We start from the raw sequence: 56,976 nt of genomic DNA on the forward strand, positions 1-56,976 counted from the left end.
GGGTTCCGGGCGGGTGGGTGGTTGACAGGGGGGTGGGTGGGGGTTCTAGGATGCTTCCTGCGTGAAGTATTCGCCATTCCTGCCATTGTCGAGAGTGAGTTCGGGCGGTTAGCGCTTTGCCTGGGCCGGGTGGGTGGCGGGTTCCTGCCATGCGTTTCTCTTGAGCCATCGTCTGTGATGACGGTGGCTTTTTTGTGCGCGGCGATCGGTTCGGGAAACAGTCAATTAAGGGCTGGGAAACGTGGCGGCAATCAAGCGGGCAGAGTCTTTCCCTGCCCGTAAGTCCACTGCGGATCGCCGTGGCGACGTCCCACCCGTCGCCCGGGGGCACCGCCGACGAGTAGTACTACCGCACCGCCTGCCAATCATCGACAGCAATACCTGCCGGCCAGTGCGGGTCGGCACGGAAATCATTCGGCGAACATCGCTCCGCAGGGAGAATGAATGTCACAGTTCCGGGGCCGCCGCATCCTGGCGGGCGCCATGACCCTGATCGCCGCGGCCGCCCTCGCGGGTTGTGGCAGTAAGACCTCCGATGGGAAGGCCACCGCCGGTGTCAGCGCCGACGTATCCGGCGATACCGTCAAGGTCGGTCTGCTCAACTCGCTCTCCGGCACGATGGCCATCAGTGAGGTCACCGTACGGGACTCCATCATGCTGGCCGTCGAGGAGATCAACGCCACCGGTGGTGTGCTGGGCAAGAAGATCGTGCCGGTCGGTGAGGACGGCGCCTCGGACTGGCCCACCTTCGCCGAGAAGGCCGAGAAGCTGATCTCCCAGGACCGGGTCGCCGCCGTCTTCGGTTGCTGGACCTCGGCCAGCCGCAAGGCGGTCAAGCCGGTCTTCGAGAAGAACAAGGCGCTGCTGTTCTACCCGGTGCAGTACGAGGGGCTGGAGCAGTCGCCCTACATCTTCTACACCGGTGCCACCACCAACCAGCAGATCGTGCCGGGCCTGGACTACCTCAAGGCGCAGGGCAAGAAGTCGGTCTACCTGGTGGGTAGCGACTACGTCTTCCCGCGTACCGCCAACAAGATCATCAAGGCGTACGCGGCAGCGAACGGGATGACGGTGCTCGGCGAGGACTACGCCCCGCTCGGCTCCACCGAGTTCGGCACCATCGTCAACAAGGTCCGCTCGTCGAAGGCCGACGCGGTGTTCAACACCCTCAACGGCGACAGCAACGTGGCGTTCTTCAAGGAGTACACCTCCGCCGGGCTGACCGCCGCGCGCATGCCCGTGGTGTCGGTGTCGATCGCCGAGGAGGAGGTCAAGGGGATCGGCACCCAGTACCTCGCCGACCAGCTGACCGCCTGGAACTACTACCAGACCACCCCCGGCGCGGCCAACCAGAAGTTCGTCGCCGCCTACAAGGCGAAGTTCGGCGCGGACAAGCCGACAAGCGACCCGATGGAGGCCGCCTACGTCGCGGTGCACCTGTGGAAGGCGATGGTCACCAAGGCCGGCTCCTTCGATGTGGAGAAGGTCCGGACCGCCTCCGGCGGCATCACCTACGACGCCCCGGAGGGCCTGGTCACCGTGGACGGCCCCACCCAGCACATCGCCAAGACCGCCCGGATCGGCAAGGTCGGTGGCGACGGGCTGATCACCGAGGTGTGGAACTCCGGCAAGCCGATCACGCCGGACCCGTACCTGAAGAGCTACCCCTGGGCGAGCGGCCTGAGCTGACCGATCCCGGCCCGGGCGGGAGGCACCCCCGCCCGGGCCGACCCACCACATCGGAGCGCGAACGTGACAGTCCTCTTCGGCCAGCTCTTCACCGGCATCAGCATCGGCGCGGTGCTGCTGCTCGTCGCCCTCGGCCTGGCGCTGACCTTCGGCCAGATGAACGTGATCAACATGGCGCACGGCGAGTTCATCATGGCCGGCGCCTACACCACCTACGTCCTCCAGCAGACCGTGACCGCCGCCGGCTGGTCGCTGCTGGTGGCACTGCCTGTCGCCTTCGCGGTGGCCGGCACCATGGGCGTGCTGCTGGAGGTGCTGCTGATCCGCCGCCTCTACGCCCGTCCGCTGGACACCCTGCTGGTCACCTGGGGCGTCTCGCTGATGCTCCAGCAACTGGCCCGGGACGTCTTCGGCAGCCCCAACGTGCAGACCCGGGCCCCGGCGCTGCTGACCGGCAACGTGGCTCTGCCCGGCGGGCTCACCGTCGCCAACAACCGGCTGTTCATCCTCGCGCTCGCGCTGGCCGCAGTGCTGGCGCTGACCCTGGCCCTGCGCCTCACCCCGCTCGGGCGGCGGATCCGCGCGGTGGTGCAGAACCGCGACCTCGCCGCCGTCTCCGGCATCCCCACCGCCCGGGTCGACCGGACCACCTTCTTCATCGGCTCCGGGCTGGCCGGCGTCGCCGGGGTCGCGCTGACCCTGCTCGGGCCGATCGGCCCGACGATGGGCACCAACCTCATCATCGACGCCTTCCTGGTCGTCGTGGTCGGCGGCATCGGCCAGCTCAAGGGCAGCGTGATAGTCGCCTTCGCGCTGGGCGTGCTCCAGGCCACCGGCGAGTACCTCACCACCCTCAGCGTCGCCAAGGTGATCGTCTTCGTGGCGATCGTGGCGTTCCTCCAGTGGCGGCCCCAGGGGCTGTTCACCCTGCGTACCAGGAGCCTCGCATGAGCGCCGCGCCGCTGGTCGGCACCGATCCCGCCAGCGTGGCCGCAACACCTCCGGGCGGCCGGCGGGGCCGGCGGTTCGACGGCCCGGCGCGGACCGCCGTCGGGTTCGCCCTCGGTGCGGCGCTGCTGTTCGCCGTCGCCCCGCTGGCCCTGTCGGACTTCCGGCTGTCGCTGCTGGCCAAGTACCTCTGCGTCGCGATGGTCGCGGTCGGCATCGGCATCGCCTGGGGCCGGGGCGGCATGCTCACCCTCGGCCAGGGGGTGTTCTTCGGCCTGGGCGGCTACGCGATGGCCATGCACCTCAAGCTCGCCGACGCCGGCCCCGGCCAGCTGCCCGACTTCATGCAGCTCTACGGCCAGCTCGACGAGCTACCGCTGTGGTGGCGGCCGTTCGCCAGCCCCTGGGTCGCCCTGCCGGCCACCGTGCTGCTGCCGATGGCTGTCGCGTTCGGCCTCGGCTCGCTGGTCTTCCGCCGCCGGGTACGCGGCGCCTACTTCGCCATCCTCAGCCAGGCGCTCGCCGCCGCGATGGTGATCCTGCTGGTCGGCCAGCAGGGCACCACCGGCGGCACCAACGGCCTCACCGACATCCAGGGCTTCTTCGGGTACGACCTGGACGACCCGGTCAACCAACGGATGGTCTACTTCGTCATCGCCGCCAGCCTGCTCGCGTTGCTGGCGCTGGCCCGGCAGCTCATCCGCAGCCGCTACGGCGAACTGCTGGTCGCGGTCCGCGACGGCGAGGAGCGGGTCCGCTTCCTCGGCTACGACCCGGCCGGCGTCAAGCTCGTCGGTTACGTGGTCGCCGCCGGGATGGCCGGGCTGGCCGGGGCGCTCTTCGTCCCGGCGGTGGGGATCATCTCACCGGCGCTGATCGGGATCGTGCCGTCCATCGAGTTCGTCATCGGCGTCGCGGTGGGTGGCCGGGCCACCCTGCTCGGCCCGGTGCTCGGCGCGGTCGCGGTGGCCTGGGCGCGTACCGCCCTGTCGGAACGTTTTCCGGGCACCTGGACGTACCTGCAGGGGTTGCTGTTCGTGCTGGTGGTGGCGTTCCTGCCGGGCGGCCTGGCGTCGCTGTGGGCGCTGGCCCGGCAACGCCGGTCGGACCCGGTCGGCGCGCGGCGGTGGCGGCGGTCCCGGCCGGCGGACCCGGCCGAGGCCCGGACGGAGGTGTCAGCGGCATGACCGGCGAACAGCTCGACGGCCTGTGCGTACGCGACCTGCGGGTCACCTTCGACGGGTTCACCGCCGTCGACGGGGTCGACCTCGACGTGCCGCCCGGGGACATCCGCTTTTTGATCGGCCCCAACGGTGCGGGCAAGACCACAGTGGTCGACGCCGTGACCGGGCTGGTCCGGGCCACCGGCTCGGCCCGCTTCGGTGACCGGGAACTGCTCGGCCGGGACGTGCACCGCATCGCCCGGCTCGGCATCGGCCGCACCTTCCAGACCGCCTCGGTCTTCGAGGAACTGACAGTGGTGCAGAACCTCGACATCGCCGCCGGGGCCAGCCGGAGCTGGTGGACGTTGGCCCGCCGGCGCAACCGGATCCCCGACGAGGTGGCCGCCGCGCTGGAGACGATCGGGCTGACCGACCGGGGCGACCAACCGGCCGGTGCGCTGGCGCACGGGCAGAAGCAGTGGTTGGAGATCGGCATGCTGCTGGTCTCCGACGCCCGGCTGCTGCTGCTCGACGAGCCGGTCGCCGGGATGAGCCACGAGGAACGCGACGCCACGGGCGCCCTGCTGGAGACGGTCAGCCGGGACCGCACCGTGGTGGTCATCGAACACGACATGGACTTCCTGCGCCGCTTCGCCCGCAGCGTGACCGTGCTGCACGCCGGTCGGGTGCTCAGCGAGGGCACGGTCGCCCAGGTCCAGGCGGACCCCCGGGTGCAGGAGGTCTACCTCGGCGTCGACACCGCACCGGAGGCGTGATGTTGGAGTTGCGCGGCGTGCACGCCGGCTACGGACGCAGCGAGGTGCTGCACGGGGTGGACGTGGCGGTCCCCACCGACGGAGTGGCCGCCGTGCTCGGCCACAACGGCGCGGGCAAGAGCACCCTGCTGCGGGTCGCCGTCGGGCTGCTGCGCCCCCGCACCGGCACGGTCACCCTCGACGGCGAGGACGTCACCCGGCTCGCCCCGCACCAGCGGGTCGCCCGGGGCCTGGCGTACGTGCCGCAGGGGCAGCAGTGCTTCCCGCACCTGACGGCGGCGGAGAACCTGCGACTGGTGGCCGACGGCCGCCGCGACGGGGCCGCCGCCACCGCCGAGGCGCTGGACCTGTTCCCGGCGCTGCGGACCCTGCTGCGGCGGCGGGCCGGGCTGCTCTCCGGCGGCCAGCGCCAGCAGTTGGCCATCGCCCGCGCGCTTGTCACCCGGCCCCGGCTGCTGCTGCTCGACGAACCCACCGAGGGCATCCAGCCCTCGGTGGTCGCCGAGATCCAGGACCGGATCGTCGAGCTGGCCACCCGGGCCGGCATCCGGGTGCTGCTGGTGGAGCAGCACCTCGGCTTCGCGCTGCGGGTGGCGACCCGGCACTACGTGCTGGAGTCCGGGCGGGTCACCGCCACCGGGGACGGTGGCAGCGGCGCCGAGCAGGCGGTCCGCCGGGCGCTCGCGGTCTGAGCGGACGCCGGTGCGGCCGATCCCGGTCGGCCCGGTCCCGACCGGTCGGAGTGCCGGTACGGACGCGGGATCCTGGACACTCACCGTTCGCCGCGGACGGTGAGCGTCCAGGATCCCGCCCGTTTCGATCGCGACGGGAGGACCCGCCGGGGTGTGGTCACGCGAGCCGTACGGCGTCGCCCTCCACGGAGATGGCCTTGGCGGGCAGTGGCTGCCGGGCCGGGCCGCTGCGGACGGCGCCGTCGGCGATGTCGAAGACGCTGTTGTGGCAGCCGCAGACGATGGTGCCGTCCTTGACCGAGGTGACCGTGCAACCCTGGTGGGTGCAGGTCGCCGAGAACGCCTTGAAGGTGCCGGCGGCGGGCTGGGTCACCACCACCCCCTCGGTCTTGAAGATCTTTCCACCGCCGACCGGGATGTCCGCCACCGCGGCCAGGGCGGCGGGCGCGGGCGGTGCCGCCCCGGGCGCGGCCGGCGAACCGGACGCCCCTCCCGCCGACGGCGCGGCGGAGGAGCCGCCACCGGAGGGCCCGCCACCGGAGGGCCCGGCGGCCGGTGCGGAGGCGGCGGGCGCGGAGGCGGCCGGTGCGGAGGTCGGCTCGCCGTACGTCTGGCACCCGGTGAGCAGGGCGGCCACGCCCGCGCCGCCGGCACCGGCCAGCAACGTCCGCCGCGACGGGCAACCGGTCGTACGTTCGTCGCACATGGCTGTGCCGTTCCTCTCCCGGATCACGTGCCGACCCCGAACGTGGTGAAGTACCACAGCGAGGAGGTCACCCAGATTCCCATCAGGACGGTGAAGAGCAGGCCACCGGCCACCGGCAGTACCCACCCGGCGAGCCCCTGCTTGGGCAGCGCCAGCATCTTCATGGTGAACACGCCGAAGAACAGGCAGCCGAACAGCGAGTGCAGCAGGGTCCGGGCGTCATAGTCGGCGAAGCCCAGCGCGTAGAGACAGTGCACCGCCACCGGAACGGTCAGCAGGAACGCCACGCGTCCGCTCCACCGGTGTGCCGCGCCCGCCCAGGAGGGCGAGAAACCGCCGAGCCGGCCCCACATCGCCATCGCGGAGAGCAGCTGCACCACGGCGAACAGCGCCGCGCCGCTGCCCAGCCAGACCTTGACCGTCATCGGGCTGGAGAAGCCGGCCACGCTGACCGCGATCCCGGTGGGTTCGTGCATCCGGGCGTACGCCCCGATCGCGACCGTGACCGCCGACCCGATCAGCAGCGGTACGACGAGCGAGGCCGGTGGTGCGCCGGTCGGGACGGGGGGGATCACGACGGGCGGGCGGTCGGGCAGCACCCGGACGGACGGTCCGTCGTCCATGTCGCGTCCGCCGGTCTCGAACCTCTGGCGGGCGTTCATCACTCACCGGCATCCGGGTCGGCCGTCACCGGCTGCGCGTCGAGGGTACGACCATCGAGGATGGTGGTGCCGAACGCCGGGTCCAGCGGCGGGGCGGGCACCGGCGTGCCGTCCCGGGTGACCACCCCGATCTGGCTGCCGTCCGGCAGCATGATCCAGCCGCCGTCGACGCCGGCCCGGCGCTGCTGTGCGGTGGCCCGGTAGAGCACCGGGTCGGCCTTCTTGGTCTGCTTGGCGGTGAACTTCCACCGTCGTTGGCCCACCACCATCTCACCGGAGGCTGTGCCGTTGGCGAACGTGCCGGTGAGCACGGCGCCCTGCTTGCCGGTCAGCTTCATCCGACCGTCGGCCGCGGTGCCGTCGAGCCACACCTCCAGGCTCTTGCCGTCACATACGTACGCCTTGGCCTTGCCGTCGGTGACGGTGATCGCGATGGTCGCGCCGCCGTCGAGCCGGCCGGTCCAGTTGGAATCCGCTCCGGCAACCGGTGCCGCCCTGGTGGGCGCCGGCGCGGCGGGCGTCGCGGACGCGCCCGGTTGTCCCCGCTGCTCCGCCGGGGCGTCACCCGGCGCCGACGGCTCGGCCGGGGCATCGCCCGGCGGTGCGGTGGACGGGGCGGCAGCCTCCGGCGCGACCGAGGCGGTCGCCGCCTGCGGTTCGGCCGATCGCGGCGCGGCCTGTGCGCTCATCGCGAACAGGACGGCAGCCATGCCGGTCCCGGTCAGCAGGGTGAGCAACGGGGTCATGCGCTTCATGAGCAGCTCCCTTCACCGGGATGTACGCGGTCGGGGCGCCTGTCGTTCAATTTTCGTGGAGATCATCACGGACGGACGGACGCGTGGTCGGCTCGTCGCCAGGAGTCACCAGCGTCGTCGTGGCCCGCGGGTGCGGGCATCCCGCCCGGGGGATGGCGTGACGGCCGGTCCCGGTCCGGCCGGCCGATAGGGTGTCGGGCATGGCCGCCGTGTTTCCGTACCCCTGTGCGGCCCGGTGACCGGGTCCGGCGTGCCCGCACCCGGACAACGGCGGCCCCCCGGCCCCGGGGCTGCCGGCCCGCCCGGCCTGGCCGAGCGGTGTGCCCGGATCACCCGGTCGCGTCCCTTCGAGGCGGCGATCGTGGTGCTCATCATGGCCAACGCGGCGGTGCTGGGGGTGGAGACGTACCCGGATCTCGGGGTGGCCCGGCCGGTGCTGCACTGGCTGGAGCTGGCCTTCCGGGTCGCCTTCGTCGTCGAGATCGTCGTGCGGGTGCTGGCGTACGGGCGTCGGCCGCAGGACTTCCTCCGGCACGGGTGGAACGTGTTCGACCTGGTGGTGATCGCGGCGATCTTCCTCCCCGGGTTGCACGGTGACTCGGCGTTGCTGCGGGTCGTCCGGGTCGCCCGGGTGCTGCGGCTGGTGCGTTTCTCACCGGGACTGCGCACCATCGTCGCCGCGCTGTGGCGCAGCCTGCCCGGCGTCGGCGGGTTCCTCGCGCTGGCCATGGTGACCCTCTACGTGTACGGCATGGCCGGGTGGTTGATCTTCGGTCGGGCGTACCCCGAGCAGTACGGCGACATCGGCCGGTCGTTGCTCACCCTGTTCGTGCTGCTGTCCCTGGAGACCCTGCCGGATCTGGTCGAGCAGGGCCTGGCACTGTCGCCGTGGACCCTGCTCTACTACGTCAGCTACGTGATCATCACGGTCAACCTGCTGCTGAACATCCTGATCGCGGTCATCGTCAACTCGATGGAGGAGGCCCGCCGGCTGGAGATGACCGAGCGGCTGGCGCCCGGCTACGACGGCGACGGCGACGGCATCCCCGACGAGGTGGACCGGATCGCCCTCACCCAACGCCTGGACGACCTGCGGGCGGTCATCGCCGAGTTGGAACGGGAGCTGCGCATCGACCGCGACGAGCCACCGGGCCGCCACCGGCCCGTCACCGACCGCACCGACGCCCGCTGACCGGCCGCTTCCCCGATCCGTCGCCGGCCGCACCGACGCCCGCTGACCGACCGCTTTCCCGATCCGTCGCCGGCCGTCCGCTGCCCCGCCGACCGCCCCTCGGTGGTGGCCTGACGTCCCACTCTCCCACCTGGTGGAACGGTGGCGGTGGGCGTTCGGGTCCTGATCATGATAGGGATGAAGGGGCGCGCGGCCGTTACCGGCCGACGCCCCTGGCGATGGTGGGCGAGGGAGGTCGGCATGCGGTTCGAACGTACGGTCATTCCCGGGGTCGGACTCTGCCAGCGCTTCGCCACCGCGCACGGCCAACAGGCCGGCGTCATCTCCCACCCCGGTGGGCGGCGCGACGTGGTGATCTACCACCCGGAGGACAGCGACACCGCGCTCTGCACGCTGGTGCTCGACCGGTCCGAGGCGCAGGCCGTCGCCGGGGTGCTCAACCAGGCGGTCACCGTCGACCACCTCGCCGAGCTGGAACGCCAACTCCCCGGCGTCACCGTGGTCCGAATACCCGTCACCGTCGGAAGTGTGGGCGACGGACGGCGCTGGCGGGACACCGCACTGTCCCGCCGACCGTTGTCGCTGCTGGCGGTGGTCCGTGCCGGCCGGGTCGTCCCGACCCCCGGCGACGACTACGTCCTGCTCGCCGGCGACGAAGTGGTCGTCGCGGGTGCGGAAGCGGCCACCACGACCGCCGTGGACGTGCTCGCCGGCCACTGACCGGGCACTGCGACAAACCGACCAACCAGGTGACGCCACCACTGCGGTGGCCGCGCGACCCGAGGACGTCCGTCCCCGCGCCGCCGGTCCCGCACAGCCCCGAACGGGTGGGTGGCTCCCGACACTGATCTTCGAGGAGGGTGTGTGCTGGTCCTGGTGGCCGTCCACGCACTGGCAGCCGTGGTCGCCCCGGGGCTGGTACGCCGTTTCGGACGCCGCGCGCTCTATGCCGTCGCGTTGGCCCCGGCGGCCACGCTGGTCTGGGCGCTGACCCGTGCCGGTGGGGTCCGGGCGGGTGAGCGGGTGGTGGAGACCTGGCCGTGGGTACCCCGGATCGGGCTGGAACTCGCCCTGCGGATGGGCACCCTGTCCTGGCTGATGGTGGTGCTCGTCGGCGGGGTCGGCGCGCTGGTGCTGGCGTACAGCGCCCGCTACTTCCGGTCCGACGACCCAGGGCTGGGTCGCTTCGCATCGGTCTTCGTCGCCTTCGCCGGCTCCATGCTCGGCCTGGTCGTCTCCGACGACCTGCTGCTGCTCTACGTCTTCTGGGAACTGACCACCGTCTTCTCGTACCTGCTGATCGGGTACGACCCGGCGAAGCGGGCCAGCCGGCGGGCCGCCATGCAGGCGTTGCTGGTCACCACCCTGGGCGGGCTGGCGATGCTTGCCGGTTTCGTGATGCTCGGCCAGCACGCCGGCAGCTACCGGTGGTCGGTCGTCGCCACCGACCTGCCCGGCGGCGGTTACCTGGTCACCGCGCTGATGCTGATCCTGCTGGGGGCGCTGAGCAAGTCGGCGATCGTGCCGTTCAGCTTCTGGCTGCCCGGCGCGATGGCCGCGCCCACCCCGGTCAGCGCCTACCTGCACGCCGCCGCGATGGTCAAGGCCGGGGTGTTCCTGGTCGCCCTGCTCGGCCCGGCCGTCGCCGGGGTCACCGCCTGGCGGATGGTGCTGCTCGTCGCCGGCCTGGCCACCCTCTTCCTCGGTGCCTGGGTGGCACTGCGCCAGACCGACCTGAAACTGCTCCTCGCCTACGGCACGGTCAGCCAGCTCGGGCTGCTGATGGTGGTCCTGGGCGCCGGCACCCGGGACGCCGCCCTGGCCGGTGCGGCGATGGTGCTGGCACACGCCCTGTTCAAGGCCACCCTGTTCCTCGTCGTCGGGATCGTCGACCACACCACCGGCACCCGGGACCTACGCGAACTCAGTGGCCTCGGCCGGCGCGCGCCGGCCCTGGCCGGGGTGGCCGTGCTGGCCGCCGCGTCGATGGCCGGGCTGCCGCCGATGGCCGGCTTCGTCGCCAAGGAGGCCGCCTTCGAGGCGTTCCAGCACGGCGGCACGGCCGACCTGCTGGTGCTGGCCGGGGTGGTGGCCGGCTCGGCGCTGACCGTGGCGTACACCCTGCGGTTCCTCTGGGGGGCGTTCGCCGGCAAGCCCGGTGTCGCGGCGACCGACCCGCACCCGGTGGGCTTGTCGTTCCTCGCCGCACCGGCGTTGCTCGCCGTGGCCGGGCTGGCGGTCGGCGTCGCCGCCCCGGCCCTCGACGGGCTGCTCGCCCCGTACGCCGACGGTTTCTCCGCCGCCGGGCCCGGCTACCACCTGGCGCTGTGGCACGGCCTGACCCCGGCCCTGGGGTTGTCCGCCCTCGCGGTGGCCGCCGGCGGCGCGCTGTTCCTGCTGCTGCACCGGGGACGGCTGCGGGCGACCCGGCGGACGCCGCTGGACGGCGCGGCCGGCTACGACCGGGTGGTCGCCGGGGTGGACCGGCTCGCCGTGGAGCTGACCGGCGCGACCCAGCGCGGATCGCTGCCGTTCTACCTCGGGATCATCCTGGTGGTGCTGGTGGCGCTGCCGGGCGGAGCATTGCTCACCGGCGGGCCGTGGCCCCGGCAGTTCCGTGCCTGGGACACCCCGTTGCAGGCGGTCGTCGCCGCACTGGTGATCGTCGCCGCGGTGATGGCCGCCCGCGCGTTGCGCCGGCTCACCGCGATGATCCTGGTCGGCGTCGCCGGCTACGGCACCGCCCTGATGTTCGTCCTGCACGGCGCGCCGGACCTGGCGTTGACCCAGTTCCTGGTGGAGACCGTCACCATCGTCATGTTCGTGCTGGTGCTGCGCCGGTTGCCGGTGAAGTTCTCCGAGCGGCCGATCCGGGCCAGCCGGCGCGGCCGGATCGCGATCGGGGTCGCCGTCGGCGCGGTCGTGTCCGGGATGGCCTGGGTCGCGGCGAGCGGTCGGCTGGCCGCCCCGATCTCCGACTGGTTCCCCGACGAGGCGGTCTCCTACGGCGGCGGCAAGAACGTGGTCAACGTGATCCTGGTCGACATCCGGGCCTGGGACACCATGGGGGAGATCGCCGTGCTGGTGGTGGCCGCCACCGGGGTGGCCAGCCTGATCTTCCGCCGCTCCCGGGACCTGGACCGGCGCAGCGCCTTCCCCGGCCCCCGGCCGACGACCGGCGGGCCCCGCTGGCTGACCGCCGGCTTCGAGGCGCACCGGCACTCGGTGATCCTCCAGGTGGTCACCCGGCTGCTCTTCCACGCCATCGTGCTCTTCTCCGTCTACCTGCTCTTCTCCGGCCACAACGCCCCCGGCGGCGGGTTCGCCGCCGGACTGGTCGCCGGCCTGGCCCTGGCCGTGCGCTACCTGGCCGGTGGCCGCCGGGAACTCAACGCCGCCGCACCTGTCGACGCCGGCGCGGTGCTCGGCGCCGGGCTCTTCCTCGCCGTCGGCACCGGAGTGGTCGCGATGCCGCTGGGCGGGGAGTTCCTGCAGAGTGCGGTGCTCGACCTGCACCTGCCCCTGCTGGGCAAGGTCCACTTCGTCTCGTCGGTCTTCTTCGACGTCGGCGTCTACCTGATCGTGGTCGGCCTGGTGCTGGACATCCTGCGCAGCCTCGGCGCCGAGATGGACCGCCAGCAGGAGGACGCCCGCGACGACGTACGGGACAAGGAGCTGGTGTGACCCCCAACCTCACCTACATCGTGGTGGTCGGTGTGCTCTTCGCCGCCGGGGTGACCCTGCTGTTGGAACGCAGCCTCACCCGGGTGCTGATGGGCGTCATCCTGCTCGGCAACGGGGCCAACCTGCTGCTGCTCACCGGCGGCCGGGCCGGTGGCCCGCCGATCGTCGGCACCTCCGACCAGGCGGAGATGAGCGACCCGCTGCCCCAGGCGATGGTGCTCACCGCCATCGTCATCACCCTCGGCATGACCGCGTTCCTGCTGGCGCTGTCGTACCGCAGCTGGCACCTCAACGGCCACGACGAGGTGCAGGACGACGTGGAGGACCGCCGGATCATGGACCTGGCCGACCGGGACGAGGGGCCGGGCACCGACGACGCCGACCAGCCCGACTCCGACGACCAGCCCGACCCCGATGGCCGGCCCGATCCGGACAGCCGCCGGCCGTCGGCGGCCTCGGTCGCGGCGGTGGCCGCCGAGCGGGGGCGGGACGCGTGAACTACCTCGTCCCGCTGCCGGTGGTGATGCCACTGCTCGGCGCGGCCCTGACCCTGCTGCTTGTCAGCCGGCCCCGCGCGCAGCGCTGGGTCAGCCTCACGGTGCTCACCGCGACCGTCGCGGTGGCCGCCACCCTGCTGGTCCGCGCCTCGATCGACGGGCCGCTCGTGGTCGAGGTCGGCGGCTGGGTCGCGCCGCTGGGTATCGTGCTCGTCGCCGACCAGCTCGCCGCGCTGATGCTCGTGGTGTCCGCCGCCGTCACCCTCTGCGTGCTGGTGTACTCCATCGGGCAGGGCATGGCCGACGGGCACGAGGACACCCCGCTGTCCGTCTACCACCCCACCTACCTGGTGCTCACCGCCGGCGTGTGCAACGCCTTCCTCTCCGGTGACCTGTTCAACCTCTACGTCGGCTTCGAGATCCTGCTGGTCGCCAGCTACGTACTGCTCACCCTGGGCAGCACCGAGACCCGGATCCGGGCCGGCACCACGTACGTCGTGGTCAGCCTGCTGTCGTCGTTGATCTTCCTGGTCGCGATCGGGTTGGTCTACTCCGCCACCGGCACGCTCAACCTGGCGCAGCTCGTCGACCGGCTCGACGCGCTGCCGGACGACCTGCGGCTGGTGCTCCAGGGGATGCTGCTGCTCGCCTTCGGGATCAAGGCGGCGGTCTTCCCGCTGTCGGCGTGGCTGCCCGACAGCTACCCGACCGCGCCCGCGCCGGTCACCGCCGTCTTCGCCGGCCTGCTCACCAAGGTCGGCGTGTACGCCATCATCCGCACCGAGACGCTGCTGTTCCCCGGCGGCCGGACCGCCGACCTGCTGCTGGTGGTGGCGGCGCTGACCATGCTGGTCGGCATCCTCGGCGCGGTCGCCCAGTCGGACATCAAACGACTGCTGTCGTTCACCCTGATCAGCCACATCGGGTACATGCTGTTCGGGGTGGGGCTCAGCTCGTCGCTCGGGTTGGCCGCCGCGATCTTCTACGTGGTGCACCACATCACCATCCAGACCACTCTCTTCCTCGCCGCCGGCCTGGTCGAACGCCGGGGCGGCAGCACCGCGCTGGACCGCCTCGGCGGACTGGCCCGGCTGTCGCCGCTGCTCGCCGTGCTGTTCTTCGTCCCCGCGCTGAACCTGGCCGGAATCCCACCGTTCTCCGGCTTCCTCGGCAAGCTCGGCCTGGTCCAGGCCGGGGTGGACGACGGCGGCCCGCTGGCCTGGGTGCTGGTCGCGGGCGGGCTGCTGACCAGCCTGCTCACCCTCTACGCCATCGCCCGGGTGTGGAACCTGGCTTTCTGGCGTCGGCCGCACCCCGAGATGCCCGAGCCGCAGGACAGCGTGCACACCGTCCGCACCGACGGGGTGGAGCAGCCCTACCGGGGGCCGGACCGTGACGCCCACCCGGGCGCGATGCTGCCCCGCCTGATGATCGCGCCGACGGTCGCCCTGGTGGTGCTCGGGCTGGCGTTGACAGTGGTGGCCGGGCCGCTGTTCGACCTCAGCTCCGACGCCGCCGACGACCTGCTGCGGCGCACCCCGTACGTCGAGGCCGTCTACCCCGGGGGTACCCCGTGAGCCACGATCAGTCCGCCGAGGTCAGGTCGCCGCAACCTTCCGGGGAGCCGCCATCGCCGGAGCATCCCGAGGACCTGCCGCTGACCCCGGCGGCCCGACGCCGTAACCGGGCAGTCGCGATGGTCGTCCTGGTCACCGTCTGGGTGCTGCTCTGGGGGACGCTGAGCTGGGCCAACGTGCTCGGTGGGCTGGTCGTGGGGCTGGTCGTGCTGACCGTCTTCCCGCTACCCCCGGTGACCTTCGCCGGGCGGCTGCACCCGCTGCCGTTGCTGCGGTTCACCTGGCGCTTCCTGCGCGACCTGGTGGTGGCCAGCGTCCAGATCGCGGCGCTGGCGTTCCGCTTCGGGCACACCCCGCAGGGTGCGATCATCGCGGTGCCGCTGCGGGTCCGCTCCGACCTCAACCTGACCCTGACCGCCGAGGCGCTGTCCCTGGTGCCGGGCAGCCTCATCGTCGAGGTCGACCGGGACACCGGCACCCTCTACGTCCACGTCCTCGGGGTGCGCACCCGCGAGGAGGTCGAGCGGTTCCGGGACGGGGTGCTGGAGTTGGAGGCCCGGTTGATCGAGGCGATCGGCTCGACGCAGGAACTGCGTCTGGTCCGCGAGCACACACCGTCCGCCGCCCTGGAAGGGACATCGAGATGACCGCTGTCGCCGTGATCGTCACCGTGCTGCTGGCGGTGGCCGGCGCGCTCACCCTCATCCGGATCGTCAGGGGGCCGTCCGTGCTCGACCGGGCCGTCGCCACCGACGTGCTGCTGGCCATCGTGGTCGCCGCCGTGGCGACCGAGGTCGCCTACAGCCGGGACGCGACAGCGCTGCCGATCCTGGTGGTGCTGGCCATCCTCGGCTTCGTCGGCTCGGTCAGCGTCGCCCGGTTCGCCACCCGCCGGGACGACAGGTGAGCGTCGACGCGGTGCTGGACGTGGTGGCCGCGGTCTGCCTGCTCGGCGGCGCCCTGCTCAGCCTGGCCGCCGGGGTCGCCCTGGTCCGCTTCCCCGACCTGCTGTCCCGGATGCACGCCGCCGCCAAACCCCAGGTTCTCGGCCTGCTGCTGGTGCTGCTCGGTTGCGCGCTGCGGCTGCGGACCGGGGTGGACGTCACCACGCTGGTGCTGGTCGGCGTGTTCCAGCTCGCCACCGCGCCGGTCGCCGCGCACATGATCGGCCGGGCCGGTTACCCGCACGACCGGATCCGCACCGACCTGCTGATCACCGACGAACTCGCCGCCCACCTCGACCGGCTCCAGGCCGACCGGCGGCCCTGACCGGGGCGGCCGGGTCGGGGGACCCGGCCCGCGACGGTCAGGGTGCCTCGACGACCTCCCGGCCGAGCGGCCAGAAGGCCGCCGGGACGAGCTTGAAGTTGGCGATGCCGAACGGGATGCCGATGATCGTGACGCAGAGCGCGATCCCGGCGAGCAGGTGGGACAGCGCCAGCCACCAACCGGCCAGCAACACCCACAGCACGTTCGCCAGCCCCGACGGCACACCGGCCCCCGGCTTGGCGACCAGGGTGCGGCCGAACGGCCACAGCGAGTACGACGCCAGCCGCAGCGAGGCCACCCCGAACGGGATGGTGATGACGAGGACGAAGCAGATCACCGCGGCGACGAAGTAGCCGAGCGCCAGCACGATTCCGCCACCGAGGATGAGCCACAGCACGTTCAGGACGAAGCGAATCATTCCTCCATAGTGACCAGCGCCCGCCACCGTGCCGACAGGGCCGGGCGGAGATCCGTCGACCGGGCTCGAACCGGCGTCCAACCGGTCCCTAGCCGGCCGCTCCACCGCTGAGCTACGACGGATCTCCGCGGTCCCACCGACTGGGCTCGAACCAGCGTCCACCCGGTGAAGAGCCGGGCGCTCTACCGCTGAGCTACGGCGGGGCACCAGCGATGCTGCCGGATCAAGGAGTCGACTGTCCACCGGATTGTGGTAACTCACGGAGGACCACGTCGGCCGGTACCTGGATCGCGCTGCCGTGCATCGGGCGGCCGGAGAAGACGCCGGCCGAGCGCAGTGCCGCCGCCCACACCGGGTCGACGACGGCCACCCCGTGCACGAGTTCCGGTGTCGGCCGGAAGGTGCCGACCGCCCCGGCCGGTCGGGGCGCCAGCCACCCGCACCGCTCGCCGTCGACGCCGGCCTCGGCGCAGGCCGCCGCCACGTCCGCCCGGGTACAGGTGGCGGTGCCGTCGAGGACGTCCCAGGGCAGCGGCAGCCGCGCCCAGACCGTCGTGTCGGGGTGCAGGCCCCTGCCGGTGGACCGGTGCCAGGCCGCGAGGTCCGCCGCGATCAGCAGCATCGCCTTGCCCGGACAGGCCGCGTCGAGCAGGTCGAGGCTACCGGTGGCGGCCAGGGTGGCGATCCACGCCGTACGGGCGGTGTTGTATGCGCCGCAGAGCAGGTTCCACGTCGACGAGTCGTTGCCCCGACGGACGACCATCGTGGCCCGGTCGAACTCGCTGGCCGACCAGATCCGGGCCAGCAACTCGGCGACCTGGCGCATAGTGGCCCACCAGCGACCCAGCAGCTCACCACGTTGCCGGTCGGTGAGCCGGGCGAGGACCTCCGGGGTCGGATGGACCTGCGCGATCATCCACCAGTCCGTGTCGGGGGCGGCAACACACTGCCGGAACAGCAGATCGGCGATCTCGTCGTACGGGTTGTCCCGTCCGGACAGGGTGAACTCGCGGCGCAGCTTGCGCCGGGCGGTGAGGTACGCGACGAAGCAGGCGGCCCAGGGATCGGCCACGAAGGTCGCCAGCGGGAGACCGGCGGCGAACCCGGAGCGGGCCACCAGGGTGAGCTGCCGCCGGGTCTGCCCGGCTCCGAGCCGTCCGGCCTTGGCGGCCACCCGCCGGGTCACCCGGAACCGCCGGTTGTACTGCCGCTTGGACAGCTCGATTCCGGCGGCGACCCGGTCCGCCCGGTTCAGCCGGTCCCGCTGGAAGTCGAGCCGGTGCTCGTCCCGCACGCCGAGGGACTCGCCGAGCCGGCGGGTGAAGTCGAGCAGTGACGTCGGGTCGTCCGGGTCGACGCCGTCGTCGGGCAGCGTGAACAGTCGCCGCGCCGCGTCGACCTGGCGGGTGCCGCCGACCGGGCGGGCGAAGTCGTCCGACATGGAGCTCTCGCCGTGCCACCGGGATGCCGCGCGGGCGGCTCGACCCAGCAGCATGCGGTCCCGCTGGTCGAATCGGTCGCCGACGGCCCGGAACACCAGGTGGGCGACCTCCTCCGGTCGGGGCCGCCGGTCGAGGGTGGCGTACAGCGCGATCAGCGCGTCCGACGGGGACAGTTCGGCGAGGGACATGCGGGTGATGGTGACAGCGGCCGGAGCGGTCGGGCAATCCGATTCGCCGGCACTGCGGGCCGTTTCTCCCACGTCGGCGCTGCCCCCTGGTGGCACGGTTGACCGTCACCTCGGCCGGCCAATCATGATCTTATGTACCGATGATCAATCCCACTCCTCTCATGAGTCTCGTCGCCGGCGTCTGGGGCTTCAAGACCCTCGCCGTCGGGGTCGAGTTCGGCCTGTTCACCCGGTTGGCCGGCGGGCGGACCATCACCGTGGCCGAGGCCGCCGCCGAGTTCGGACTCGACGAACGCCCGGCCGACCTGCTGCTGGCCGCCAGCGCGTCGCTCGGGCTGCTCGACAAGGCCGGCGACGGCTACCGCAACTCCGAACTGGCCGAGCAGTTCCTGGTCGAGGGGCAGCCGTACTACTTCGGCGCCCAGGTCCGCTACTCCGACCTGCGCACCTACCTGCCCTGGCACCGGGTGGGGGAAGCGCTGCGCGGCAACCGGCCGCTGACCTGGGACCCGCAGCAGCAGAAGTCCCTGTTCGACACCGCCGACTCGGAGCTGGTGGCCCAGTTCTGGGATGCCATGTTCGCCACCTCCCGGTTCACCGCCCGCGCGCTGGCCGACGCGTACGACTTCGGCCGACACCGTCGGCTGCTCGACGTGGGCGGCGGGGCCGGGGCGTTCCCGATCGAGTTCTGCCAGCGGCTACCGCAGTTGCGGGCGACCATCCTGGACCTGCCGCACGTCTGCGTCCGGGCCGAGGAACGGATCGCGGAGGCGGGGCTGACCGGGCGGATCGGCGCGGTCGCCGGTGACTTCCTCGCCGACCCGGCCCTGCCGGAGGGGCACGACGTCATCCTGCTCAGCATGATCCTGCACGACTGGGACGAGCCGACCAACCGGGCGCTGCTGGCCCGCTGCCACGCCGCGCTGCCACCCGGTGGCGCGATCGTCGTCTCTGAGTTGCTGCTCAACGACGAGCGCACCGGCCCGCCGGAGGCCGCCCTGATGGGCATGAACATGCTCATCGAGACCGAGGGCGGCAAGAACTACTCCGGCGCGGAGTACACCGCCTGGCTGGTCGACGCCGGCTTCGTCGACGTCCGTACGGTGCCCTTCGACGCACCCGGCGCCAACGGCGCGGTGGTGGCCCGCCGGCCCTGACCGCGTGCTCCGGCCCGCCGCCCGGACACCGGTGCGGCGTGCCGGCGGCGACCCGTCGGCGCGGACGGCATCCGCGCCGACGGGTCAACGCCGACGGGGTCAGCCCGGCTTGTACGCGGTGACCAGCTCCCACCCGCCGGGCAGCACCGCCACCCGGGTGAAGCCGACCTCGGCGAGCAGTCCGGTGTAGAACTCGACCTCCCGCAGCCGGCTCACACAGCTGTCCACCCCGATCAGGAAGTAGCTCCAGAAGAACTGCACGGCCAGCCGGTCCGGGGTGCGGAACTCCTCGCCGATCAGCAGCAGCCCGCCCGGCTCCAACGCCGCGTACGCCTGCTCGACCAGGTGTCGGGCCACGTCGTTGGGCCAGTCGTGCAGCACCCGGACGAACGCCATCGCGTCGTAGCCCGACGGCAGCGGCCCGGCCAGGAAGTCGCCGCCGACGAACCCCAACCGGTCGGGATGACCCCGGGCGATCCGGGTGGCCGTCACCAGAGGGGACACCGGCGGCAGGTTGAACACGTCGGCCCGCAGGTCGGGGGCGGTGTCGAGGATGTGCGCGGCGAGCGTGCCGTCGCCACCGCCGACGTCCAACAGGCGTCGCCGGTCCGGCCAGAGCCGGTCGGCGTGCCGGTGCAGCGTCTCGATCACCGGGCCGAGCCCGGCGGCCATGCTGCGTTCGAAGTCGGCGGTCTGCGCGTCGGTCTTCGGCGGCCAGGCGAAGTCGTCGTCGGTCATGCCGACCTCACCGCGCAGGCTCTCGGCGAGCCGGCCGTGCAGCACCCGCCACGGGTAGCGGTCCCGGTCCCGTTCGATCGCGTCCGGGCCGACCGCCGCCACCACGGCGTCCCGCAGCCCCGGCACCGCCCGGTAGGTGGCGGCGGCGATGTCGTCGCCGGGCTCGTGCCGGGTGACGCAGCCGAGGGTCTCCAGACAGTCGAGGAACTTGTAGAGCCGCAGCGGGCGCACCCCGAACCGGGCGGCCAACGCGTCGAGGCGTACCGGGCCGGGTTCCAGCGCGTCGAGCAGGCCGAGGGCCAGCGCGGTCTCCAGCACGTCGACGGCCTTGGGCCCGTTGAAGAGCAGGCTCATCAGCGCCCGGGGCGACAGGGTGACGGTCACCGGCACAGCTCCTCGTCCAGCGCGTCCATGAACGCGTCCACCTCGTCGAGGGTGTTGTAGACGTGCGGTCCGACCCGCAGCCAACCCCGCCAGCTGCAGATCATGCTCCGCGCGGCCAACCGCCGCTTGACCGCCTCGCCGTCGGCGACGTCGAGGCACACCACCCCGCCGCGACGCTCCGGGTCGGTGGGGCTGACCACCGTGATACCGGCCGCCGCCGCCCGGTCCAGGACCCGCTGGGTGAGGGCCAGCGAGTGCCGCCGGATCGCCGCGGTGCCGACCCCCGCCAGCAGGTCCAGGCCGACCTGGGAGGCCAGCGAGGTCAGCGGGTACGGCGTACCGCCGGCGAAGCGTTGCGCTCCCGCCGCCCAGCCGGTCGACGGGCGGAAGGTCAGCGCCCGGTCGCCGGCCTGCCAGCCGGTGGCCGCCGGTGCCAGGCGCTCCACCAGGTCGGGGCGGACGTAGAGGAAGGCGGTGCCGACCCCGCAGAGCCACTTGTGCGCGCCGCCGAGGACGATGTCGACGCCGAGCGCGGTCACGTCCAGCGGGACCACCCCGACGGTCTGGAAGGCGTCCACCACCACCAGGGCGCCGACGTCGTGGGCGCGGGCGACCAGCCGGGGCAGGTCGACGGTGGCCCCGGAGGAGAAGCTGGCATGCGGTACGCAGACCAGCAGCGTCCGCTCGTCGACCCGGGCCAGCAGGGCGTCCTCGTCGAACCGGGGTCCACCGGTGCCGACCACGTCGAGCCGCGCGCCGTAGCGGCCGAACGCGGTGCCGATGAACGGCACCGTCGGGTACTCCAGGTCGGTGGTGACGATCCGGTCCCGTGGCGGGCGGTAGTCGAAGCAGGACAGCACCCGGGCCAGCAGGGTGCTCAGGTTGGCGTCGGTGACCACGCTGCCGGCGGGTGCGCCGAGCAGCGCGGCCACCGAGTCGGCGTACCGGTCGAGGCCGACGTGCCAGCCCTGCCACACGTCGTCGCGCCAATCGCGCAGGGTCTCCCAGTAGCCGGCGAGCACCTCCTCGACGCCCCGGGGCACCGCGCCGGTCGAGTTGTTGTTCAGGTAGACGCACGTCTCCAGCAGCGGGAACTCGGCGCGCAGGGCGGCGTGGGCGGCGGCGTCGAGGCACCGCGCCGGGAGGGTGTCGGATCCGCTCACTCGGGGCGGCCTCCAATCGGGTCGGTCCGGGATGGACGGGGATCGGTGGACACGGCGGTGAAGACCGGCACGGAGCGGACGGCCGCCAGGTAGGGGGTGCCCTCGGTGTAACCGGTGCCGGTGCGGGAGCCGAGCATCCGGACCGCCAGCCGGTGATGGGTGCGTCGCCAGGTCAGCACGGCCTCGGCGAAGGCCGCCATCTGCTGGCGGACCAGGGTGTGCTCGGTTCCCCGGAGCCGGCCGTCGCGGACCGCCGCCCGGTAGGCCTGGTCGATCGACGGCTGGCCGGCCCGTACCAGGTCGCGCACCTCCGGCACCGACCGGTACGCGGTGGAGTCCAGCCGGGCCGGCTCCGGGGTACGGCACAGCGACTCCATCAGCTTGTAGGAGCGGGACTGGATCGCGCTGGCCCCCTCGGTGTACTCGCGGAACGTCCGGAACGCCGCCGGTTGCATGGTGGCCAGCAGCGAGAACAACGCCCCGGCCCCGCCGATCAGCTCCCGGGCGTACGCCAGCCGGGCGGCGGCCTGGCGGGGTCGACCGGTGCCCAGCGCGGTGATCGTGGCCCGCAGCTCCTCGGCGACCCCGGCGAAGAGGCACTCGTACGCCTGGAGCACCCGGATGAACAGGTACTCGTCGTGGGAGACGTAGACCGGCAACATGCTCAGCCGCAGGACCCGCTCCCGGGCGGCGTCACGACCGGTGACGGCGAGCCGGTGCAGCGCCACCGCCGCGGTGACCGGGTCCGGGTCGGTGACCGTCCCGGCCAGACCGAGCCGGGTGAGGGCGGCGAATCCGGCCCGTACCCCGAGCCGGCACCGCTTGGTCACCAGCATCGGTCCCGGCCGCTGCTCGGGGAGCAGGTCGGTGCCGTCGGTCGAGGCGGCCAGCTCGAAGGCGACGGCGTCGGCGACGAGGTCGACCAGGAGCCGGTCGCGCTCCCGCCGCCCGACGGCCGGTAGAGGGAGCAGGGGCAGGGCCAGGTAGCTGAGGTAGTCGTACCGGGCGTCCCACTTGTCGAGCGCCACGTCGAGGAAGGCGGACAGCTGGCGGTCGGGGGCCGCTCGGGCGTTCACCTGGGCGCGGAGCTGGTCCAGTAGGGCAAGGAGTTCTTTTTTGACGAAGTGTTTACCGACTCGATTGAATTCGGCGACTACCGCGTGGTAGGGGAATTGTTCGGGGTCGGCCGTACCGGACGACCAGTTCGTCAGCTCACGCACGAACCGCACCTCGGATGGGGATCGGTCAGGGACAGCGCCGACGATTCTTCGAGTGGCGCGGCTCGTCATGCCTGTGCGGTGCGGGAATGGGTCGCCGCCGGTACGTCGGTGTCCGGCCGGGCCGACCGCAGCTCGGGGAAGAACCGGTGTCCGATGAGCTTGGCGAGCACCGTCGCCGGGCTCCCCGGAGACCCGGCGGGGGCGTGCCCGCCGACCCGCAGGGCGACCTCGTAGTGGCGTACCCGCCACTGGGAGACCCGCTCGTCCCAGGCGGTCATCGCCTCGGCGAGCCGGCGGGTCGGGTCGGTCGGATCCAGCGCGCCGAGCCTGCCGCCCCGGGTGGCGAGGTGCGCGGTGAAGGCCCGGCCGAGCTGTCGGCTCACCGTCGCCACCCGTCGCCACCCGGGTGACTCGGCGCCGGATCCGTTGCCCAGTGCCGGCTGCATCGCCTGGAAGTCGACAGGTGACAGGTGGCGGAACATCTCCAGTTGGTCGGTGACCAGTCGTACCGCGAGCATCGCGCGCTCCAGTAGCGACGCTGCGGCCTGCGGGTCGTCGGCCGTGGTCCGGGCGACGGCCTCGGCCAGCTCGGCCTCGGCCAGCTTCAGCCACAGCTCGGCGGACTGGTGCACCACCTGGAAGAGCAGCTCGTCGCGGTGCAGCATGTCCGCCGGGTCGCGTTGCAGATCGAGCAGCTCGTCGGTGCGCATGTAACGGGCGTAGTCCGTAGCGCCGCCGCCCGGCAGCACAGGTGACTGGTCACGTTTCATGAATATCCCTCCGGTGAACGCCGGCGCGGCACGGATCCCGGCGCTCAACGGCGGCAATTATGCAACGAACATCAGCAATGTGTCACCCCCGACTTTTGTATTCTTCGGCCGCCTGTCGAGGGATGAATCACGTTTTTCCGGCCGGATCGCCGGTGCGGGCAGAATGAATTGTGTCCGGCCGGCGTCGATGATTGCCTGCTGAGTGGCGGGTCAAGCGGGAAGTGGGGTGCCGGGGTGGACCACGCCACCCTCGTTACCGAGAGTGGCTGTTTGCCTACCTGCTGGTCGTGTGGTGGGGTTCTCCTGACGTGCCGGGCGCGGTCCCGCCGCAGCGCTCTCGGCGGTGGTGGGTGATCTGTTTCGGATTCACGAGGGGGTGCCATGACGACTGCGCCGATCTCCGGCTCGCGGCTGATCGACGGCTTCGGCGAGGTGTCCATCCGACCGGTGGAACCGGACCGGGACGTCGGGCTGATCCACGACTGGGTGACCCGGGAACGGTCCCGGTTCTGGGGCATGGGCGATGCCAGCCGGGAGCGGGTCCACGAGATCTACACGTACCTGGACTCGTCGACCACCCACCACGCCTACCTGGTCCACCGGGACGGCCGGCCGGTGGCGCTGTTCCAGACCTACGAGCCGGCCGCCGACCCGGTCGGGGGGTGCTACGACGTACGCCCCGGCGACTTCGGCATCCACCTGCTCATCGGCCCCCCGGACGGCGGGGTGGAACCCGGCTTCACCGGTGTGCTCCTCGACGCCTTCCTCGCGTTCGTGCTGGCCGACCCGGCCCGGCTGCGCATCGTGGCCGAGCCGGACGCGCGCAACGCGCGGGCCGTCGACCGGCTGGTCCGCGCCGGCTTCGTGCCCGGCCCGCAGATCGACCTGCCGGACAAGCGCGCCCAACTGCTCTTCCTCGACCGGTCGGCGGTGCGCGGCTGAGCGGGGCCGCCACGCCGACCCGGGCCGCCATGCCCGCCATGCTCATGCCATGCCCGCCGGGCAGTCGGGCAGCGGACCCGCCATGCTCATGCCATGACCGCCGGGCGCCTTGCCCGCCGGGGCCGGTCGGGGCGCGGCGCGGAGCGGCGGTGGCGTCCCCGAACGGGGGGCTGGTGGGCCGGGTGGCCATCCACCAATCTGGTTAGGTTAGCCTCACCTACATGTTTGGTGATCGAGTTCGCCCGTCGGGGGAGCGCGCCCGTGCCACGGGCGGCGGGACCGCGACCCTGCCCGTCGCACCGTGGCGACTGTTCGACGTGCAGGTACGCACGGTGCGTCGGCTCAGTCCGTCCTTCCTCCGGGTCACCTTCACCGGACCGGGCCTCGACCGGTTCGCCGACAACGGTTACGACCAGCGGATGAAGCTGGTGCTGCCGTTGCCCGGCCGGCGCGGCGTCCAACTGCCCGGCGGCGTCGACTGGTACGCCCACTGGCGGGCGCTGCCCGAGGACGAACGCTGTCCCATCCGCACGTACACCGTTCGGGCGGTCCGGCCGTACCTGGCCGAGGTGGACGTGGATCTGGTGCTGCACGGTGACAGCGGCCCGGCCGGTCGGTGGGCGCTGCGGGCCCGCCCCGGCGACGAGGTCGGCCTGCTCGGGCCGGACGCCGGTTACCACGGTGACCACGGCGGCCTCGAGTTCCGTCCGCCGCCCGCCGGTCGGCTGCTGCTGGCCGGGGACGAGACCGCCGTACCCGCGATCTGCGCCATCCTGGAGCGCCTGCCGCTCGACGCCCGGGGGCAGGCGCTGCTGGAGGTGCCGGACCGGGCCGACGTACTGCCGGTCGTCGCCCCGCCCGGCGTCACGGTCGACTGGTTGGCCCGCGACGGCGGCGAGCACGGCAGCCGGCTGCTCCCGGCCGTCGCGGCGGCGGCGGAACACCTGCTCCCCACCGGCGGGCCGGTTCCCACTGCCCCGGCCCCCGGCGTGCCTGTCGCGGACGTCGACGTCGACCGGATCCTGCTGTGGGAGGTCCCCACCCCGTCGGCGCCGGTCCCGGTCTACGCCTGGCTGGCCGGTGAGGCCGGCGTCATCCGCGCGCTGCGCCGGCACCTCGTCGCCGAGCGGGGCATGGACCGCCGGGCGGTCGCGTTCATGGGGTACTGGCGCCGGGGGCGCGCGGACCCCGCCTGAGGCGTTTCCTCCGGCTGTGACCCGCGTTACCTCTCGGTGGAGCGGGAATCAGCGAAGCGGATCCGGATTTGAAGCAAGGTGTGACTGTCGCACTGTCCTCCGCCCGGCCGCACCACGACCGGGCGGAGCTTCCCCGATGACCGATGTCGCCCACGACCAGTTGACGAAGGTCGCACCGACGCCGGGTGACCTGATGACCCGGCGGCAACGGGTGCGGCTCGTGCTGGTCCTCGGCTCGCTGATCGCCATCGGCCCGCTGACCATCGACATGTACCTGCCGGCGCTGCCGGCCATCGCCGCCGACTTCGCGACCACCTCGGCGGCGGTCCAGCTGACCCTCACCGGCACGCTCGCCGGGCTGGCCCTGGGCCAGCTGCTGATCGGGCCGTTCTCCGACGCCGTCGGACGTCGTCGCCCGCTGATCGCCGGCCTCACGCTGCACATCGTGGCCTCGGCGCTCTGCGTCGTCGCCCCCACCATCGCGGTCCTCGGCGGCCTGCGGGTGGTGCAGGGCCTCGGCGTCGCCGCCGCCACGGTGGTCGCGATGGCGGTGCTCCGTGACCTGTTCAGTGGCACCGCCTTCGCCACCCTGCTCTCCCGTCTGCTGCTGGTGATGGGTGCGGCGCCGATCCTCGCCCCGACCCTCGGCGGCGGGGTGCTGCGCTGGACCGACTGGCGGGGCGTCTTCGTGACCCTGGCCGTCTTCGGCGTGCTGCTCGTCGTGGTCGCGGTGGTCGGTCTGCCCGAGACCCTGCCGGTCGCGCGCCGGCAACGCGGTGGCGTGTGGCAGACCGTGGGCCTGTACGGCACACTGCTGCGCGACCGCACCTTCGTGGGGCTCGTCCTGGTCGCCGGCCTGGCCATGGCGGCCCTGTTCGCGTACGTCGCCGGTTCGTCGTTCGTCCTCCAGGAGGGGTACGGGCTCGACGAGCAGCAGTTCGCGTTGGCGTTCGGAGCGGGCGCGGTGGGGCTGATCGGGGCGGCCCAGTACAACGTTCGCCTGCTGCGCCGCTACTCACCGCAGCGGATCCTGGTCACCTCGCTGAGCCTCGGGACGCTGGCCGGGTTGGCGCTGCTGGCCTTCGCCGTGACCGGGTTCGGTGGGCTGCCCGCCCTGCTGGTGGCGCTCTGGGTGGTGCTGGGGGCGGCCGGGCTGGCGATGCCGAACGCCCCGGCGCTGGCGCTGTCCCGGCACGGTGAGGCGGCCGGCACCGCGTCCGCCCTGCTCGGTGCCGTGCAGTTCGGCGTCGGTGCGGTGGCCGCGCCGATGGTGGGCGTGCTGGGCAACGGCGCGGTGGCGATGGCCCTGGTGGTGGCCGGCGGCATGGTGGCGGCGCTGGCGGTGCTGTTCCTGGTGGTACGGCCCTCCCGGCTCGCCGACCTGGAGCCGACCTCGGCGGTCGTGGCCGTGCACTGAGCGCTTCGACCCGCCCGCCGCCACGGCGAGGGTCCGGGGAGACCGCGACGCGCGCCGACACGAACCCGCGCTGACGGCAGGGGACGCCATCGGGCCCGGTTGACCCTGACACTGTGGCAGGGGTTTGACTGTGGCCGGGAGGTGGGCCGGATGACCTGGTCGCAGGGGGATACGGAATCGGCGCGCGCGCTTCGGGGGCTGGCGCACGGCGACCCGTCGGTGCGGTTGCGTGCTGCGCTGGCGATCGGCACCACCCCCGATCCGCGGTGCGTCGACGCGCTCGTCGCCCGCTGCGCGGTCGAACCCGACTTCCCGGTACGCGAGATGCTGACCTGGGCACTCACCCGGCACAGTGCCGTGCTGACGGTTCCCCGACTGGTCGCCGAACTGCGCGCGACGCGGGCGCAGGCCCGGAGCCAGGCGCTGCACACGTTGTCCAAGATCGGGGACCGGAGCGCCTGGCCGGCGATCACCCGGGCGCTGCTGACCGACGCCGACGACGAGGTGGCGCGCAGCGCCTGGCGGGCGGCTGTCGCCCTGGTGCCGGAGGGGGCGGAACCCGGGCTGGCCGTGGTGCTGGCGACCCAGCTCGGGCGCGGCGACCGGCAGACGCAGTTGAGCCTCGGTCGGGCGTTGGCCGCGCTCGGCGAAGTGGCCGAGCCGGTCCTGCACGCCGCCACGACGGACCCCGATCCCCGGGTACGCGCGCACGCGCTCGCCACCCGCAGGCTGCTGCGCGACCCGGACGCCGGATTCGTGGTCTCGGTCGAGGAGGCGAAGCGCGTCGTGGCCCTCGGCGACTTCGGCCGGGAGGGGTGAGCAGGGTGCTGATCGGTGACGTGGCACGACGCTCCGGGGTCAGCGCCCGGATGCTCCGGCACTACGAATCGCTCGGCCTGGTACGTCCGACCGGTCGTACCGGCGCCGGCTACCGGGAGTATTCCGGCGAGGACATCCGGCGGATCTTCCACATCGAGAGCCTGCGGTCGCTGGGGCTGTCGCTGCGCGAGGTGGGGCGGGCCCTCGACGATCCCGGCTTCACCCCCTCGGTGCTCGTCGACGACCTCATCCGGCAGACCCGGGCGCGGATCGCCACGCAGACGCGACTGCTCACCCGGCTGCGGCGGATCGGTGCCGTCGAGCCCGACGACTGGGAGGACGTCCTCCAGGCCGTCGCGCTCCTGCAGGCACTGGGTTCGCCGAGCGCGGGAGAGCGCCAGCGCGCCGCCCTGGCCTCGGTCGGTGCGGTGCCGGTGGAAGCACTGGTCGAGGCGGCGTTGGGCGAGCCCGACCCTCACGTGGCCGGGGCGCTGCGGTGGGCGTTGGCGCACTCGGGGGTCGAGGGACTGCCGCTGCTGGCCGACGGGCTCGACTCGCCGGCGGCCGAGGTACGCGAGCGTGCCGTCCGGTGCGTCGTCGAGATCCCGCACGAAGCGGTGACGGCGGTGTTGCGGGACGCCCTCGGCCACCACGACGTGGTGGTCCGCAGGTACGCGGCTCTGGCCCTCGGGGCCCGGGGCGTCGCCGACGCCGTCCCGACCCTGGTCGACATGATCGTCGAGGCGGCGAACGACGTCGAGGCCGCCGACGTGCTGAGCGCGCTGGCGACCGATCCGGTGTCGGCGGACCGGATCGCCGCCGCGCTCATCGAGCGCTGTGCCCACGGCACCGTGGAGCAGTCGGCACGGCGACGGCTGACCCAGGCGCTCGCGGGCATCCCGGGGAACCGGACGGAGCGAGCGCTGGCGGCACTCGTCGGTGACCAGGACCGCTCCGTGGCGCTCACCGCGACCTACATCCGCACGCTACGCACCACCCGGGACGGGGCTTGCTGAGCGGTGACGTGCCGGGGCGGTGCCCCCGTCGGGCGACCGCGCGCCCGGCACCGGCGCGGCCACTCGGGCGGGCCTCGGGTCGCTCCCCGTCACCGGTCAGCGACCGCGACGGTGCCGGACGATCAGCGTTCCCGCGCAGAGCACGGCCACCAGGCCGCACGCGGAGCCTACCCACGGGTTGTCGCCGACGGTGGTGAGCACCACGTTGGCCGCCGCGCTGACGAACAGGACCAGCCACAACAGCGGGCGGAGCAGGCCGTCCGTCCGCTGCGGGGTCTCGGCCGGGGCGTCGGTGACGCGGTACGGATCGGTCATGGCTGCCTCCTCGGTGCGACGGTCGTCGACCTGTCCGACGCTAGGCGGGCGGCGGGTCGCCGACGATCCCGCCAACGCCACCGTCGGTGGTACAGCAGGCTGTACCTTCCGGGCCGGAGGCTGCCGGCCGGGCGTGCGGCGGCCTATGTTGGCGCGGGAGGTCTTCCGATGACGTACCTGCGGGACCGGATCCGCGCCTCGGTCGACGCCCTCGAGCATCTCGTCGGCGGGCTCGGCACCGCGCTGCTGGCGTTGGCGGCGCTGCTCTGGGCGGCGCTCGTGGCGGTGGCCTGTCTGGTCGGGGTGGGGTTGCCGGCGGCGCCCGGCGCGCTGCGGGTGGTCCGTTCGGTGGCCGACCGCGAGCGCGCCCGACTGTCCCGCTGGGGCCGGCCGGTCCCCGCCCCGGGACCGGTGCCGGCCGCGCTGCGGGTGGCGGTACGCGACCCGTTCGTCCGTCGGGAACTCGGCTGGGTCACCCTGCACTCGGTCAGCGGTCTGGTCACCGGGATGCTCGGCCTGGCCCTGCCGCTCTACGCCGTGCAGGACGTCACCTTCCCGCTGTGGTACCGGCTGATCCCACCCGAGGCCGGTGCGCCGGGGATCATCTGGTGGCACATCGACGGGCTGGCCGAGGCGCTCGCGGTCGGCCTGCTCGGGGTGGGCTGGCTGGTCGCCACGGTCGTGTGTGGCCCGGCACTGGCCCGCCTCCAGGCCCGGCCGGGCCGGTGGCTGCTGCCTCCGCCGCCGGGGGTGGACCTGTCGTTGCGGGTCGCCGAGCTGACCGCCACCCGGGCCGCGGCGCTGGACGCCCACGCGGTCGAACTGCGCCGCATCGAACGTTCCCTGCACGACGGCACGCAGAACCGGCTGGTCGCGGTCAACGTGCTGCTGGGCGCGGCCCGCCGGGCGGTACGGCGGGACCCGGAGCGGGCCGACGAGATCCTGGGGCGGGCGCAGGACGCGGCGGAACAGGCCCTCGGTGAACTGCGTACGGTGGTGCGCGGCATCCTGCCGCCGGTGCTGGACGACCGGGGCCTCGCCGGTGCGCTGGCCGGCCTGGCCGGCAGCTGTGCGGTGCCCTGCCGGCTCACTGTCGACGTGGCGGTACGCTGCGCGGTCTCGGTCGAGGCCACCGCCTACTTCGTGGTGGCGGAGGCGCTTACCAACGTGGTCCGGCACAGCGGCGCCGGGCACGTCGACGTGACCGTGCGCCGGGAACAGAGCCGGCTTCGGGTGACCGTGGAGGACGACGGGCACGGCGACGCCGACGAGGCACGTGGTTCGGGGCTCACCGGCATCCGCCGGCGGGTCGAGGCGTACGACGGCCGGTTGACCCTGACCAGCCCACCGGGAGGACCGACGAGAATGGACGTGGAGCTGCCGTGCGGATCGTGATCGCCGAGGACGACCCGCTGCTGCGGGAGGGGCTGGCGCTGCTGCTACGGGCGGAGGACCTGGACGTGGTCGACACGGCGGGCACCCCGGGCGAGTTCCTGACCGCGATCGACGCGTACGCGCCGGACGTGGCGATCGTGGACGTCCGGATGCCGCCGACGCACACCGACGAGGGCATCGTGGCCGCGGTGGAGGCCCGTCGCCGCCAGCCCGGCCTCGCGGTGCTGGTCCTCTCGGCGTACGTGGAGCAGGCGTTCGCCACCGAGCTGTTCGCGGTCGGCGCGGCCGGGCTCGGCTACCTGTTGAAGGAGCGGGTGGGCCGGGCCGAGGAGTTCCTCGCCGCGCTGCGCCGGGTCGCCGACGGCGGCAGTGTGATCGACCCGGAGGTGGTGGGGCAGTTGCTGGCCCGCAACCGCCGGCCGGACACGGCGCTGAGCGAGCTGTCGCCGCGCGAGCGCGAGGTGTTGGGACTGATGGCCGAGGGGCTCGGCAACACCGCGATCGCCGAGCGGTTGTACGTCACCGACGGCGCGGTGCACAAACACATCCGCAACATCTTCGCCAAGCTCCAGCTCCCCCCGGACGACCGGGCCGACCGCCGGGTCACCGCGGTGCTGCGCTACCTCGACGGCGACCGGCGGTAGCGCCTGCTGTACCCCGACCCCGGCAGCCCGCTGGATGGTCTCCGGTTCCCCGGCTCCATAGCGTTCCTGGTGCGCGCAGTCCACCCCCGCTGACACGGAAGAGGCCACCAGGATGCCAGTCCACCCGGCACACCCCATCGACCCCGCGAGGACCGTCGACCGCGCGAGGACCGTTGCTCCCGGCCGGACCCTCGCCCCGGCCGGGGCCGTCGGTACGGCGGTCCGGGTCGCGCAGCTCACCCGGGTCTACCCGGCCGGTCGTACCCCGGTGACCGCGCTGGCCGGGGTCGACGTCGCCTTCGACCGGGGCACCTTCACCGCGGTGATGGGGCCCTCCGGGTCCGGCAAGAGCACGCTGCTGCAGACCGCCGCCGGGCTGGACCGGCCCACCTCCGGTCGGGTCGTCATCGGCGACACCGACCTGTCGGGGCTGTCCGAGACCCGGCTGACCGAGCTGCGGCGGACCCGGATCGGGTTCGTCTTCCAGGCGTTCAACCTGATCGGCGCGCTCACCGTCGAGGAGAACATCGTGCTGCCGCTGCGGCTGGCCGGGATCCGGCCGGACCGGGCCTGGCTGAGCCGGGTGGTCGAGCGGGTCGGGCTCGCCGACCGGCTGCACCACCGGCCGGCGGCGCTCTCCGGCGGCCAGCAGCAACGGGTGGCGATCGCCCGCGCGCTGGCCACCCGGCCGGAGGTGATCTTCTGCGACGAGCCCACCGGGGCACTCGACTCGCACACCGCGGCGCAGGTGCTGACGTTGCTGCGGGCGGTGGTCGACGAGCACGGGTTGACAGTGGTCATGGTGACCCACGACCCGGTCGCCGCGTCGTACGCCGATCGGGTGCTGGTGCTGGCCGACGGCCGGATCGTCGCCGACCTGCCGCAACTCGGCGCGGCCCGGATCGCCGAGCACCTGGCGACGCTGGACGGGCGGGCCGTCCGATGACCGGGCTGGCCGCCCGCCTGCTGCGGCACCGTGTCGGCCCGGCCGCCGCGACGCTGCTCGCCCTGGTCGCCGGGGTGCTGATCCTGGTCGCCATGGGCACCCTCGTCGAGTCCGGGCTGCGGTTCCGCCCGGAACCGCGGCTCTGGGCGGCGGCTGACCTGGTCGTCGCCCACCGCACGGTCAGCCACACGTTCCAGGAGTTCGGCGGCGACACCAGCACCAGCACCGTCGCCCTTCCCGAAGGCGGCACGGTCGATGCCGCCCTCGCCGACCGGATCCGCCGGCTGCCCGGTGTCGCGGCCGTCACCGCCGACGACCGGGTGCCGATCGGCGCACCCGCAGCCGTCGGGCACGGCTGGGGCACCTACGCCTTCGCCGGTCGGCCGGTCACCACGGGCGTCGCGCCCCGGGCCGACGACGAGGTGGCCGCCGACGCCCGGCTCGGCGCGGTCCCGGGCGACCGGATCGACCTGGTCGTCGGCGGGGTCGGCCGGTCCTACCGGGTGAGCGCCACCGTCGACACCGGCACCGCCTCGGTGTTCTTCACCGACGCGCAGGCCGCCCGGTTGTCCGCCGCCCCGGGGCGGGTGGACGCGATCGGCGTGCGGTTGACACCCGACGCCGACCACGCCGCGGTCGCCGACGCGGTCCGCCGGATCGTCTCGCCCACCGGTGCCACGACCTACGTCGACGCCGACCGGGGGCAGGCCGAGCAGTCGGCGAACCTGGCCGCCCAGGGCCTGCTGGTCACCGCCGGTTCGGCGTTCGGCGGGTACGTCGTCCTGCTGATCGTCTTCGTGGTGGCCGGCACGATCGGGCTCTCCGTCCGGCACCGCCGCCGCGACCTGGCGCTGCTGCGCGCGATCGGGGCCACCCCGGGTCAGGTGCGTCGGATGCTGCTCGCCGAGGCCGCCCTGCTCGCCCTGGTCGCCGCCGCACTCGGCGGGCCCACCGGCCTGCTGGCCGCCCGCTGGGCGCACGGTGAACTGGTCGGCCGGGGGTTCGTCCCGGCCGACTTCCCGATGACCGGTGGCCTGCTCGCGGTGCCCGTCGCGGTCGGTACGGCGGTGCTGGTGGCGGTGCTCGCCGCGCTGGTCGCCGGCCGACGGGTCACCGCGATCAAGCCGGTCGAGGCACTCGGCGAGATCGCCGTCGAAGCCCGACGTCCCGGCCGGGTACGGCTGATCGCCGGTGGCGCGACGCTGGCGGGCGCCGGCTCCGCCGGGGCGTTCACGGCCGGCAGCGGCGGCTCGACCGGGGCGCTGGCCGGCGCGGTCGGCATGCTCTACCTGTTCGTCATCGCGGTGGCGCTGCTCGCACCCTGGATCAACGGGTACGCCGCCCGGCTGCTGACCCCGGTGCTGTCCCGCCTCTGGCGGGTCAGCGGTTACCTGGCCGCGGCCAACCTGCGGGCCAACGCACAGGGCATGGCGACCGTGTTGACCGCCCTGGTGCTGTCGGTCGGGTTCGGCGGCTCGGTCTGGTTTCTCCAGACCAACCTGGAGCGGCAGACCGTGGCCCAGAGTGCTGCGGGAACGCTCGCCGAACGGGTGCTGACCGCCCCGGGCGGGCTACCCGCCGACGCCGTCCGCCAGGTCCGCCAGTTGCCCGGGGTGCGGGCCGCCACCGGGGTACGCCGTACCCAGGTGGTGGTGCGGTCGACCGACGGGATCGAAGCGGTCGGCGCGCAGGCTGTCGACCCGGCCGGTCTCACCGGCACCATGGACCTCGACGTGCGCCAGGGCGACCCGGCCGACCTGGCGGAGGACACCGTCGCGCTGTCCGCGACGCAGGCGTCCGCGTCCGGGTGGCAGGTCGGCGACCGGGCGGACCTGTGGCTGGGCGACGGCACCCCGGTCACCCTGCGGGTCGTCGCGATCTACGGCCGGGGCCTCGGCTTCGGCGACGTCACGCTGGCCACCGGGACGGTCGCCGGGCACACCGCCGGGGGCACCGCCGACGAGATCCTGGTCCGTGCCGGACCGGACGCCGACGCCGCGCTGGCCGCCTGGTCGGCCGGGCAGCCGGGCGTCCAGGTGCGGGACGCGGCCACCCGTGCCCGGCTCATCGGCACCGACCTGGCCCTCGGCGCCTGGCTGAACCGGCTGCTGGTCGGCGTGCTGGTGGGCTACGCGGCACTGGCCGCGGCCACCACGATGGTGCTGGCGGCGCTGGCCCGCCGGCGCGAACTGGCGCTGCTGCGGCTGGTCGGGGTCACCCGACGGCAGGTCCGGGGGATGGTCCACGCCGAGCAGGCCGGGCTGCTCGGCAGCGCGGTGCTGGTCGGCGCGACGATCGCGGCGCTGACCCTGGGCGCGATCGTCGGCGCGCTGACCGGCAGCCCTGTCCCGTACGTGCCGCCGCTGGGCGCGGTGACGGTGCTCGGCGGGGCGACCCTGCTGGCGCTGGCGACCACGGTGTGGCCGGTCCGCCGGTTGCTCCGGGTGCCGCCGATCGACCACATCGGCCTCAAGGAGTAGCGGCGGGGAACCCCTCCGGCCGGCACCCCTGGGTGCCGGCCGAACCCGACGGCACGCCGGGCGGGCGCTCTCGGCGTGCCGAACCCGGCGGCGGCGAGTTTCTGTCGGGGGTGCCGCCTAGGCTGGCCGGATGATCGACCGGCGGCAGGTGCTGCACTTCCGCGTGCAGGCACAGCAACTCGACCGGGTCGAGGGCACGCTCGCCGACACCGCGATCCTCGACATCGGGGCGCAGGACACCGGCCCCGACGGCGGCCGGTGGGCGCTGGCCGTGCGCGGGGTCGAGGTGCCGGAACCGTCCCTGGCGGACCTGGTCCTGCTCTGGACCGTCCGGGGTGCGCCACACCTCTACCGACGCGCCGACGTGGGCGAGGTGGCGGCGGCGGTCGCGCCGTACTCCGACGCCGACGCGGGCAAACGCATCTACGACGCCGCCAGGCCGTTGAAGGCAGCCGGCATCGGCAACCTGGCCGCCCTCGACGAGGTGGCCGCGCGGCTGCGGGACGTCGTCACCGCGCCGACGGTCAAGGGGGACGTCTCCGGTCGGTTGGCCGAGCTGCTGCCCCAGCCCTACCTCCGGTTCTGCCGCCCCTGCGCCGCCACCCACCTCTACGAGATGCCGTTCCGGCTGGCCGCCGTGCGGGCCGGGCTGGAGCTGCGACTCGACACCTCGCCACCGGTCCTGCACCGCATCCCGGGATTCACCAGGGCCGCCACGTCGGGTGACCGGTTCGACCTGATCCGCGCCTACCTGCGGCTGCTCGGCCCGGCCACTCCCCAGCAGGTGGCCGACTATCTCGACGCCCCGGTCAGGGACGTGAAGGCCCGCTGGCCCGAGGACGTGACCGAGGTACGGGTCGACGGGCAGGCCCGCTCGGTGCTGGCCGCCGACGCGCCGGCACTCGTCTCCTGCGACGACACCACGGCCGTCCGCCTGCTCGGCCCGTACGACCTGTTCCTCCAGGCCAGGGACCGGGCGACCCTGGTGCCGGACGCGGCCCACGCCAAGGAGTTGTGGCCGGTGCTGGGCCGCCCCGGCGCCGTCCTGGCCGGCGGCGAGCTGGTCGGCACCTGGCGTCCCCGCAAGTCCGGCCGGGCGATGAAGCTCGCCGTCCAGCCGTGGCGCAAGCTGTCCGCCGCGACCCGCGACAGCATCGTCGCGCAGGCGCAACGCCTCGCCGCGCACCGGGGCGTCTCCCGCGTCGACGTCGACATCGACGCCTGACCGGCGGCTTGACACCGGTCCGCGACGGTGGGGGAGGATGAGGCGTGCGGGTACCACTTTCCACGCCACCCACCATTCCCGCCGGGGCACTCGCCGCCGGCCCGCAGCCGACCCTCGCCGCGCCGGGTGACCTCGTCCTGCGCCCCTGGGAACCGACCGACGCCCCGGTGTTCCTGGCCGCCTACCAGGATCCGGAGATCCAGCACTGGCACGCCCGTCATCCTGCCTCCGAGAGTCAGGTCCGGGAGTGGTTCGTGGAGTACCACCAGGCCTGGGCGCGGGAGACCGGTGCCAGCTGGGCGGTGACCCGGGACGGCGGTGAAGTGCTCGGTCGGATCGCCCTGACCAGCATGGATCTCGATGACGGTGTCGCCGGGTGTGCGTACTGGGTGCTTCCCGCCGCCCGGCGGACGGGGGTCGCCTCCCGGGCGTTGACGGCGTTGGGCGACTGGGCGCTGGACGGGGCGGGCTTCCACCGTCTGCACCTGGATCACTCGACCCGTAATGCCGCGTCCTGTCGGACCGCGCTGCGGGCCGGCTTCCTTCTGGAGGGCACCAAGCGCAGCGACGCCGTCCATCGCGACGGCAGGCACGACATGCATCTGCACGCCCGCATCCGGGGCGATCGACCAGCCGTCTGACACCGGCACCCCGTCCATGGCCACGAGCCGGTCAGAGCCAGCCGTTGGCGCGGGCGGTGCGGGCCGCCTCGATCCGGTTGCGGGTGCCCGTCTTGCCGATCGCGGCCGACAGGTAGTTGCGGACCGTGCTCTCCGACAGGTGCAGCCGGGCGGCGACGTCGGCGACCGTGGCGCCGTCCACGGCGGCGACGAGCACCTCCCGTTCCCGCTCGGTGAGCGGATTCGGGCCGGCGGCCAGCGCCGCCGCCGCGAGGGCCGGGTCGATCACCCGTTGACCGGCCAGCACCCGCCGGACCGCGACCGCCAACTCCTCCACCGGCCCGTCCTTGACCAGGAACCCCCGCGCCCCGGCCTCCATCGCCCGGCGCAGGTAGCCGGGCCGACCGAACGTGGTGAGGATCAGCACCCGGCAGGAGGGCAGCCGGTGCCGCAACGCGGCTGCGGTGTCCAGCCCGCTACCGTCGGGCATCTCGATGTCCAACAGGGCCACGTCGGGGCGGACCCGCAGGGCCGCCGTCAACGCGGCGGTGCCGGTGCCGGCCTCGGCCACCACCTCCATGTCGGGTTCGAGGTTGAGCAGCAGGGCCAGTGCGCCGCGCATCATGCCCTGGTCCTCGGCGAGCAGCAGCCGGATCATCGGCGCACCGACCCGCCCGTGCCGGTGGGGATCCGGGCGGTGAGCCGCACACCGCCGCCACGGACGGCGGTGACACGCAGCTCGCCGCCGGCCTGTGCCAGCCGCTCGGTGAGACCTCGCAGGCCGTTGCCCGGCTCGGCCCGGCCGCCGACGCCGTCGTCGTCGATGGTCAGCACCGACTCCTCGGCGTCGGCGCGTACCTCGATGTCGCAACGGGACGCCCGGCTGTGCCGCAGCACGTTCGTCACACCCTCCCGCAACACCCAACCGAACGCGTCGTCCGCCTCCACCGGCAGCGGACGGCCTGGCTGCCGCACGGTGACGGTGATCCCCCCGTCGGTCAGGGCGGTGCGGGCGCCGTCCATTTCCCGACCGAAGCTGCGGTCCCGGTAACCGGTGACCGCTTCGCGAACCTCGGCGAGCGCGGTACGGCCGATCCGTTCGATGTCACCGGCCTCCGCCGCCGCCCGCCCCGGATCGGTGGGGGCGAGCCGGCGCACCACCTCCGCCTTCACCACCACCAGGGACAGCGTGTGGCCGAGCAGGTCGTGCAGGTCCCGGGCGAACCGGAGCCGCTCCTGTTCGACCGCCGTGCGGGCCAGCTCAAGCTGGGTGCGTCGCAGCTCCGCCACCAGTCGGGCGGTCCGGGCGAACGCCAGAGTCAGGGTGCCCGCGAGCACCGTGATCAGCGCCGAACCGGCGATGTCACCGGCCGGCACCCGGTGCGCCACCCCGATCACCAGGACGGCGGCGGCACTGCCACCCACCCAGGCGAATCCGAGGCCCGGCCGGACCAGCCCGATCGCACCGGCCGTCGCGACGTACATCAGCAGGATCAGCCAGCCCTCCGGGCCGCCGGCGTACGCGCCCGCGAGGCCCACCCCGAGCGCCGTGAACACCGCCAGACCGAGGTGGGTCAGCACGGGTGGCACCGCCAGGTCGGCCACCGGCACCGCCACCAGCGCGAGGTAGAGCAGCGCGAAGGTGACCAGCCCGGTCGCCGCGACCGCCGCCGGACCTACCTGCCCGTGGGTGATCGCGGCGGCCGGGGGCAGCAGCAGCCAGAACCAGAGCGTGTGCGCGGCGACCAGCAGGAAGCCCCGGCGGCGGCTCCTGCCGGTGACGCTTGTGACACCGGGCATGGTCGTCACGGTAGCGGGATCTCAGCGAGGCGCGGTCGACCGGCGGTACGTCGCCGCAGCGAGCACGCCGAAGGCCACCGTCCACCCGACGAGCACCGCCAGTCCGGTCGGGTCGGGGGCCAGGCCGGCCGCCGCACGCCAACCGAGTTCGGCGAACCGGTACGTCGGCAGCGCGTGCGCCAGGTGCCGCAGCACGTCGGGGAAGTACGCCGCCGGCACCAGCAGTCCGCCGAGCACCGACAGGCCGAGGAAGCCGAGGAAGTTGACCGGCTGGGCGAGCTGCGGGGGGAGGCCGTACCCGATGGCGAGCCCGAGCAGCGCGAACGGCACCGTGCCGACCCACATCAGCACCAGCAGGGCCGCCCACCTGCCGGCGGGTAGCTCGACGTGGTGCTGGAGGCGTCCGGCGATGCCCACCGCGACCAGCGCCGGCACCCCGCTCACGGTGCCGACCAGGGCCTTCACCGCGACCACCCGGCGGGGGGACAGCGGGGTGACCCGCAGTTGGTGCAGCCAGCGCACCGCGCGTTCCTGGGCCACCGACGAGCCCACCGAGAGCACCCCGGCCATCGCACCGTAGCCGGCCAGGCCGACCATGAGCGCGGCGGCGGCGGTGACGCCCTCGAGCCGGTCGCCCGCCGGAAGCAGGCCCGAGAAGATCACGTAGGTGACGACCGGGCCCAGCACGGTGAACAGCGCCAGCCGCGGGTCCCGGACCAGGCGGCGTAGCTCGAAGCGCAGATAGGCACGCATGTCAGTGCTTCCCCTCCGCGCCGGTGAGGGTGAGGAAGGCCGCCTCCAGCCCGACGCCGGTGACCTCCAGGCCCCGGAAGCCCCGGTCGGCGGCCAGCGCCAGCACTGTGGCGTCGGCGTCGTCGGTGGTGAGTACCACCCGACCACCTCGGACCTGCACCGACCGGACGCCGGGCAGCAGGTCGAGGCCCGCCACCGACCCGTCGGCGAGGTCGAAGGCCACCGTACGGCCGCCGGCCACCGCCCGGACCTGCGCCGGCGGACCGTCGGCCACCACCCGCCCGTCGGCCAGCAGCACCACCCGGTCGGCGTACTCGTCGGCCTCGTGCAGGTGGTGGGTGCTGAACAGGACGGTGTGACCGTCGGTGGCGTACCGGCGGATCGCCGCCCAGAACGCCTGCCGGGCGGCGACGTCCAGCGCCGCGCTGGGCTCGTCCAGGACCAGCAGGTCCGGGTCACCGGCCAACGCGAAGGCGAACCGGGCACGCTGCGTCTCGCCGCCGGAGAGCCGGTCCAGCCGGCGGTCGGCCCGGTCGGTCAGCCCGGCCAGCGCGAGCACCCGGGCGGTGTCCAACGGCCGGGGATACAACCCTCGGGCGAGTGTGACCAGGTCCCGCACCGTGGCACCGGCGACGAAACCGGCGTCCTGCACCATTGCTCCGACCTGGCCGGCCCGGACCGCCTCGCCCGGTGACCGGCCGAACAGCGTCACCGTTCCGGAGTCGGGTGGGGCGAGGCCGAGTAGGAGCGAGATGGTTGTCGTCTTGCCAGCGCCGTTGGGACCGAGCAGGGCGACCGTGCTGCCTGACGCGATGGTCAGGTCGATCCCGTCGACGGCCCGTACGGGGCCGAACCGCCGGGTGAGCCCGGTCAGGCGTACTGCGGTGTCATCCATGCCCGTCACGCTAGGCAGCCGGGGTCGGCGGTGGCAGAGCCGACGATACCCGGCCGTCCAGGACAAATGTCCCGGCCGTGCCCAGGTCGGCGAGCCGGTCGCGCCCTGCCACGGTCGGCGGGGGTCCGCCTACGCCGGCACCGGTCCTCAGTGTTCCCTGCCCACCGCACCGGGCTCCACCGAGGACCGCGTACACCGCCGGGCTCCGCGGTCGCGTCGACTTTACGGCTGATGTCTGTCGACAGGGGACCCGACATAGCGTGTGCTTCCCGGGACAGCCCGGCGTGGCCCACGAACGCCACGCCATCCGGCCCGTTCCCCGACCTGGTGAAGTGAGGCCTTCTCGATGACGGTTCCACCCCCTGATCCCGCTGGCCCCGGCCGTCGGCGGCTGGCCGGGCTGCTCGCCGCCGTGCTGGTCGCCACCGCGCTGCCGTTGATCGGCGGCGCTGCGGCGGTCGCCGCGCCGGCCGACCCCGGCCCGTGGCGGCAGCTGCCCGGCGAGACGTCGACGAACGCCCGCGACGGGCGAATACCCGACATCCGCGCCGCGCGATTCACCGCGTACACCCTGGACCGGGCGGTGCTGGCGGACACCCTGGCCGACGTGCCGGCCGAGCGGGCCGGCGCGGCCCGGCGGGGGCAGCCGGCGCTGACCGTCGTGCTGCCCACCCCGACCGGGCGGTTCCAGCGGTTCGCCCTGGTCGACTCGCCGGTGATGGAGCCGGGGCTCGCCGCCCGGCACCCCGAGATCAGCACGTACGTCGGCCGGGGCCTGGACGACCCGACCGCGACCATCCGGGCCGACCTGACCCCGCTGGGCTTCCACGCCTCGATCCGGTCGGCCGGGGGACACTGGTACCTCGACCCTTACTACCACGGTGACCAGAGCGTCTACGCCAGCTACTTCGCCCGGGACCTGCTCGACACCGACCCGGCCCTGGTCGAGCGGGAGGACGTCGCGGCGGCGGCCGAGGCGCTGACGCCGGAGGTTACCGCTGACGAACCGGCAGGCACACCGGTCACCCTGCGCACCTACCGGCTGGCGCTGGTCACCGATCCCTCGTACGCCACCTTCTTCGGCGCGGAGAACGTCACCGCAGCCAAGGTGACCCTGGTCAACCGGGTCACCCAGATCTACGAGGACGAGACGGCGATCCGGTTGGTGCTTGTCGACGGCACCGACAGGACCAACCTGAACACCGCCGCCCTGGCCACCGAGCCGAACGGACCGTGTGGCGCGGCGGCCTGCTACACCCCGACGCAGATCTCCTCGTGCACCAGTTCGCTGCTCAACCGCAACCGGATCGTGCTCGGTCAGCTGATCGGCGCGAGCAACTACGACGTCGGGCACATCGGTCTGGGCCTGCCCGGCGGCGGGGTGGCCGGTCTCGGCGTGGTCGGGCTGGACGGCAAGGCCCGGGGCTGCACCGGCCTACCGACCCCGGTCGGCGACTTCTACGCGGTCGACTACGTGGCGCACGAGATCGGCCACCAGTTCGCCGGCAACCACACCTTCAACGGCACCCAGTACAACTGCTCCGGCAGCAACCGCAGCCCCGCCAACTCGTACGAGCCGGGCAGCGGATCGTCGATCATGGCGTACGCGGGCATCTGCCAGCAGGACAACCTCCAGCCGCACAGCGACCCGTACTGGTCACAGCGCAGCTACACCGAGATCAGCACCTTCGTCACCGGCACCCGGGCGGCGCTCAACGAGGTGCAGACCGGCTCGCTGTCCGACTTCGACACCGACGGTGACTCGTTCACCGTCAGCTACGCCGGGCAGTCCTCCGCACCTGTCGTGCGCGGCGGCAACTACACCGCGGCCGGGATCAAGGCGGCCATCGAGGCGATCGCCGGCTGGCCGGCCGGGGCCACCGTCACCGTGACGGCCTTCGGCGGGCTCGGCGCCCCGAACGACACCGGCTTCCAGGTCACCTTCAACGGGGGACCGCTGGCCGGGGTCGACGTGCCGTCGCTCGGGCTGACCAACACGGTGGGGACGACCGGCTTCGTCGGTGAGACCGCCCGGGGCGGTGCGGCGGGCAACGGCGGCTTCCGGACCGAGCAGACCGGCAACCGGGCCCCGGTGGTCACCGTGCCGGCATCGGCGTACACCATTCCGGCGCGGACCCCGTTCGCGCTGACCGGTGGCGCGACCGACGCCGACGGCGACACCGTGCGCTACCTGTGGGAGCAGAACGACAGGGGTGGCGCCACCGGCACCGCGCTTGTCAACAACACCAAGACCAACGGGCCGCTGTTCCGGCAGTTCGGCGAGGCGGCGGTGGTCAGCCCGACCGACGCGCTGGAGTACCACTCGCCGGGGCAGAACGCGGTGACCACCGACCCGACCCGGCACTTCCCGAACCTGGCCCAGATCGCGGCGAACAACACCAACGCGGCCACCGGCGGCTGCCCTGCCGCACCGGCCCCGCCGGCCACCGGCGGGGCGAGCAACGTGCCGGCCACGACGGTGGACTGCTACTCGGAGTTCCTGCCCACCGGCGACTGGGTCGGCGTCGGCAACGACCGGACCCTGCACTTCCGGCTCACCGGACGGGACGGCCACCCCGGTGGCGGCGGTATCGGCAGCGCCGACGTGGCGCTGACGGTCGCCCCGGCGGCCGGACCGTTCCTGGTCACCTCGCAGGCGACGTCGACGGCGTACCTGGGCGGCGGCACCGTGCCGGTCACCTGGGACGTGGCCGGCACGGACGCCGCCCCGATCAGCGTGGGCGAGGTGCGGATCTCGCTCTCCGTCGACGGCGGGGCCACCTTCCCGCACGTGCTGGCCGAGCGCACCCCGAACACCGGCGCGGCGACGGTGACGTTGCCGAACGTGGACACCGCCCGGGGCCGGCTGAAGATCGAGGCGGTCGGCAACGTCTTCTTCGACCTGAGCGACGCCGATCTCACCGTCACCCGGGTCCGGGCGGCGACGGTCACCTACACCGGTGACGCCCTGGCCTCCCCGGTGGACGACGCCGACTCGACCGGCGTGCTGCTGCGGGCCACCGTCCTTGGTGGCGGCGGTGACGTCCGCAACGCCACGGTGACCTTCAGCGAGGGCGGCGAGACCCTCTGCTCGGCGGTCGCGACGCCGTTCGGCGCGGCGGCGGACGACGGCTCGGCCAGTTGCCGCGCCGTGCTGCCGCACGGCGCGCACCCGGTCACCGCCACGCTGTCGGGGGCGTACACCGGCAGTGCGCCGGCCACCGTCACGGTGGCCGGCGGGTACGGCCGGTCGGTCGCCGGCTCGGGCTACCTCAGGGGCGGGGCCACCGCCGGTGGTTACCCGCTCGACGATGACCGGCGCATCGAGGTGACCCTGGACGGCCGGATCAACAACGGCAAGAAGCTGGTCGGCAGCGCGAAGGTCGGCTACCAGTCGGCAGGCAAGCGGTACAAGTTCCAGAGCACGGCGCTGGAGTCGTTCGGCGTCGCCACGGGGGCCGGGGAACCGGTCGCCGACCTGCGCTACCAGGTCACCCTCTACGACATCTCCACCGCGCAGGACCCGGTCGCGGTGGCGACCGGGCTGACCATGCGGGTGACCGCCACCGACCGGGGCGAGCCGGGCCGGCGGGACGGGATCGGCATCACCGTCTGGGACGGCGACCGGTTGCTCTTCTCGTCCGACTGGACCGGCGCGTCGACCCGGGAGGGCACCCTGACCGCCTCCGGCGGCAACCTCACCATCGGCTGACCAGGCCGACCGCGACACCCGACGTCCTCCTCCGCCCACCCGGCGGGGGAGGACGTCCGGCTTCGCGCCGGGCGGTGGGTGGGGCGCGGCGGGCGCCCGGCACGATGAGGGGGTGACCGCCCCCGCCCGCCCACCGCTCGCCACCCTGGACGCGGTCCTCGAACGGCTGACCTACGTCAACGAGGAGACCGGCTACACCGTCGCCCGGGTCGCCACCGACCGGGGGACCGACCTGCTGACGGTGGTCGGCGCGCTGCTGGGCGCGCAACCCGGCGAGAGCCTGCGGCTGTCGGGGCGCTGGTCGTCACATCCGAAGTACGGCCGGCAGTTCGAGGTGGACTCCTACACCACGGTGCTGCCGGCGACCATCCAGGGCATCCGACGCTATCTCGGTTCCGGCCTGGTCAAGGGCATCGGGCCGGTGTTCGCCGAGCGGATCGTGGCGCACTTCGGCCTGGACACCCTGCGGGTCATCGAGGAGGAACCGGCCCGGCTGGTGGAGGTCGCCGGGCTGGGGCCGAAACGCACCGCGAAGATCACTGCGGCGTGGGAGGAGCAGAAGGCGATCAAGGAGGTGATGGTCTTCCTCCAGGGGGTCGGGGTGTCGACGTCGCTTGCGGTACGGATCTTCAAGCAGTACGCCGACGCGTCGATCGAGGTGGTGACGAAGGAGCCGTACCGGCTGGCGGCCGACGTGTGGGGGATCGGGTTCAAGACCGCCGACACCATCGCCCAGGCGGTCGGCATCCCGCACGACAGCCCGCAGCGGGTGATGGCCGGCCTGCGGTACACCCTGTCCGAGGCCACCGACTCGGGCCACTGCTACCTGCCCGCCCCCGCGCTCGTCGCCGACGCCACGAAGATCCTCGACGTGCCCGGTGACCTTGTCACCCGCTGCCTGGACGACCTGATCGGCGAGGAGGGTGTGGTCCAGGAGTTCCTGCCCGGCGGCGACGGCGATCCGGTGCCGGCGGTGTACCTGGTGCCGTTCCACCGGGCCGAGCAGTCCCTCGCCGCCACCCTGCTGCGGCTGCTGCACGACCGGGCCGACCGGTTGCCCCACTTCACCGACGTCGACTGGCCCCGGGCGCTGGCCTGGCTGCGCTCGCGCACCGGCAACGACCTCGCCCCCGAGCAGGAGCATGCCGTCCGGCTGGCGCTGACCTCGAAGGTGGCGGTGCTGACCGGCGGGCCCGGCTGCGGCAAGAGCTTCACCGTCCGCTCCATCGTCGAACTCGCCGCCGCCAAGAAGGCGAAGGTCACCCTGGTCGCCCCGACCGGCCGGGCCGCGAAACGCCTGTCCGAGCTGACCGGGCACCCCGCCGCCACCGTGCACCGGCTGCTGCAACTGCGCCCCGGCGGGGAGGCCGCCCACGACCGGGACAACCCCCTCGACGTCGACCTGCTCGTCGTCGACGAGGCGTCCATGCTCGATCTCATCCTGGCCAACAAGCTGGTCAAGGCGGTGCCGCCCGGGGCGCACCTGCTGCTGGTCGGCGACGTGGACCAGTTGCCCAGTGTCGGCGCGGGGGAGGTGCTCCGCGACCTGCTCACCGCGTCCGCCATCCCCCGGGTGCGGTTGACCCGGGTCTTCCGGCAGGCCGCCCAGTCGGGGGTGATCACCAACGCCCACCGGATCAACGCCGGCCGCCCACCCCTGCTCGACGGGCTGCCGGACTTCTTCCTGTTCGCCTGCGACGACACCGAGGCGACCGCCGCGCTGACCGTGGACGTCGCCTGCACCCGGATCCCCGCCCGGTTCGGCCTCGACCCGCGCCGGGACGTGCAGGTCCTCGCCCCGATGCACCGGGGGCCGGCAGGTGCCGCCGCCCTCAACACCCTGCTGCAACAGCGCCTCACCCCGCACCGCGAGGGTCAACCCGAGCGGCGGATGGGCGGGCGGGTCTTCCGGATCGGCGACAAGGTCACCCAGATCCGCAACAACTACGACAAGGGCCAGGCCGGTGTCTTCAACGGCACCCTCGGCATCGTCACCGCGCTCACCCCCGAGGAGCAGACCCTCACCGTACGCACCGACGAGGACGAGCACCTCGACTACGAGTTCGACGAGCTCGACGAACTCGCCCACGCGTACGCGATGACAATCCACCGCTCCCAGGGCTCGGAGTATCCCGCCGTCGTCATCCCGCTGACCACCAGCGCCTGGATGATGTTGCAACGTAACCTGCTCTACACCGCCGTCACCCGGGCCCGACAGCTCGTCGTGATAGTCGGCTCCCGCCGCGCGCTGGCCGCCGCCGTCCGCACCGTCGGCGCCGGCCGCCGCCACACCGCCCTGGACCACCGCCTCGGCGGATCGGCCGGATAGCGGGTGTGGCCCGCCGGTCGCGGTGGGGCCCGCCGGGGTGCGGGACACCCCTGCGGTGGTTCCGCACCCCGCCGCCCGCACCGACAGCCGGCTGTCGCGGCCGTCACCCGCCCCGGGCGGGGTCCGGCGCGACGATCCGGTCAGGTGGTCGGCACCGGGGTCAGCGGTAGCCGGCGGCGGTGATGTTCGCCTGGACCGCGTTCTCGGTCGCGTCCGACGGGTAGCCGGCGACCATCGCCCCTTCGTAGAAGGTGCCGGCGCTGAGGTTCGCGCCGCCGTCGGGCTTGCAGCAGTCCCCGCCGCTGCCCAGGATGATCGCGCCCTGCTTCTTCATCGGGCTGTACCCGGGCGGCAGTGAGCCGTCGTAGAGGGTGTAGAGGCTGCCGGACTGGGCGTTGCTGCCCTTGATGGCGAAGCGCGAGGTGCCGTTGTTCTTCAGGGTGGCGGTGACGAACTTGCTGGTGAACGCCCGCTGGTTGGGGTTCCAGGAGCTGCTGCCGCCGGGGAACAGGCCCCACTCCAGGTCCGCCTGCACCCACGGGCCGGTGCCGGAGCAGCCACCGAACCAGCACTGCTTGCCGAAGTTGAGGGCATCCATCGCCCCGGCGGCGTCGGCCTTGCGGGTGGTCTCGCTGTTGCCGTAGTCGAAGCAGCAGCCGCTGTTGACGTGGGTGCCGCTGGTGACCATGTACATGCCCTCGGGGGCGGCGCCGGTCGGCACCCCGGTCAGGTGACCGTCGCGCCAGTAGCTGTTGCCGGGATTGATGTAGAGCGAGTACGCCTTGGCGCCGCCCACCGTCAGCGACTCCGAGGTCGCGACCGCCGGCTTGCTCTGCGGTGAGCCGGGAACCACGCTGGACCCCTGGTACCACAGGTCGTTGCCGCGACCGGACTGGTCGAACACGACCGTGACCACGCAGGTGGTGCCGGTGCAGAACGAGTCCTGGGTCGCCGCGTTGGCGGTGCCGCCGGTGCCGGTCAGCCCGATGTTGCGGGTGGTGTTGTCCGAGGAGCGCCGCACCTGGTAAAGGTTGCCGGCGTACGACGCGTAGAGCGCCCGGGTGGTGCTGTGCGCGGCCACGCACGGGGTGCCACCGGCGGCGTAGATGTCGCACGGCAGGGAACCGCTCGGCGGGGGCGTGGTCGGCGGCGGGGTGCCCGGCGGCGTGGTCGGCGGGGGAGTGGTCGTCGGCGAGGTCCACTGCTGGTTGGTCTGACCGTTGCAGGTCCACAGCAGGATCTTGGTGCCGTTCGCGGTGCCGTTGCCGTTGGCGTCCAGGCACAGGCCGGACTGCACACCGACGATGCTGCCGTTGGCGTTGACGTTCCACTGCTGGTTGGTCTGGCCGTTGCAGTCCCAGATGATCGCCGCCGTGCCGGCGGTGGTGCCCCGGCCGGAGGCGTCCAGGCACTTGTTGCCGTAGACGGTGAGCTGCCGGTTGGCCGTCCAGGTCCAGGTCTGGTTGGCACCACCCTGGCAGTCCCACAGCTGCGCCTGGGTGCCGTTGGTGGTGCTGGAGTTGGGGACCTCGAGGCAGCGGCCGGAGGCGGTGCCGACGATCCGGGTGCTCTGCCCCGGTTCGATGGCGGCCAGCGCCGGCGCGGCGGCGGCCTCGGCGACCGGCGAGGTGATGCCGGGGGTGGCCCCGGCGACGACGAGGACGCCGGCCAACGCACCGACCAGCATGGTGAGCCGGTGGAGACGGCGGCGTCGCGGGAGGGGATCTCGGACCTGGCCTGGTCCGCTGGGGGACGGGGTGCGCACGAGGCGGCTCCTTGGTTCGTCGGCGGCACGGGCCGGGCGGGCCCGCCCACGGGTGGTGGCGGTGGTCGTGGTGGTGGCGAATCGGTTCGGAACTCCCCAAGGATTACCGAAAGAGTGACAGCAATCAATGACTGAGGTCGTTCGTCCGGGGTCTTTCGTCACCCGGGCGGCCGGCGCGGGGCCGGGCGCCGGCCGCCCGGCACCCGGCCCGCGGTCCTACCGGCCCCAGAGCCGCCACGTCTGGTTCAGCGGGCTGCTCTGGCCGACCGGCTTGCAGGTCCACTGCAGGATCCGCGCCTGGGCGGCGGTGGAGACCCCGTTGACGTCGAGACACTTGTTGCTGTGCCGGGCGACCAACTGGTAGTCGTGGGAGTCGTTGCCCCCGTAGGTCACCCGGCGGAGGGTGAACTGCTGGCTGAGGCCGTTCTGACAGGTCCACTGCTGCACGGCCGCGCCGTCGGCGGTGGACGCCCCGCTGACGTCGAGGCACTTGCCGCTCTGCTGGTTGACCACGGTGTACGTGTTGGCCACCCCGTCGACCGGGCGGAAGTTCCACTGCTGCTGGTCCCCACCCTCGCAGTAGAACTGCTGCTGGGCGTTGCCGTCGGCGGTGCCCAGGCCGGTGTTGTCCAGGCACTGCTGCGAGTGCTGGGCCACCGCCACCGACTGGAAGCCGGCATCCGAGGGCGGCAGCAGGGTGACCGTGTAGGTGTCGTCCTGGTTGCCGTACGGCAGGGTCACCGAGGCGTTGTTGTTGGCCACGGTGACCACGGTGTTCGACACCGTCACCGGCCCCTGCACCGCACCGCCGTTGTTGTACGGGATGCGCTGGGTGAGCACCCGCACCTGGTTGTTCTGTACGATGCCGCTGGTGGTGTCCAGCCGCTGCAGGTTGACGGTCAGGTTGCCGGTGGTCCGGCCGCCACCGACCAGGACCTTCGCCACCCCGCTGGCCTTGGTGGCGTAGGCGTCGTAGGACTGGCTGGCGGTCACCGCGGCGATCTGCCCGGTCTGTGAGGCGTAGTAGCGGTAGACCCACCACTCGCCCTTGGGCTGGTGCTGGCCGGCCGAGTTGCGTACCAGCAGGTTGCCCAGGTCGTTGTGCAGGTTGCCGCCGCCGGCCCAGTTCGCCCGGAGGCCGTCCGCGCGGGCCCGCTCCAACCGCGCGATGTACCAGGCACCGTCCGCCGGGTTCTGCTCGTTGGACGCGCCGTACTCGTTGATCTGGTAGGGCCGGGGGTGGGCGATGCCACGCGGGTCGAGGGTGGCGTTGGCGGCGGCGACGTTGGCGACCGGGTCACCCGGCAGCGAGTGCCAGCTGACGATGTCCGGCACCGTGTTGGTCGAGCGGACGAAGTCCAGGTACTGGTTCCAGAACGCGTGGTTGGTCGACGGTACGCAGGCGCAGCTCGGCCCGACGATGAGCTGGTTGGGGAACTCCGCGCGCAGGCGCTGGTAGGTGCGCCGCCACAGTTCGAGGTACTGGGAGATCGGGCGGTTCCAGAAGATGGTGATGTTGGGTTCGTTCCAGATGTCCCACTGCACGGTCAGCCCGGCCGCCCGGACGTCGCCGATGAGGCGGGTCAGGAAGTTGTCGTAGTCGGTCCAGTTGCCGTTGTCGCCGGGGAAGCGGGAGATGCCCGCACCGTCGGCACCCCACAGGTCGTGCGGCAGGATGATGAACTGACCACCGAGGGCGGCGGTCCGCCGGGCCTGGGCGAGGGTGGAGTTCCACCGCCTGTCGTAGTTTCCGCCGACCCAGCCGCTGCCGGGCAGTTGCGCGCCGCCGGCGCGCATGTACTGGAACTTGACGTCCCGGTAGAAGTGGTCGGCCGGGCCGCTGGCGTTCTCGGTCATGCCGTAGATCCAGCCGGAGGCACGGTAGGTCGGCGTGCCGGTGGTGCTTGAGAAGTTGACGGTGATCGACTCGTCGGCGGCCTGGGCCGGGGTGGCGGCGACGGCGGTCGCGGCGACGGCGAGCAGGCCGACGGCGAGTCGGGTGACGATCACCCGGGCTCGTCCGGGCCGGCTGCGGGACGGGGTTTTCACGGGCGGCTCCTTGGTGGGGCGCGGGGACGCTCTCCGGAGGACTTCGCTTGCGAATCGATTCGCAGGGATCGTAGAGTCGCGTACTGAAGAATGTCAATGAAATGACACTCCGGTGACGCCGATGTTTCCGCCGCTGATCCCCTTCCTGGCGGCTCCCCCTTGACCCGCGCGTGTGGACGGACCTATCTTCGTTCGAACCGATTCGTCGAACCGATTCGCGGCATGATCGGACCGCGCCTCACCCGCGCACCGGCCACCCCGCATACCCGCCACCTGACGTTCCCCGCGAGACACGTTCCCTGCGAAGCGAGGCAGCACATGACCGCAACCAGCCGTCGGCGGTGTCTGGCCGCCGCCGTCGCACTCGTCGCGTTGGCCGGGAGCGCCTGCTCGTCCGCCGACGAGCCCTCGGGCGGCGGCAGCTACCTGGTCTGGGACCCGTACCCCCAGTTCGCCGAGGACTCCGCCTGGGTCGCGCTGCTGAAGAAGTGCGGCGAGTCGGCAGGGGTGACCGTCGACCGGACCGGCTACGACACCACCGACCTGACCAACAAGGCCCTGCTCGCCGCCCAACAGGGCAACTCGCCGGACGTGCTGATCGTGGACAACCCGGTGATCTCGACGCTGGCCGAGGCCGGCGCGCTCACCACCACCGACGAGAACAAGCTGGACGTGTCGACCATGGCGGCGAACCTGCTCGGCGCCGGTCAGCGCGAGGGCAGGACGTACGGGGTGCCGATCGGGGCGAACACCCTCGCCCTCTACTACAACAAGAAGGTGCTGGCCACCGCGGGCGTCGATCCCGCCACCATCACCGACTGGGCCACGCTGGACGACGCGTTGACCAAGGTGAAGGCCAAGGGCAGGAAGGGCATCACCTTCTCCGCGATCGGCACCGAGGAGGGCAGCTTCCAGTTCCTGCCCTGGTTCTGGGGCTCCGGCGCCCAACTGACCGGTCTGGACTCCCCGCAGGCGGTGTCCGCGTTGACGCTGTGGACCGACTGGCTCAAGCAGGGGTACGCCCCGAACTCCGTCATCAACAACACCCAGACCACGAGCTGGCAGGAGTTCGCCACCGGCGACTACGCGTTCGCCGAGAACGGCACCTGGCAACTGGCCAACGCGGAGAAACTCGGCTTCGGGTACGGCATCATCGCGATCCCGGCCCGCGCGGGTGGCCCGGCGCCCGCCCCCACCGGCGGTGAGTTCGTCTCCATCCCGGTGCAGCGCAGGACCGACAGGTATCCGACGTCCCAGCGGCTCGTCACCTGCCTGACCAGCGCCGACAATCTCCTTGCCACCGACACCACGCTCTCCTACGTCGCGCCCGTCACCGCGGTGCAGGAGCGGCAGGCTGCGGCGGACCCCAAGCTCAAGGTCTGGGTGGAGGCGGTCCGGGCCGCCAAGGGACGCACCGGTGACAACCTCGGCACCAGATATCCGAAGATCTCCGAGTCCCTGTGGACCGGGGTGCAGGGGGCGCTCAGCGGAGCGAAGACACCGCAGGAGGCGCTGGCAGCCGCGCAGCGTACCGCCGGCTGACCGCCCCGCACCGGCATCATGACCACCCCGAGACCCGCCGCCGGGCCACCGACCGCCACGCCACCGACCACTGGGACAGCTGACATCCCGCCACCGACCGCCACGACAGCCGCCGCCACCGCCGGGCGGGGCCGTCGTGGGCTGGCCGCCGCCGTCCCGCCCGGGTACCCCGCGTCCCGGGTGGGGCGGTGGTCGGCCTGGGCGTTCCTGGCCCCGGTGACCGGCTACCTGGTCGTCTGTTACGCGTACCCGCTCTACCGGAACCTGGAGTTGAGCCTGCGGGAGTACACCGTCCGGTCGTTCGTGCAGGGCGGAGCGCCGTTCGCGGGCCTGGACAACTACCGGACGGTCCTGGCCGACCCGACCTTCGGCCCGGCGCTGACGCACACCCTGATCTTCACCGGGGCGTCACTGGCCCTCCAGTTCGCCATCGGGATGGCCCTGGCGCTCTTCTTCCACGGGCACTTCCCGCTGTCCCGGACGTTGCGGGCGGTGATCCTGGTGCCCTGGCTGCTCCCGTTGATCGTCTCGGCGTCCACCTGGTCGTGGCTGCTCAACAGCGACGCGGGGCTGGTCAACGCGGCACTCGGCCTGGTCGGGATCGACCCGGTCAACTGGCTCACCTCACCCCGCTGGTCGCTGGTCTCGGTGATCATCGCGAACATCTGGATCGGCATCCCCTTCAACCTGGTGGTGCTGCACAGCGGCCTCCAGGCCATCCCGGCCGAGGTGTACGAGGCGTCCGCGCTCGACGGGGCGACGGGCTGGCAGCGGTTCTGGTCGATCACCTTCCCGCTGCTGCGCCCGGTCTCCGCGATCACCCTGCTGCTCGGGCTGATCTACACGCTGAAGGTCTTCGACCTCATCTGGATCATGACCAGGGGCGGTCCGACCGATTCCTCCACCACCCTCGCCACCTGGTCGTACCGGCTCGGCTTCGGTAACCTGCTACCCGAGTTCGGCCCCGGCGCGGCCGTCGGCAACCTGCTCATCGTGCTGGCCCTGCTCGCCGGGTTCGGCTACCTGCGGCTTCAGCGGAGGCAGCAGTCATGACGACCACCGCCCCGTCCCGCAGCTGGTGGAAGACCGGCGTCGGCCTGGTGCTGACCGGTCTGATGCTCTTCCCCGTCTACTGGATGATCAACGTGTCGTTCACCCGGGACCGGGACATGCGGGCCGACCCGCCGCACCTGTTCCCCGTCGACGGCACCTGGGAGGGCTACCGGGCGGTGCTCGACCAGCAGCTGCCGTACCTCGGCACCAGCTTCCTGGTCGGCCTCGGCACGGTGGCGCTGACCGTGGCGTTGGCCGCCCCCGCCGGCTACGCGCTGGCGAAGCTCCGGCCGCCCGGCGGCCCGGCGCTGAGCTTCGGGCTGCTGATCGCCCAGATGGTCCCGGGCATCATCATGGCGATGGGCTTCTACGCCGGCTATCTCGAACTCGGCATCCTGAACACCCTGCCGGGCCTGATCCTGGCCGACTCGACCCTGGCGGTGCCGTTCGGGGTGCTGATCTTCACGGCCTTCATGGCCGGCATCCCCGACGAGCTGCTCCAGGCCGCCGTGGTCGACGGCGCCGGGCGGCTGCGCACCTTCTGGTCGGTCGTGCTGCCGGTGAGCCGCAACGCGATCGTCACGGTGTCGCTGTTCGCGTTCCTCTGGGCCTGGTCGGACTTCGTCTTCGCCTCGACGCTGGCCGGCGGCGGCGAACACCAGCCGATCACCCTGGGCATCTACCACTACATCGGCAACAACAACCAACAGTGGAACGCCATCATGGCCACCGCCGTCGTCGCCTCCGTCCCGGCCACCGTGCTGCTGGTCCTGGCCCAGCGGTACGTCTCGACCGGGATCACCGCCGGCGCCGTCAAGGACTGACCATCCGTACCACAGAAAGGCGCCGCCACCCATGACCGTCGCACCGTCCGGTCCGGAGTTCTCCATCCAGGACATCCCGTTCAGCTACCGCGGTTCCTGGCTCAACATCTCCCCGGTGGTGGCCGAGAAGACGTACGCCGACGACCTGCACCTGGTCTCCCACCAGACCGGGCTGCACCCGGTGCTCCGCCTCACCCCCGATGCCGATGCCATAGTCGTCGCCACCCCCGCCCTGCTGACCTGGCGCAGCGGCGACGGCCGGATCGAGGCGGGCTACCAGGGGCCGGACACCCTGCGCCTCCGCGGCCGGGGGCTCGGGCTGCGGATCGCCGCCGCCGCCGGAACCCTCACCCCGTTCAGCGGCACCTACCTCTACCGCGACCCGGTCGACGGGTCGGCCGTGTTCACCTCCTACGAGACCGGCCGCCGCTACCGGGTCACCGTGCTGTCCGGAGCGCTGCACGGCACCGACGGGATGGAGGCGCTCGGCCCCGCCGACCGCTGGCTGGACCTCCCCGCCGACCAGCCGTGGGAGATCGCGATCGAGGAGTACGCCACCGCCCGCCGTCCCTACGTCCGGTCCGGCACCTTCGACCAGCTGTGCCGCGACCGCAGCACCGAGTTCGCCGCGTTCGTCGACGCGGTCGCCCCGTGGCGGGGTGTCGACACCCCCGCCGCCGAACTGGCCGCGTACGTGCTCTGGTCGGCCACCGTCGAGCCTGCGGGTTTCGTCACCCGACCCGCCGTGCTGATGTCCAAGCACTGGATGGACAAGGTGTGGAGCTGGGACCACTGCTTCAACGCGATCGCCCTGGCGGCCGGCGAGCCGGAACTCGCCTGGCACCAGTTCCAACTGCCCTTCGACCACCAGGACCCCGCCGGCGCCCTCCCGGACTCGGTCACCCACTCGGAGGTGCTGCACAACTACGTCAAACCACCCATCCACGGTTGGGCCCTGGGTCACCTGCGCCGCCGGCTGCCCACCCCGCCGGACCGGACGGCGCTGGCCCAGACGTACGACCGGCTGGCCCGGTGGACCGGGTTCTGGCTCGACGCGCGCCGCGCCCCCGGCCACGACCTGCCCCACTACCAGCACGGCAACGACAGCGGCTGGGACAACGCGACCACCTTCGACCACGGCCGGGTGCTGGAGACCGCCGACCTCGCCGCCTTCCTGGTCAGCCAACTGCGCTGCCTGGCCGACCTGGCCACCGAGCTGGGCGAGCCCGCCGACCGGTGGACCGCCGAGGCCGACCGGGTGCGCGCCGCCCTGCTGCGGGACCTGTGGGACGGCGAACGCTTCACCGCCCGCAGCCCGCACACCGGGCGACGACGCGCCAGCCGCAGCCTGCTCGACCTGATGCCGGTCACCCTCGGCGCCGACCTGCCCACCCCGGTCGCCGCCACCCTGGCCCGGGGCGTCGAGGCCCACCTGACCACGCACGGGCTCGCCACCGAGCCGACGGACTCGGCCGACTACCTCGCCGACGGCTACTGGCGTGGCCCGATCTGGGCGCCCTCCACGGTGCTGGTCGAGGACGGCCTGCGCCGGGCCGGGCACACCACGATCGCCGACGAGATCAGTCGACGCTTCCTGGCCCTGTGTGAGAAGTCCGGTTTCGCGGAGAACTTCGACGCCGAGACCGGCGCAGGGCTCCGCGACCGGGCGTACACCTGGACCGCCAGCAGCTATCTCATCCTCGCCGCCGCCCAGCAGGAACGCCGCGGGTCACCGGAGGGCAGCCGGAGCACGCGGACGGACCGGGCGGGGTGAGTGTCGTCGGCCTCCCCGGACCCGGCCGGGCGACCGGAGTCGCGCCGCACCGGGCCGGGTCAGCGGGACCGGGCAGGGCCGGTGCTGGAGCGCAACGAGATGGGTGGGGCGTACAGGCGGTGCCGGGGCGTGGCGGCAGGGGCGGCGATCAGCTCCAACAGCAACGACACCGCCTCGGCGCCCATCTCCCGCATCGGCACGTCCGCGGCGGTCAGCGGTGGACGGAAGTCCTCCGCCCAGTGTTGGGCGGCCACTCCGGTGACGGAGAAGTCGCCCGGCACGGACAGCCCGGCGCCGTGCAACGCGCGCTGCATGCCGGGCAGCGCCGCCTCGTTGATGGTGGCCACCGCCGTGATCTCCGGATGCGTCGCCAGCAGGTGCTCCACACACGCCTCGCCCGACGTCGTGTCGTCACCGCAGCAGACGTCCACACCGGTCAGGCCCCGCTCGGTGACCGCCGCCCGGAAGCCGGCGAGGGCACGGTGGCTCGGGCCGTAGCCGGCGGCGACCAACTCGGCCGACCGGTTCACCAGGGCCACCTGACGGTGCCCCAGATCGGCCAGGTGGTGCACGCAACGGGAGATCAACGCCGCGTAGTCGATGTCGATCCAGCTCATCCCGTGCGGGTCGGCGGTCCGGCCTATCGTCACGAACGGCAGCCCCGCAGCGGCCAGCCGGGTCACCCGGTCGTCGGTCAACCGGATCTCCATCACGACCACACCGTCGACCCGACGCCCGGTGACGATCCGCTCGAACGACCGGTCGTGGTCGCCGCCGGACGGGGACAACAGCACGTCCAGGTCGTGCCGGGCCGCCGCCTCGACGACGCTGGCGACGAAGCCCAGCTGCATGTCGGTCAGGCGCTGGCTGGCCGGGGGGATCACCAACCCGAGGGTGCGGGTGCGTCCCTCCTTGAGTGCGCGGGCGCTCGCGTTCGGGCGGTAGCCCAACTCGTCGATGACCGCCTGGATGCGCTGCCGGGTCGTCGCCGACACGGTCCGCTTCCCGCTCAGCACGTAGGACACGGTGCTGCGGGACACCCCGGCCCGCCGGGCGATCTCCCCGATGTTCATGCCCGCCCTCAGACCGAATCCGACACCGACGCGGGAATGCGCCGTGCTTCCCGTGGAGCATAACCGTCCCGGAATTCCAGCACCGGCCCAGGAACTGTTCTGCGGCCGCCTCCGTGGCGATCCACCGCGCCCGGCCTTCGGCGGTGTCGAAGGAGGGTGGACGGGTGGGAAGGGGTGGCGCTATGCATCGATAGTAATTAATGTAAAAGGTCTGACGTGTTATGTCAGAAGCATGGCTCGATGGGCAGATCAGCCTCCTGCTCCGGTCGTTCGGACGTAGGACACCGCCGCACCGGAAGCAGCCGCCACCGCACCCCCACCGTTCCGGAGAGGATTCGATGAATGTGAAGAGAAGGTCGAGTCGGTTGACGGCCGCCCTGGCGACCGTGGTCGCCCTCGTTGTCGTCGGCGGCGGCTACGTGGTGTCGGATGCGCCGGGCGCGCGCGCCGCGACCACCGGCCCGTGTGACATCTACGCCTCGGGTGGTACGCCGTGCGTGGCCGCGCACAGCACCACCCGTGCCCTGTACGGGGCGTACAACGGTCCGCTCTATCAGGTCCGGCGGACGTCGGACAACGGCACCCGGGACGTCGGGGTGCTGAGCGCGGGTGGTGTCGTCAACGCCGCCACCCAGGATTCCTTCTGCGCGAACACGAGTTGCGTGATCACGATCCTCTACGACCAGTCCGGCCGCAACAACCGCCTCACCCAGGCACCTCCCGGCTACTGGCCCGGCCCCGCGCCGGGCGGCTGGGACAACCTGGCGGACGCGAAGGCGGCTCCGATCACCGTCGGCGGGCAGAAGGCGTACGGCGTCTACGTCTCGCCCGGCACCGGTTACCGCAACAACAACACCAACGGCGTCGCCACCGGCGACCAGCCAGAGGGCATCTACGCCGTCGTCGACGGCACCCACTACAACCAGTGGTGCTGCTTCGACTACGGCAACGCGCAGACCGACGGCCAGGCCGACGCCCCGGCCATCATGGAGACGGTCTACTTCGGCGCCAACAAGCAGTGGGGCTACGGGGCGGGCGCCGGCCCGTGGGTCATGGCCGATCTGGAGTGGGGGCTGTTCTCCGGGGTGAACGCGGGATACAACAACATCGCGTCGATCAACCACCGTTTCGTGACCGCGATGGTCAAGGGTGAGCCGAACCACTGGGCGATCCGGGGTGGGAATGCGCAGTCGGGCGGTCTGACTACCTATTTCGACGGACGGCGTCCCAACGGTTACCACCCGATGAAGAAGGAGGGGGCGATCCTGCTCGGCATCGGCGGCGACAACAGCGTCTCCGGTC

Annotated in this window: 50 protein-coding genes and 2 tRNA genes (1 of these 52 only partly in view); 33 read left to right on the forward strand and 19 right to left on the reverse strand. The window is 72.8% G+C overall.

The features are described from left to right. Positions 1–444: 444 nt before the first annotated feature. The 5 genes from urtA to urtE all read left to right on the forward strand — a co-directional run bounded on the left by urtA (position 445) and on the right by urtE (position 5,268). Positions 445–1,689: an urea ABC transporter substrate-binding protein gene (gene urtA / locus AC0AIB_RS14700; RefSeq protein ID WP_465096880.1), complete on the forward strand. Its 1,245-nt coding sequence runs from the start codon at positions 445–447 to the stop codon at positions 1,687–1,689. 63 nt (positions 1,690–1,752) lie between these two features. Next, a complete protein-coding gene (gene urtB, locus AC0AIB_RS14705; protein ID WP_328346605.1) occupies positions 1,753–2,640 on the forward strand; it encodes an urea ABC transporter permease subunit UrtB in 888 nt (295 codons plus the stop codon). Beyond that, positions 2,637–3,824 carry an urea ABC transporter permease subunit UrtC gene (urtC, locus tag AC0AIB_RS14710; protein ID WP_328346607.1) on the forward strand — a complete coding sequence of 396 codons (1,188 nt, stop codon included), beginning with the start codon at positions 2,637–2,639 and terminating at the stop codon, positions 3,822–3,824. The genes urtB and urtC overlap by 4 nt, the downstream gene beginning before the upstream one ends. Further along, the gene (urtD, locus tag AC0AIB_RS14715) at positions 3,821–4,576 is read left to right on the forward strand and encodes an urea ABC transporter ATP-binding protein UrtD (RefSeq protein ID WP_328346609.1); all 756 of its coding nucleotides are present in this window, start codon (positions 3,821–3,823) and stop codon (positions 4,574–4,576) included. The genes urtC and urtD overlap by 4 nt, the downstream gene beginning before the upstream one ends. Then, a complete protein-coding gene (gene urtE / locus AC0AIB_RS14720; RefSeq protein ID WP_328346611.1) occupies positions 4,576–5,268 on the forward strand; it encodes an urea ABC transporter ATP-binding subunit UrtE in 693 nt (230 codons plus the stop codon). Before urtD ends, urtE begins: the two co-directional genes overlap by 1 nt. Before the next feature lie 157 nt (positions 5,269–5,425). Here the strand turns inward: urtE and AC0AIB_RS14725 are convergent, their stop codons facing one another. From AC0AIB_RS14725 to AC0AIB_RS14735, 3 genes are read right to left on the reverse strand one after another with little or no spacing between them, the layout of a single operon-like run. Further along, complete coding sequence (locus AC0AIB_RS14725) at positions 5,426–5,974, reverse strand: Rieske (2Fe-2S) protein (protein ID WP_465096881.1); 549 nt, start codon at positions 5,972–5,974, stop codon at positions 5,426–5,428. Positions 5,975–5,997: 23 nt separating this feature from the next. After that, positions 5,998–6,597, reverse strand: coding sequence for a DUF6529 family protein (locus tag AC0AIB_RS14730; protein ID WP_465096882.1), 600 nt, complete (start codon positions 6,595–6,597; stop codon positions 5,998–6,000). 38 nt (positions 6,598–6,635) lie between these two features. Next, on the reverse strand, positions 6,636–7,391 hold the full coding sequence (locus AC0AIB_RS14735) for a hypothetical protein (protein WP_465096883.1): 756 nt from the start codon (positions 7,389–7,391) through the stop codon (positions 6,636–6,638). 250 nt (positions 7,392–7,641) lie between these two features. Here AC0AIB_RS14735 and AC0AIB_RS14740 point away from each other — a divergent pair, with 250 nt between their 5' ends. From AC0AIB_RS14740 to mnhG, 8 genes are all read left to right on the forward strand, one after another. Next, positions 7,642–8,583, forward strand: a complete 942-nt coding sequence (locus AC0AIB_RS14740) for an ion transporter (RefSeq protein ID WP_465096884.1) — start codon at positions 7,642–7,644, stop codon at positions 8,581–8,583. Positions 8,584–8,823: 240 nt separating this feature from the next. Next, a complete protein-coding gene (locus tag AC0AIB_RS14745; protein ID WP_465096885.1) occupies positions 8,824–9,303 on the forward strand; it encodes a TrkA C-terminal domain-containing protein in 480 nt (159 codons plus the stop codon). A gap of 144 nt (positions 9,304–9,447) precedes the next feature. Next, entirely contained in the window at positions 9,448–12,267 is a 2,820-nt protein-coding gene (locus AC0AIB_RS14750; RefSeq protein WP_465096886.1) for a Na+/H+ antiporter subunit A, read from the forward strand. Next, positions 12,264–12,764, forward strand: a complete 501-nt coding sequence (locus tag AC0AIB_RS14755; protein ID WP_328346624.1) for a Na(+)/H(+) antiporter subunit C — start codon at positions 12,264–12,266, stop codon at positions 12,762–12,764. Before AC0AIB_RS14750 ends, AC0AIB_RS14755 begins: the two co-directional genes overlap by 4 nt. After that, positions 12,761–14,341, forward strand: coding sequence for a Na+/H+ antiporter subunit D (locus tag AC0AIB_RS14760; RefSeq protein WP_328346626.1), 1,581 nt, complete (start codon positions 12,761–12,763; stop codon positions 14,339–14,341). Before AC0AIB_RS14755 ends, AC0AIB_RS14760 begins: the two co-directional genes overlap by 4 nt. A gap of 74 nt (positions 14,342–14,415) precedes the next feature. After that, positions 14,416–14,988, forward strand: coding sequence for a Na+/H+ antiporter subunit E (locus tag AC0AIB_RS14765; protein ID WP_442930809.1), 573 nt, complete (start codon positions 14,416–14,418; stop codon positions 14,986–14,988). Further along, on the forward strand, positions 14,985–15,248 hold the full coding sequence (locus tag AC0AIB_RS14770) for a monovalent cation/H+ antiporter complex subunit F (protein ID WP_328346630.1): 264 nt from the start codon (positions 14,985–14,987) through the stop codon (positions 15,246–15,248). Before AC0AIB_RS14765 ends, AC0AIB_RS14770 begins: the two co-directional genes overlap by 4 nt. Further along, positions 15,245–15,610: a monovalent cation/H(+) antiporter subunit G gene (mnhG, locus tag AC0AIB_RS14775; RefSeq protein ID WP_328346632.1), complete on the forward strand. Its 366-nt coding sequence runs from the start codon at positions 15,245–15,247 to the stop codon at positions 15,608–15,610. The genes AC0AIB_RS14770 and mnhG overlap by 4 nt, the downstream gene beginning before the upstream one ends. A gap of 37 nt (positions 15,611–15,647) precedes the next feature. Here mnhG and AC0AIB_RS14780 read toward each other — a convergent pair whose 3' ends face one another. The 4 genes from AC0AIB_RS14780 to AC0AIB_RS14795 all read right to left on the reverse strand — a co-directional run bounded on the left by AC0AIB_RS14780 (position 15,648) and on the right by AC0AIB_RS14795 (position 17,658). After that, positions 15,648–16,028: a YccF domain-containing protein gene (locus tag AC0AIB_RS14780; RefSeq protein WP_328346634.1), complete on the reverse strand. Its 381-nt coding sequence runs from the start codon at positions 16,026–16,028 to the stop codon at positions 15,648–15,650. Positions 16,029–16,078: 50 nt separating this feature from the next. Further along, positions 16,079–16,150 (reverse strand) — tRNA-Pro (locus AC0AIB_RS14785). A 9-nt stretch (positions 16,151–16,159) separates the two neighbouring features. Beyond that, a tRNA-Lys gene (locus tag AC0AIB_RS14790) sits at positions 16,160–16,231 on the reverse strand. Between the two features lie 20 nt (positions 16,232–16,251). After that, the gene (locus tag AC0AIB_RS14795) at positions 16,252–17,658 is read right to left on the reverse strand and encodes a hypothetical protein (protein ID WP_465096887.1); all 1,407 of its coding nucleotides are present in this window, start codon (positions 17,656–17,658) and stop codon (positions 16,252–16,254) included. Positions 17,659–17,798: 140 nt separating this feature from the next. On the opposite strand from AC0AIB_RS14795, the gene AC0AIB_RS14800 reads away from it, so the two are divergent. Next, positions 17,799–18,815: a methyltransferase gene (locus AC0AIB_RS14800; protein WP_328346638.1), complete on the forward strand. Its 1,017-nt coding sequence runs from the start codon at positions 17,799–17,801 to the stop codon at positions 18,813–18,815. A gap of 99 nt (positions 18,816–18,914) precedes the next feature. Here AC0AIB_RS14800 and AC0AIB_RS14805 read toward each other — a convergent pair whose 3' ends face one another. The 4 genes from AC0AIB_RS14805 to AC0AIB_RS14820 are packed head-to-tail and all read right to left on the reverse strand — an operon-like array spanning position 18,915 to position 23,090. Further along, a complete protein-coding gene (locus AC0AIB_RS14805; protein WP_328346640.1) occupies positions 18,915–19,937 on the reverse strand; it encodes a methyltransferase in 1,023 nt (340 codons plus the stop codon). Continuing rightward, a complete protein-coding gene (locus AC0AIB_RS14810; protein WP_328346642.1) occupies positions 19,934–21,100 on the reverse strand; it encodes an aminotransferase class V-fold PLP-dependent enzyme in 1,167 nt (388 codons plus the stop codon). The genes AC0AIB_RS14805 and AC0AIB_RS14810 overlap by 4 nt, the downstream gene beginning before the upstream one ends. Next, entirely contained in the window at positions 21,097–22,329 is a 1,233-nt protein-coding gene (locus AC0AIB_RS14815; protein ID WP_328346644.1) for a tryptophan 2,3-dioxygenase family protein, read from the reverse strand. Before AC0AIB_RS14815 ends, AC0AIB_RS14810 begins: the two co-directional genes overlap by 4 nt. Positions 22,330–22,385: 56 nt before the next feature. Beyond that, positions 22,386–23,090, reverse strand: coding sequence for a tryptophan 2,3-dioxygenase family protein (locus tag AC0AIB_RS14820; RefSeq protein WP_465096888.1), 705 nt, complete (start codon positions 23,088–23,090; stop codon positions 22,386–22,388). A 13-nt stretch (positions 23,091–23,103) separates the two neighbouring features. On the opposite strand from AC0AIB_RS14820, the gene AC0AIB_RS14825 reads away from it, so the two are divergent. From AC0AIB_RS14825 to AC0AIB_RS14850, 6 genes are all read left to right on the forward strand, one after another. Further along, entirely contained in the window at positions 23,104–23,292 is a 189-nt protein-coding gene (locus AC0AIB_RS14825) for a hypothetical protein (protein ID WP_328346648.1), read from the forward strand. Between the two features lie 179 nt (positions 23,293–23,471). After that, complete coding sequence (locus tag AC0AIB_RS14830; RefSeq protein WP_328346650.1) at positions 23,472–24,032, forward strand: GNAT family N-acetyltransferase; 561 nt, start codon at positions 23,472–23,474, stop codon at positions 24,030–24,032. Positions 24,033–24,253: 221 nt separating this feature from the next. Then, positions 24,254–25,228: a siderophore-interacting protein gene (locus AC0AIB_RS14835; protein WP_465096889.1), complete on the forward strand. Its 975-nt coding sequence runs from the start codon at positions 24,254–24,256 to the stop codon at positions 25,226–25,228. A 193-nt stretch (positions 25,229–25,421) separates the two neighbouring features. Beyond that, a complete protein-coding gene (locus AC0AIB_RS14840; protein ID WP_442930810.1) occupies positions 25,422–26,645 on the forward strand; it encodes a multidrug effflux MFS transporter in 1,224 nt (407 codons plus the stop codon). A 150-nt stretch (positions 26,646–26,795) separates the two neighbouring features. Continuing rightward, the gene (locus AC0AIB_RS14845) at positions 26,796–27,464 is read left to right on the forward strand and encodes a HEAT repeat domain-containing protein (protein WP_328346656.1); all 669 of its coding nucleotides are present in this window, start codon (positions 26,796–26,798) and stop codon (positions 27,462–27,464) included. A 5-nt stretch (positions 27,465–27,469) separates the two neighbouring features. After that, positions 27,470–28,480, forward strand: coding sequence for a MerR family transcriptional regulator (locus AC0AIB_RS14850; protein ID WP_328346658.1), 1,011 nt, complete (start codon positions 27,470–27,472; stop codon positions 28,478–28,480). Between the two features lie 96 nt (positions 28,481–28,576). Here the strand turns inward: AC0AIB_RS14850 and AC0AIB_RS14855 are convergent, their stop codons facing one another. Further along, positions 28,577–28,795, reverse strand: coding sequence for a hypothetical protein (locus AC0AIB_RS14855; protein WP_328346660.1), 219 nt, complete (start codon positions 28,793–28,795; stop codon positions 28,577–28,579). A gap of 168 nt (positions 28,796–28,963) precedes the next feature. Here AC0AIB_RS14855 and AC0AIB_RS14860 point away from each other — a divergent pair, with 168 nt between their 5' ends. The 6 genes from AC0AIB_RS14860 to AC0AIB_RS14885 all read left to right on the forward strand — a co-directional run bounded on the left by AC0AIB_RS14860 (position 28,964) and on the right by AC0AIB_RS14885 (position 36,126). Further along, a complete protein-coding gene (locus tag AC0AIB_RS14860) occupies positions 28,964–30,190 on the forward strand; it encodes a sensor histidine kinase (protein ID WP_465096890.1) in 1,227 nt (408 codons plus the stop codon). After that, entirely contained in the window at positions 30,178–30,834 is a 657-nt protein-coding gene (locus AC0AIB_RS14865) for a response regulator (protein ID WP_465096891.1), read from the forward strand. The genes AC0AIB_RS14860 and AC0AIB_RS14865 overlap by 13 nt, the downstream gene beginning before the upstream one ends. 112 nt (positions 30,835–30,946) lie before the next feature. Beyond that, on the forward strand, positions 30,947–31,780 hold the full coding sequence (locus tag AC0AIB_RS14870; protein ID WP_465096892.1) for an ABC transporter ATP-binding protein: 834 nt from the start codon (positions 30,947–30,949) through the stop codon (positions 31,778–31,780). Then, positions 31,777–34,260: an ABC transporter permease gene (locus AC0AIB_RS14875; RefSeq protein ID WP_328346668.1), complete on the forward strand. Its 2,484-nt coding sequence runs from the start codon at positions 31,777–31,779 to the stop codon at positions 34,258–34,260. The genes AC0AIB_RS14870 and AC0AIB_RS14875 overlap by 4 nt, the downstream gene beginning before the upstream one ends. A 130-nt stretch (positions 34,261–34,390) precedes the next feature. Next, positions 34,391–35,485 carry a winged helix DNA-binding domain-containing protein gene (locus AC0AIB_RS14880; protein WP_328346670.1) on the forward strand — a complete coding sequence of 365 codons (1,095 nt, stop codon included), beginning with the start codon at positions 34,391–34,393 and terminating at the stop codon, positions 35,483–35,485. Between the two features lie 44 nt (positions 35,486–35,529). Then, the gene (locus AC0AIB_RS14885) at positions 35,530–36,126 is read left to right on the forward strand and encodes a GNAT family N-acetyltransferase (RefSeq protein WP_328346672.1); all 597 of its coding nucleotides are present in this window, start codon (positions 35,530–35,532) and stop codon (positions 36,124–36,126) included. Positions 36,127–36,157: 31 nt separating this feature from the next. Here AC0AIB_RS14885 and AC0AIB_RS14890 read toward each other — a convergent pair whose 3' ends face one another. The 4 genes from AC0AIB_RS14890 to AC0AIB_RS14905 are packed head-to-tail and all read right to left on the reverse strand — an operon-like array spanning position 36,158 to position 39,553. Further along, a complete protein-coding gene (locus AC0AIB_RS14890) occupies positions 36,158–36,763 on the reverse strand; it encodes a response regulator transcription factor (protein ID WP_328346674.1) in 606 nt (201 codons plus the stop codon). Beyond that, complete coding sequence (locus tag AC0AIB_RS14895) at positions 36,760–37,905, reverse strand: sensor histidine kinase (RefSeq protein ID WP_328346676.1); 1,146 nt, start codon at positions 37,903–37,905, stop codon at positions 36,760–36,762. Before AC0AIB_RS14895 ends, AC0AIB_RS14890 begins: the two co-directional genes overlap by 4 nt. A gap of 21 nt (positions 37,906–37,926) precedes the next feature. After that, positions 37,927–38,658: an ABC transporter permease gene (locus AC0AIB_RS14900; RefSeq protein WP_465096893.1), complete on the reverse strand. Its 732-nt coding sequence runs from the start codon at positions 38,656–38,658 to the stop codon at positions 37,927–37,929. Position 38,659: 1 nt separating this feature from the next. After that, complete coding sequence (locus tag AC0AIB_RS14905; RefSeq protein ID WP_328346680.1) at positions 38,660–39,553, reverse strand: ABC transporter ATP-binding protein; 894 nt, start codon at positions 39,551–39,553, stop codon at positions 38,660–38,662. 346 nt (positions 39,554–39,899) lie between these two features. Here AC0AIB_RS14905 and AC0AIB_RS14910 point away from each other — a divergent pair, with 346 nt between their 5' ends. Both AC0AIB_RS14910 and recD2 read left to right on the forward strand, forming a co-directional pair. Continuing rightward, positions 39,900–43,265: a reprolysin-like metallopeptidase gene (locus AC0AIB_RS14910; protein WP_465096894.1), complete on the forward strand. Its 3,366-nt coding sequence runs from the start codon at positions 39,900–39,902 to the stop codon at positions 43,263–43,265. Positions 43,266–43,377: 112 nt separating this feature from the next. Next, complete coding sequence (gene recD2 / locus AC0AIB_RS14915; protein WP_328346684.1) at positions 43,378–45,594, forward strand: SF1B family DNA helicase RecD2; 2,217 nt, start codon at positions 43,378–43,380, stop codon at positions 45,592–45,594. A 160-nt stretch (positions 45,595–45,754) separates the two neighbouring features. On the opposite strand, the gene AC0AIB_RS14920 is transcribed toward recD2, so the two are convergent. Both AC0AIB_RS14920 and AC0AIB_RS14925 read right to left on the reverse strand, forming a co-directional pair. Then, positions 45,755–47,281 (reverse strand): arabinofuranosidase catalytic domain-containing protein, encoded by a 1,527-nt coding sequence (locus AC0AIB_RS14920; RefSeq protein WP_465096895.1) that lies wholly within the window; start codon positions 47,279–47,281, stop codon positions 45,755–45,757. Positions 47,282–47,575: 294 nt separating this feature from the next. Further along, positions 47,576–49,408: an RICIN domain-containing protein gene (locus AC0AIB_RS14925; protein ID WP_328346688.1), complete on the reverse strand. Its 1,833-nt coding sequence runs from the start codon at positions 49,406–49,408 to the stop codon at positions 47,576–47,578. A gap of 318 nt (positions 49,409–49,726) precedes the next feature. Between AC0AIB_RS14925 and AC0AIB_RS14930 the strand changes: the two genes are divergently transcribed. Genes AC0AIB_RS14930 through AC0AIB_RS14945 form a run of 4 tightly spaced genes read left to right on the forward strand, consistent with a single transcriptional unit; the run spans position 49,727 to position 54,601 of the window. Next, a complete protein-coding gene (locus AC0AIB_RS14930) occupies positions 49,727–50,950 on the forward strand; it encodes a sugar ABC transporter substrate-binding protein (protein WP_465096896.1) in 1,224 nt (407 codons plus the stop codon). An 18-nt stretch (positions 50,951–50,968) separates the two neighbouring features. After that, a complete protein-coding gene (locus AC0AIB_RS14935; protein ID WP_465096897.1) occupies positions 50,969–52,003 on the forward strand; it encodes a carbohydrate ABC transporter permease in 1,035 nt (344 codons plus the stop codon). Next, positions 52,000–52,827: a carbohydrate ABC transporter permease gene (locus tag AC0AIB_RS14940; protein WP_328346694.1), complete on the forward strand. Its 828-nt coding sequence runs from the start codon at positions 52,000–52,002 to the stop codon at positions 52,825–52,827. The genes AC0AIB_RS14935 and AC0AIB_RS14940 overlap by 4 nt, the downstream gene beginning before the upstream one ends. Positions 52,828–52,858: 31 nt before the next feature. Further along, positions 52,859–54,601: an amylo-alpha-1,6-glucosidase gene (locus AC0AIB_RS14945; protein ID WP_465096898.1), complete on the forward strand. Its 1,743-nt coding sequence runs from the start codon at positions 52,859–52,861 to the stop codon at positions 54,599–54,601. A 59-nt stretch (positions 54,602–54,660) separates the two neighbouring features. On the opposite strand, the gene AC0AIB_RS14950 is transcribed toward AC0AIB_RS14945, so the two are convergent. Then, positions 54,661–55,674, reverse strand: a complete 1,014-nt coding sequence (locus AC0AIB_RS14950) for a LacI family DNA-binding transcriptional regulator (RefSeq protein WP_328346698.1) — start codon at positions 55,672–55,674, stop codon at positions 54,661–54,663. A gap of 338 nt (positions 55,675–56,012) precedes the next feature. Between AC0AIB_RS14950 and AC0AIB_RS14955 the strand changes: the two genes are divergently transcribed. Then, on the forward strand, positions 56,013–56,976 hold the 5' portion of the coding sequence (locus tag AC0AIB_RS14955) for an arabinofuranosidase catalytic domain-containing protein (protein WP_328346699.1). The gene runs 509 nt beyond the window's last position; only the first 964 of its 1,473 coding nucleotides appear in the window; its start codon is at positions 56,013–56,015; its stop codon lies off the right edge, out of view.

The organism is Micromonospora sp. DSM 43699 (assembly GCF_055517075.1).

Bases quoted from the DNA above. Each gene is read 5' to 3' on its own strand.
- urtC (WP_328346607.1), top strand. From the start codon at position 2,637: ATGAGCGCCGCGCCGCTGGTCGGCACCGATCCCGCCAGCGTGGCCGCA.
- AC0AIB_RS14870 (WP_465096892.1), top strand. From the start codon at position 30,947: ATGCCAGTCCACCCGGCACACCCCATCGACCCCGCGAGGACCGTCGAC.
- AC0AIB_RS14920 (WP_465096895.1), bottom strand. From the start codon at position 47,281: ATGCTGGTCGGTGCGTTGGCCGGCGTCCTCGTCGTCGCCGGGGCCACC.
- AC0AIB_RS14855 (WP_328346660.1), bottom strand. From the start codon at position 28,795: ATGACCGATCCGTACCGCGTCACCGACGCCCCGGCCGAGACCCCGCAG.
- AC0AIB_RS14770 (WP_328346630.1), top strand. From the start codon at position 14,985: ATGACCGCTGTCGCCGTGATCGTCACCGTGCTGCTGGCGGTGGCCGGC.
- AC0AIB_RS14820 (WP_465096888.1), bottom strand. From the start codon at position 23,090: ATGAAACGTGACCAGTCACCTGTGCTGCCGGGCGGCGGCGCTACGGAC.
- AC0AIB_RS14935 (WP_465096897.1), top strand. From the start codon at position 50,969: ATGACCACCCCGAGACCCGCCGCCGGGCCACCGACCGCCACGCCACCG.
- AC0AIB_RS14930 (WP_465096896.1), top strand. From the start codon at position 49,727: ATGACCGCAACCAGCCGTCGGCGGTGTCTGGCCGCCGCCGTCGCACTC.
- AC0AIB_RS14840 (WP_442930810.1), top strand. From the start codon at position 25,422: ATGACCCGGCGGCAACGGGTGCGGCTCGTGCTGGTCCTCGGCTCGCTG.
- AC0AIB_RS14735 (WP_465096883.1), bottom strand. From the start codon at position 7,391: ATGAAGCGCATGACCCCGTTGCTCACCCTGCTGACCGGGACCGGCATG.
- AC0AIB_RS14725 (WP_465096881.1), bottom strand. From the start codon at position 5,974: ATGTGCGACGAACGTACGACCGGTTGCCCGTCGCGGCGGACGTTGCTG.
- AC0AIB_RS14830 (WP_328346650.1), top strand. From the start codon at position 23,472: ATGACGACTGCGCCGATCTCCGGCTCGCGGCTGATCGACGGCTTCGGC.
- AC0AIB_RS14875 (WP_328346668.1), top strand. From the start codon at position 31,777: ATGACCGGGCTGGCCGCCCGCCTGCTGCGGCACCGTGTCGGCCCGGCC.
- AC0AIB_RS14910 (WP_465096894.1), top strand. From the start codon at position 39,900: ATGACGGTTCCACCCCCTGATCCCGCTGGCCCCGGCCGTCGGCGGCTG.
- urtA (WP_465096880.1), top strand. From the start codon at position 445: ATGTCACAGTTCCGGGGCCGCCGCATCCTGGCGGGCGCCATGACCCTG.
- urtE (WP_328346611.1), top strand. From the start codon at position 4,576: ATGTTGGAGTTGCGCGGCGTGCACGCCGGCTACGGACGCAGCGAGGTG.
- AC0AIB_RS14845 (WP_328346656.1), top strand. From the start codon at position 26,796: ATGACCTGGTCGCAGGGGGATACGGAATCGGCGCGCGCGCTTCGGGGG.
- urtD (WP_328346609.1), top strand. From the start codon at position 3,821: ATGACCGGCGAACAGCTCGACGGCCTGTGCGTACGCGACCTGCGGGTC.
- AC0AIB_RS14835 (WP_465096889.1), top strand. From the start codon at position 24,254: ATGTTTGGTGATCGAGTTCGCCCGTCGGGGGAGCGCGCCCGTGCCACG.
- AC0AIB_RS14745 (WP_465096885.1), top strand. From the start codon at position 8,824: ATGCGGTTCGAACGTACGGTCATTCCCGGGGTCGGACTCTGCCAGCGC.
- AC0AIB_RS14945 (WP_465096898.1), top strand. From the start codon at position 52,859: ATGACCGTCGCACCGTCCGGTCCGGAGTTCTCCATCCAGGACATCCCG.
- AC0AIB_RS14905 (WP_328346680.1), bottom strand. From the start codon at position 39,553: ATGGATGACACCGCAGTACGCCTGACCGGGCTCACCCGGCGGTTCGGC.
- AC0AIB_RS14860 (WP_465096890.1), top strand. From the start codon at position 28,964: ATGACGTACCTGCGGGACCGGATCCGCGCCTCGGTCGACGCCCTCGAG.
- AC0AIB_RS14880 (WP_328346670.1), top strand. From the start codon at position 34,391: ATGATCGACCGGCGGCAGGTGCTGCACTTCCGCGTGCAGGCACAGCAA.
- AC0AIB_RS14940 (WP_328346694.1), top strand. From the start codon at position 52,000: ATGACGACCACCGCCCCGTCCCGCAGCTGGTGGAAGACCGGCGTCGGC.
- AC0AIB_RS14890 (WP_328346674.1), bottom strand. From the start codon at position 36,763: ATGATCCGGCTGCTGCTCGCCGAGGACCAGGGCATGATGCGCGGCGCA.
- AC0AIB_RS14950 (WP_328346698.1), bottom strand. From the start codon at position 55,674: ATGAACATCGGGGAGATCGCCCGGCGGGCCGGGGTGTCCCGCAGCACC.
- AC0AIB_RS14900 (WP_465096893.1), bottom strand. From the start codon at position 38,658: ATGCGTGCCTATCTGCGCTTCGAGCTACGCCGCCTGGTCCGGGACCCG.
- AC0AIB_RS14795 (WP_465096887.1), bottom strand. From the start codon at position 17,658: ATGTCCCTCGCCGAACTGTCCCCGTCGGACGCGCTGATCGCGCTGTAC.
- AC0AIB_RS14730 (WP_465096882.1), bottom strand. From the start codon at position 6,597: ATGGACGACGGACCGTCCGTCCGGGTGCTGCCCGACCGCCCGCCCGTC.
- AC0AIB_RS14895 (WP_328346676.1), bottom strand. From the start codon at position 37,905: ATGCCCGGTGTCACAAGCGTCACCGGCAGGAGCCGCCGCCGGGGCTTC.
- AC0AIB_RS14780 (WP_328346634.1), bottom strand. From the start codon at position 16,028: ATGATTCGCTTCGTCCTGAACGTGCTGTGGCTCATCCTCGGTGGCGGA.
- AC0AIB_RS14800 (WP_328346638.1), top strand. From the start codon at position 17,799: ATGATCAATCCCACTCCTCTCATGAGTCTCGTCGCCGGCGTCTGGGGC.